The following is a 57671-nucleotide window of genomic DNA, read 5'->3' on the forward strand; positions in this document are numbered from 1 at the left end:
AATGTTTTGACACAGCTACATCCATTCTTTCTGGAGTAGAAGCTATGCATATGATTAAAAAAGAACAGATTGATTTACGGGACCAGTCTGTTCAAAACCAGAAAAAATTCATCCATCAATTGTTTGGACTGGTAGCATAAGATACGATTCCGTTAGGAATACATGCGCTTTATTCTCTTTTATTTTATTTTTGCACCAGCCCCCCTAAGGTGCCTTCCTCCGACTTGAACCATCTTAATTTTAATAATATGTATTGGACTCCCATCCAAATATTATTTTACCATGTTAAGTTATATTGTTCATTGAGAAATATGGTTCAAATCTATATTTCTAATTTACTTGATTACACCACCAGAAACTCCGGACATTGCCATAATATTAATTATTTTATCTGATACGGTGGCTTCTTCTCCGCCTCCATAGTAGGCGTTTAATGCATCAATAAACCAATATCTATCTTCACGACAAACCTTACAGGAGAGCGTTTAGAAGGCGCATATGATGAACGAATTGTATCGCGTATTTTCAATAACTTTAAAGCGCTTGTTTTCAAAGATACAAAGGATTACAGAAGAAAGGTGCTACCATTCTAAGGGGGAATTAAGATGTGTGCATGTAACGGAACAGGAGTAATCAGAAACGATATGGGAACGGAAATATATCAATTTGGGCCATGTATTTGCGAGGCAGGGAATATTACACCTGAAGAATCGGATAGAAGACGTCATGCCGTTATGGCCGAACTAAGAGAAATTCATCAATTACAACTGGAGGAGGAATGGGATGCCGAGACTTGGGAAGGATTTGGAAAAGGAGAATTACACAATCGCAGCACAGCAAAGGAAGTACATGAAGAAATCGCGTCGTAACATGTATGTAGCGTTAGAAGATTTGGACTTGTTATTCGATGAGAGTGAAGTGATTCGATTCCAAGAAATGTGGGAAGAAGATAAAAGTTTCATTGAAATTGCAGTAGAGATGGGAAGACATCAATTAGAAATCGTAGCATTAATCATGGACCGGGCGGATAAGAGCAAGATAAAATCTCGCCCAATGGGGTTAGGGGCATGAAACAACTAACACTTGAGGATGTTGTGGGAAGTTTTGACTATGCAGCAAAAAGTACGTCAGAGAGGTTCTTGCAGCGTAATAGCGTTATGACGTACTCAATAGAGTTTTATGACAAAGATGAGAAGTGGAAGCTTCGTTGGATTGAGGCGGGGTCCGAGGGCGAAGCTATAGGAATGGCTAAAAAGAAATTCGGAAAGATACAAATTATTACCACTTATATTTCGGATAGAACCTTAGAAGAGATAATGCATTTGGATTAGGAGGCATAGTGCTATGACGTGTGATACAAAGTTACGCGTGGTTATCGGATAGTGAAAGAGGCAATAACGGGTTTGGATCGACAGGAGTAAAGTAAGACCAATTTTGAATTTTATTCAGGATGGGAATTCAGTGCAACAAAAAGTAATGAATAAAAGAGAAAATCCCTGCGGGGACAGGGATTTTATAGGAGAGATATTATTGTTGTACGGTGTCGAAATTTGGCGTATTCGACGAATTAATATTATCACGAGTTTTCAAGTAATTGTGATGGTTGATGTGTCAAAAATGTGTACGACTTTCATATAAAAGCGTTATTTTATTGCTAAATGTATTTAAAAATTTTGAAGAGGCTTTCTAAAATATAGAAAGGGAATTTTTGTTTATATAAATTATGTTATTAGAAATTCCCCTTCATTTATCATTATGGGTATAGAAAATGGTAAGAACTTAAGGGATAGGACTTGTAAGTGGGAATCTTGCTGCAGAAAAACTAAGCATTGATGGAGTCGGTAAAGCTAAAATTCTACCTTTTATAGTAGCAAGAAATACTACTCTTACGGTATCACCTGGATGTAATCCATAGATAGTGGATACGCTGAAACTAGTAACATCGTCTTTTATATCTCGATAAACGGAAGTGTCATTGACAAATAAATCTAATATTCCCACAAAAGGCTGAACGAATACAGGTTCAAATGTCAAATTTGCATTAATTTGGTATACACCTTCTTGTTTGGCTGTAAAAGTATTTATACCATCATATTCATTATTAAAATCAAAGAGTTCAGTTGTGAAATTTACAGTTTGAGAGGTAAAAGCAACAGTAAATTGTTCATCAGTTCCTATATTTGCCCTGAATGCAGATTCTATAGCTCCCGGTCCAGTCGGTCCAGTCGGCCCAGTAGCACCGATAACTCCTCTGCGGCCAGTCGGTCCAATCAATCCAGTAACACCAGTAGGACCGGTATTGCCGGTAGGACCAGTAATTCCAATTCCGGAAGGTCCAGTAGGTCCGGTGTCGCCGGTAGGGCCAGTAATTCCAATTCCGGAAGGTCCAGTAGGTCCAGTGTCGCCGATAGGACCAGTAATTCCAATTCCGGAAGGTCCAGTAGGTCCAGTGTCGCCGGTAGGACCAGTAATTCCAATTCCGGAAGGTCCAGTAGGTCCAGTGTCGCCGGTAGGACCAATAATTCCAATTCCGGAAGGTCCAGTAGGACCGGTGTCGCCGATAGGGCCAGTAATTCCAATTCCGGAAGGTCCAGTAGGTCCAGCGTCGCCGGTAGGACCAGTAATTCCAATTCCAGACGGTCCAGTAGGACCAGTCGGCCCTGTTGAATCGATTGAATCTGGGTTTAGAGCAGCGGAAAACAGAAATTCATCCATTATATTTTCACCTCTGAAAAGATTTTAATATCAATAATAAATATAGGGGGAGTGTAAAGTGAAGTGGGCAAGTGATTGTATTTTATAAATTTAACAAAATAGTTATTTTGTAAGAATCAAAAAAGAGCACCTCGTATAGGTGCCAGAATAAGAATTATTCAATGATCAAGATAATTACTTACCACCATTTTGATATATATGTTTTAAATAAAAAAATAGAACAAGATCCTTATTTTGTACATCAAGGTAGTCAGCACAATTAACTAACGGCTTGTTGAAAAAAGAAGCCCTGAGGAAATGTTACAGGACTTCATAAGGTTGAGTTATGTCATACTCGCAAGGGATTTTAACATGAATGTTGTGTTAAATAAACTGGTAAATGTGTCCGATTGGTTTAGATCTATTATTTTAAACAAAAACGCTATTTGGTAGCTAGACTTAAAAGTAAAAAAAGCACTATCAATTAGTGCCCTTTGTAAAAATAGCGTAAGTGGCCAGCTCACGTTATAAAGAGAGGTAGAATTTAATATATTCAACCCCTACTTAAATGGTGAAAACAAAAGAACAGCTAGCAAAAGCTAACTGCTCGCCTCCAGAGGAATTGGAGAATGGGTTGTCTACATTATTGACGGAATATTGAGTTTTATTCAGGGGATAGAGGGAAATGATTAATTTTAGACTGTTCCAACTTGATTTTGGTCTGCAACATCAGAATCGAATGTGTTTGTTGCACTAACACCGCTAAATGTATTGGCAACAAAAGCAACAATTGATGAACCTGAACCATTATAAGCTTTTGTATTTTCCTTTGGAGAAACGTTATAAAAATCACCTAAGTTGAAAGAACCGTTACTATTTTGTACAACCAGACTTCCAACAACAGATGGCATAGGTTTCACCTGCTTTTCTAAAAAGTATTTAAATTAGTATATGGTGTATGCGTCTAGGGGTTCATTTGAATCTGAAAATTTTGAAATGAATTTTGTTAGAAAACACAACAAAATAATCCTTTGAATAGAAAGCGAGGAATCAAAATGGGACAAGGTAACCGTGGAATGGCATTTGAAATGCTTATCAATCTAGCTAATGAAATGTATCAAAGAGGGGGAGTGGCACTTATAAACAAGCGTCCAACTCCTGTGAAGGTGTTAAAGAGTAAAGGTGGCCGTGTGCTAAATAGATTCTATGAAGCTAAAAGTACAGTAGACTATGACGGCGTGTATAAGGGAAGAGCTGTTGCATTTGAAGCGAAGTCTACAGAGAGTGCTACACGCTTTGATTTAAAGAACATTGCACAGCACCAGTTAGACTACTTTGAGAAAGCAGAGAAGATGGGAGCAATTTGTTTCTTCCTTATTGGGTTTAGCAAGGACCAGTCAATATTCGCGGTATCACTATCAGTCATTCAATCTTATGTAAGGATGTCGCAGCAACCAAAAGGTAAGAAGTCGATACCGAGAGCAGACTTTGATATTTATGGATACTTAGTAGATCAGACAGAACGAGCGCCAGTTGATTACTTACAATACATTGATGAAGCAGTATCTCCAGTTATGTTTGATAGAATGATTCAATTCGATCAGGACCATAAAAGGGTAACGAATAACATCGAAGCAGCAAAAGCGAAGTTGGCCAACAAGAAACACAAATTATTAAAGGCCTAATGGATAACGGAACCATGCAGAGTGGATGGTGGGGGCTACTCGCTATGCATGGTTCCCTTATTCAACAAAGAGGTATTAAAATTTCACGTACCTGATGTGAATGTAAAAACCAAAATTTGAAATAAGGGGATTCCTTCATGGAGAGACAATTAACATTATTACCAGCAATCGATGACAAGAAAGTACAAAAGGAAGTAGTCAGCATCTTAAAGGAATACCGTGCATTAAAGATGCGATTCAATAATGAAGTGGAACAGGAAGGGATCAGTTTGTTTCCTGAGTTACGTGATTCAAGAGTGACGAGTAGGATGAAGGTGCAGCAAATAGAAAAGACATTAAACAATATCTTAGATGAAGATGAAAGAAACATCATTACTATGAAGTTCTTAGTTAATAAACCAGTTAAAGATTCGTTCGTACAAAATGAACTGATGATGAAAAACTCATACTTTTACGAGAAGAAGAAGAGTGCCATTAAATTGATTGCTACTACATTAGGAATCATTTAAAAATGGTAGAGAAAATGCAGAGAAATAGCGTATTTTTTGGGGAGTTTTTGCAAATGAAATCAACGGTAAGCTATTCCTATAAACAGTTCTTTGAAAAGAGAATACGTTTTGGGAATAGCGTTCCCATTATAATAAAGTTACTCGGTGACGTGGAGGCTAGAGGGGATAAGAGCTTCCCGAAATTATTTGTATTTATCGATCAGCTCGGAATGCGTCCTCTGGGTTGATAATAAATATAAGTCTATTACTCTCTTGTATGTCGGTTCTTGAAAATGGAATGGGGGTGGTTGCTTATGATTGAATGATACTTACATTAAATTTTAAGAACAATAATGTTTTACCAAGTACATCAGTAATTACTCACGATCTTTATTGATGTAGCGAGCAGAGAGCTTCCGCCCTTTGTTTGAGCTAACGGAGCGGAGCCCCCTCTCCGCTCCCTTGAAAATACGTTAGTCCAAACAAGGCGTCGGAAGAAACATATACGTCTTGGATATTATATAGATCCTTTAGATTTCGACATAGGCCAGCAAAGGTGAAAATGACATTAAGTAGCCGAAGTATTGAGCAAGCTCTACGGAGTGTAAACGAGAAGATTCTTAGTCTTCTCCCAGTCACCGAACACAGAGCGTGTAGTCATACTAGTTGATACGGCGGCTTGGAGAAGCCCGAGAGTATCTAGAATACCAGAGGCTTGAAGAGATATTTATTGCCATTTTTTATCTCTCTTCCCCTTTGAGGAGCTGTCACCTTTCGGTGATGGCTTTTTCTTTGTTATATAGAAATTACACATTAAACCAGTGAAAATTCTAATCAGACAGGCATATAATGGATTCGTGGGACGAGTTATCATATGAGATGAAACTTGGAGCGCCATACTTATTTTTTGAAGGGTACCTAATGGCGGGTACTCTTTATATTTCACCTTTTGATAAGGACATGCATATATTGAATTGTGGGACAAGTTTTTCATGTCTCATTCAATACCCATAGGAAACTCCTTATCACATTAAGAGCACCCACGGTATGGGTGCTCTTTTAAATTTGAACAAAATGGACATTTGGATTAAAGGATATCTATATAAATAGGTAGAATCTAGTGATTTGGTTCACATTTTAATCCAAGGGGTACAAATTCGATGCGACGTGAAAAGGATTTGTTGAAATAGTGGAATGCGGATTTGCAAGCTGTTCAAGAAGAAAAGAGGCTGAAGAAGAAGGCTAAGAAAAACAACAAAAAATATAGCATTCCTGGTAATACAGCTGACTTCATGAATGGAAAGAATACTTATCGTAAAGAGAATGGGGTATGGAAGCAAAGAAATAAATAATGTGAGGATAAATGAGTTTGATTAAGTGTATAGCAATTATCGTAGGCGCTGCCATGATTTGGATGGCGTCTTGTTTGTTGTTAGGGAAAGATAAGGGGTGAAATAGATTTGAAACTTAAAGATTAGATAATAATATTATTACTTTAAAATGCAGAAAGTAGACTAGTAAACAAGCCGTTTTTGTTTTTTAGCATAGAATATGATGAATCCTAGAGTTAAGAGGAGGTAATTATATTTATGGAATGTAATTGTAATTTCAGACGTTTCCGAGATTGTGATAGATTTTGGGATGATTTAATGTTCTGCAGACGCAGACATAGAGATTGTGATGACCGTCGTTGTAGACGTGACCACGACTGTGATTGTGATGAATGTCGTCGTAGACGTAATCATGATCGTGACTGTGATTGTGATAAGCGTAAGGATTGGTAAAGTCCTTTGCATGAGTGCATTTCTTCACAGCACTCTTTTTTTGTTTATAAAGAACCTAATAAGATGGGATGGATGAGAAGCAAAAATTTGGTTCATCACCGTAACATGGGATTGATATTTTGCAAATGAATCAATTTTAGTACACTCTAAGTGTCCACTCAGAATGGAGTGTACATCTATCCAAATGTTATCCTGTCTTTTGGTGATGAACTAAAAATTTACATATTTTCTTTAGCATAGAATCCGTACAGTTGAATTTGTCTATATGACTTTTTCACTACAAGTATCCATAATAGTTGGAGAACCCCTGTTTCAACTGCTCTGTATTTAAATAAAGAGGATGCATACCATATATATCGTCCATATTCGGGATACTTAAAGGATTCCAATCAGGTTTGTCTAAGTTAGAGAAGAAAGGACAAATATCTAAAGAGGTGATGTGGTGAGACCTATTAATTGCAATCATCATTTTGATAATTGTTATCTAATCTCAGCACGCTTCCATATGAACGATATTTTATGTGAAAGGTATTATGTTTTTACTTATACTGAGGCTCTTCCTGTTCAATTTGCTGAAGTCGAGGATTTAAAGGTTCAATAATTTCTTGAGTTTGTTGTGCTGCACCTATATATAATTGTTTTGCTTGCTTGTTATCAGTATCAAGAACAAATCCTTCTAGGCATGCTTGAGCACTCTTTAATCCAGCAATAATTTGTTTAAGTTTAGTGATTACTGTCATGTAATATACCTCCTTGTAAATGTACTTCAAAACATAGAATGCCTCTTTTGTTATTATAGTACGATTTCAAATTTTAGGGTTATGCGAATGGAAAATTTTACAGTTAATCATTCAAAGAAGGATTTTTTAGCTAATAAAAGCATGGAATAGCTTTGTCCCAATAACAAAAGAACAAGAGTACATATTTAATATGTACTCTTGAAAAAGGAAGTCTATAAACGTGATGGAATATTATATGTTTGTCGCGTTTAAAAGTTCAAGGAAATCAATAAAATTGTTATTTAGTAATAAATAGAAAGAACACATGTATTCAGCTCATGTTAAAATATGTACTTTCATATGAAGAGTAAGAAGAAAAAATAATTATGAAGCAAATATCATACGCCCTAACTTTATGAAAATGTTGAGTACCTTTGAAAAATAAAGAGTACTTTAAAAGGTACTCAACAACTAATACTGAGGTGACTATGATTATTATATGTACGTTTCCAATGAATGAGCATTTTATTAAAAACCTTTAATTCATTATATTAAAATGTATAAATTAATATCAATTGAGATCACACCTTATACCTAATCATAGTTTTTCGAAACATGAGATTAGCGAATGGGTTCAGATAAAATTTTAAAAATATAAAAGAGATCCTAGTGGTCTGAAATCAAAAGCAAAATATTATCTTTAAAGAGAAAGTAACATCTTGATATGAAATTGTTTTTAAAAATCTTGATACAAAAAACATTACAAAAATAATTATTCAAATAAAAATACATACTGGTCTAGGTTACATATGTAAGTGATGAATCATAGAATGTGAGATGAGACTACTGCAAAATCAAGAAATACTTATTAAGGAGATATAAAATGAACAAATACTTTAATAAAAGAAAAATAAGTAGAAGAGATTTAGTGGAATATAAGCTCATTGGAGACGGAAAAGATGGAGAAGTATACCAATTAAGCCATGATAAATGCGTAAAAATATTTTTCCTGGAAGAAACTCAAAAAAAAGAGTTGAGAGCTCTAGTAATTGGGCAATCATCACCTATTATTCCAAGACTTTATGGATATGGAGAAAATTATATTATCATGGAGTATATACAAGGAATTTCACTTGCACGTCACTTGAAAAAAGAAAAACAAATTACAGAAGAACTAACTGAAAGGATATTAATAATGTTGGATGAATTAAAAAAGATTGGATTTACCAGGTGGGACACGGAAGTAAGGCATGTGTTAATAAATGAAGAAGGTCAGTTAAAAGTCATTGACCATAAAAGAGCTTTTACTTCAAATAGTGAGGTTCCTACGAAGTTGTTAAAAGGGTTTAAGAAATTTGGACTATCACAAGATTTTCTGAACTATGTGAAAAATATACGTTCTTCTGTTTATAATAGATGGGCGGAACATCGATAAAAAACAGATTATCTTGTGTATAACGTTTTTATATTGAAACTTTCATTTAGCTTCTTAATTATTCCCTTCTAAAATTCATTATAAAAATGAATAAATATACATGTAAATCCTAATACAAGATTATTTTCTCTCTCTTTTTGCGGGCAGTACCCCCATCGTCATCAAGCTAATAAAGGTAAATACCCCCAAAATAAGAAAAATGGCATATAAGGTTCTATATTTCATGTTGCAAGCAAAGTAACCCTACACAAAGCCGGATTCTCTTACAAATGTATTCGTTTACAAAAGGATTCACTAAAGGAATTGAGTCTGAACCACTCAATTCCTTTTTGTCTTAAACTTAATTACAAATTGAAATTTTGAAGCAGAAGAATAACAGAACCACTCAAGGTGTTTTCTTAATCTCGCATTGCCCCTGCCTCTCGGGAAGTCATTGCCCCTTGTCCTTCACTTACATCTTTTTGAATTTCTTGTTTTACTTTGTTTGCATCAGTTCCAACAAAATCAGGTTTCAAAATAGAATCCGAATTTTCTTTAGCTTTGTTATGATTTAGTATACAAGTCCTCCTCAATTTCTTGTTTAACAATCTTATTATTTACAAAATTCATTTGGTATATCCCAAGTAGTTGAGCGAATTTTACGTAAAGTAAAAGGGATTTAAATTGTATAAGTGGTTTCTTATTTTAGGAATAGCCATTAGTCGGATTTTATAACTTTTTGCTTACATTTTTGATAACATTTTCAATAGATTGACACATATAAACTGAAAAGCCCCTTCGGTACTTCTGAAGGGGTACATTAATATATTCATTGTTATCAGTTATTTATAGTTCTATTTGGTGAGAGTCTCCTTGAATATACATACATATACTCAACAGTGACAACATAATACCCACAACGAAAGTCATAGGATTATCTTCTTTTTCCTTGTCAAAAGTAAAGAAAGTTACTATACATAAAATAATTGTGAATATGGGCATGATTACAAATGCGTAACCGAATATAAATGAAACTCCACCCATAACCATCCCTATTAGTCCATATGGATTTTGGGTTGGAATTTTTTCTATAAGTTCCCTCTCATAATCAGATATGCCTTCATAATCATCTTCTTTCCATTTGTTCTTTAGTTTATTAAGGAAATTGATTATTTTTTTGAAAAACTTCATGGTTTACACTCCTAGAGATTACATGAACACTAGGGTTTATTAAGTTTTCTCCTCTTTATTTTAACAGTGGGTACATTTGCTTTTTCTAAATAAAAGCTATTCATTAGTCTAAACCATTACATAAGTAAAGTAGAAAAATAAGAATAGAAGATTGAAATTTTGTTTAAAACGTGGAAGTCATTTTTTGAAATTGATGAATGTAAAAATATTAAAAGAGAACGCCTAGAGTGTCATTTATATGGACAACTCATCGGCATTCTCCTCTGTTCTTCTACGATGTTTCAAATACGACAGTTTCTGCTTGAAAAGACAAAGCAGGAACTGAGTGAATACAAAGCGATTTATATGATTAAAGATTACTTTCTTTTACTGTTTCAAGCGATAGCCGCTGGCACAGAAGAACTTTTAAAAATTCTGCATCGTCTTTATCTGCTGCTCAAAAAGAATGGTCGTAAATGTCATCGGTATAAGAAGATGACCGTCTTTGATATTCTAGGGATTGTGTATAAAACGACGGTGAATCATAGACAAGCTGCCTAGCGAAAAAATCACGTTTTAATAGGCTTCTTTAGCATGCCTACTTTTCTATCAATTGCTAGTTTTAAAACAAGGATCGTTTCATATCTAGTAATTTACTCGGTTAGCTTGATGGGCATGGGGTAGTACCCCTTATATCATAAAATTGTTGGGGGAGTAAAGAAGTTAGGGCGGAGATAGACTGGCAAGGGTATGAAAAGATGGCAAACAATGAAGCGGTATTTCCGCTAATGCCAGTTTCTTTTTGTAGCATCATTCATACATTAGGATTAGGTCGTATAGGGAGGGATAAGAGTTATGAGAGAGTGTGTTTTAGTTATTGGTGCTCACCCCGATGATGAGTTATTAGGATCTGGAGGGACTTTAAAAAGATTAGTGGAGAATGGCCACCGGGTTATTTCAATAATTATTGCTTCAGGAAGAAGGGAGGAAGCGGATCGGATACATCAACTAGGCAAGGATGCAAATAAAGAAATTGGTATTGAAGAAGTGATATTCCTCAATCATCCTAATTTAGAATTGGAATTAATTCCGTTGCATCAATTAACGAAAGAATTAGAACAATTAATACAGAACTATAAACCAAGTAAAATTTTCACCCACCATTATGGAGATGTCAACATTGATCATCTAATTACCTTTCAAGCGGTTTTGACCGCAACGCGACCTCTACCTAAACGAAATCCGATAGAATTAATTACGTTTGAAACGGTTTCCTCTAGTGAGTGGAATGTCTATACAAATGATAAAGTTTTCAAACCTAATTATTTTGTTAATATTACAGATCAAATGGATTCAAAGATTGCGGCGCTCAAACATTATGATGTAGAAATGAGAGATTTTCCTCATCCTCGTTCGTATGAAGGCGTTCAGCATTTAGGAAGGGTTAGGGGTATGACGATTGGCGTACCATACGCTGAAGCGTTCGAAGTGATAAGGAGGATCTGGCAATGAGAAATGAGAGTATGTTTCCGTATTCCTATGTAATCGAAGCGATGGATAAATATTTTGGAATGCATTCACCTTCATCACCTAAAAAGAAAAATGCAACGAGAGAACGATATGTAAATGCAAAGCCAAAGGTGACTTCAAAGAAAAGAAGACTTTCTATATTAATTGCTACGTTTTGGGATTATCCTCATACGGGGGGGTTATCTAATTATATTACAGCACTTAGAGAAGGTTTAAAAAAATTGGGCCATAAAGTCGATATTATATCTCCTAATCAATTTCTTACGAGCGAAGTAAGAAACATGCGTAAAAAGGTTGTTCCAGAATTGAAAAATTTCTTTTCTGCACGTTATGGAAGCTATAATACCACGATTTTGAGAAATTGCAGACGTATGTATATCTACGAAATGATGTTGCTTAAAAATATCAACTTAAAAAAATATGATGTTTTTCATGCGCAAGATTTGTTTACAGCCAATATATTGGGAAGAATCAATCGACTTTATAAGAAACCTTTGCTATTTACACCTCATGGGATGTTTACTTTTAACCGAGTGAAATTTGGTATATTTGAAAAAGATTCACTAGAAGAAGCCTATTATAAAACATTAGAAAGTAAAGCTATTGAATTTGCCAATCATCTTATTATTCTCAGTGATTCATTTCGTCAACCGTTAATGCAACTGGGGGCAAAGCAAGAGAAAATGACAACTGTGCTTACGGGTATTGATTATCCTGAGAAGTATGATGTGAAAAATACATTGGCACAGAAAAAAATCGTTATTACATGTGTGGCGAGATTAGGACCAAGAAAAGGTCATAAAGTATTATTTGATGCACTTTCACAGATGGAAAGGAAATATACTGAAAACATTAAGGTGCTTATTGTCGGAGATGGCGAGATGAGAGATGCGTTAGAAAAGCAAGTTGCTTCTTTGAATCTTTCCATGGTGGAGTTTTTAGGGGAAAGAGATGATGTACCAAACATTTTAAGTAAAACCGATATTTTTGTACTTCCAACTCTAAATGATAGTCTGCCTATTTCTATTATTGAGGCCATGCATAGTGGAGCTTGTGTTATTTCGACAACATCGGGAGGAATACCTGAATTAGTGCATCACGAGAAGACAGGTATTCTAGTAGATGTAGGAGATGTAAATAAACTAAAACACGCATTAAAGTTCGTTATTGAAAACCAGCAAGATCGGGAGAAGTTAGGTGAAAATGCAAGAAACTTCGCTAAAAAATATTTAACTAGAGAGACAATGATAGCTCATATCGAAAAAATCTACAAAGATATTTAAGTGAGGAAGGATTCTATGTATCATGAACACAGTGCAGTTGTACTGGACTTAAGTGCCAATGGAGTTGGAATTATTAGAAGTTTAGCGAGAAAAGGAATTAAAGTTTATGCGTTTGATGTAGAGGGGCCTTATAAGATAGGGAGATCACGCCTTGCTTCATGCGGAGTATGTCCAAGTCCGTTATCGGAAGAAAAGGAATTATTAACTTTTTTAATCCACTTGGCTAAAGAATTAAAATTGAAACCAGTTTTGTATACGGGTGCGGATGATTATGTGGTATTTATTTCAAAATATCGAGCGGAGCTGTCTAACTACTATTTATTTTTGTTTCCTGAGCATTCATTAATTGAAACAATACTAGATAAACATAAAATGTATGAACTGGCTGTGAAGCATAATATTCCATGCCCGAAAACATATGTGATTGAACATAAAGGACAGTTAGAAGAAGCAATATTGAACCTCGGTTTTCCATGTATATTAAAGCCGACTTTGGGCCATAAGTTTCGAAAAAAAATAAATAAAAAGGCTATATTTATAAAAAATCCAGATCAACTAAGAAATGAGTATGAATTGTACCGACAGCATGGAAAGCTCATCGCTCAGGAAATCATTCCTGGAGACAATCAGCATTTTTATAAAGTGGCTACTTTTTATGACGACAATATGGAGCTATTAGCATTATTTTCTTTGCAAAAGAACCATCAATTTCCAGCTGACTTTGGAACAGGAGCTCATATTGTTAGTAAACAGATTCCAGAACTAGTGGATGTATGTTTACCTCTTTTTAAAAAAATACAACTTAAAGGTATTGGCATGGCAGAGTTTAAAAAGGACCCGCGAGATGATGTTTATAAGTTTATTGAAATCAATCCCCGTTTTTGGTTAACTCATAGCCTAACAGAATCTGCAGGCATCGATTTTGCTTATATGTATTATTTATATCTAACCAAGCAAAACCCAGCGCCAAGACTTAAACAAAGAGACGGTATCAAATGGATTTATCTTGTGCGGTATTATTTAACGTTCCGTGACAAGAAAAAAAGAGCTGAAATGACATGGCAAGATTTTTATGAAGGCTTGCGAGGAAAAAAAGAGTTCGCTCTTTTTGCGTGGGACGATCCGATGCCATTTATTAGAAGCGCATGGTCGCATTTGAGGAATGTATGGAAACGAAAATGAAAATGGAAGGAATGAAATCATTGTATGAAGCAAAAGAATTATCCTATTATTTAAAGAAGTTTAGAATTTCAGATAAAATCTCTTATTCAATGGGTGAAAGGGTAGCAATAGATCCTGCTAAAATTGAATGTCTGAAATCAACAACAAGAACTAGTATCTACAAATTATTTCTTCGAAAAAAAATGAAAAACTATCCCATTATTTTAAAAGTATATAATTCAACAAGCTACAGAAATGAAGTAGAGATTCAAGTATATCAAAAAGCGTATCCGATATTGAAAGAGTTTCTTCCTCAAATATATTATATTGAAAAAAAAGGAACTGAAACCTGGATATTCATGGAGTTTGTCCAGCAAGTACGCGGCCAGATTACTTTCTCCCCAAAACATTTAGAACATATTATCCCCACTGTTGCAAAACTTCACGCACACACATTTGAAGACAATTTGAAAAAATATAAAAATATTTGGAATGAATGGCTCCCCATTTATGAATCAAGTAAAATGAGAAGTGGTCGATCTAAATACATTGGAAGAACGATTACTTTTCTCGATGATGCAGTGCAAGACGATAGGGTAAGTGAGACCATTAAACCCTATCATAAATCGCTAATAAAACTGTGTCAGAAGGGACCGGATTTTTTTCCAGAACTATTTGAAAACGGTTCATCTATAACACATGGAGACCTTCATATGCAAAATATATGTAGTAATAATGTGACACTAGATGCTCCATGGAATATTCAGTTTATCGATTGGGAGTCTATTAAATACGGACCCGTCTGGTTTGATATGGTTGTTTTAGTCGAAATATTATTAGGCTTTAGAAAAGATTGGCAGAGCAATGCAGAAGAGATTCGCACGCATTGTGTGAATTTATATACAAAACAAATGCAGAAGAATGGGATTGAATTTAAAACAGCTCCAATTGATCTTTATAAAATGGCGTATTTGCAGAGAACATTAGAAAAGGGGCTGCATACTCAGTTACGAAGAATATTCAATAACCGTTCTGGTTGCGAATTATTAGCATATCATCTTGAAAAAGTTTCAATTTGGGGAGAAGAATTAGGTTTATAGAGGATAAATCTCCCTTGTATCATTAGAAGAGTTAGGATTTGACACTCCCCCCTAAAGGGGCCAGCTGACTAATATCAATGGGATTCTTGCTACCAAAGGCGAAGTCCATTTCTGGTATCGCTGACGTGCAAGATTGCGGTGTGCCATCACCACTCCCACAACAGACCATATAGGTTCGTGGGCTACGGTACTGTGACCATACCGTACAGATTGTTGGTTCTCAAATGTTTTTACGTCTTTTGCATGACGACTTAATACATTTTATGGAGTAGAAGAATTTGCTACCCCAACCTCATATGTATTCTGTTTTCAGAGAACAGTCGTTTTAGAGTCTTTTGTATGACTATGAATAAAGTATACCATGTTTTGCTACGCAAAAACGATACTTGCATCCCACGTCTAAAGACGGACTAAAGTCCTGCGTGGGCTTTCCTGTATCGTAAATTCTGTAATACTTCTGATTGCAATAAAGGAAGAGTGAAATAAATATATTAAATATAGAACTGCAATTTGGATTTGGCAGGAGGCACATCTATAGATTTGGAAAAAGATGTTTAGAAAAGGACGAATTTGAAATGATAATGGGCTATAGAGCTCTAATCCCTTATAAAAAATTAAAAAATTACCGTAGGGAATCTTTTCCGATGGCTTATATTGCAAAGGAAAATTTTTTAGGTGCTTTTAATTTATTAATCAATACCTATCCGTAGATAAGAGAAATGATAATAAATTTGTATTTTAATAGAAATAGTAAATATAATGTGAATGATCCAATTATTTATATCAAACCTCATGTTCGTCCAATTAGTAATAACTAATCATGGACAACTAATTCAATCCTTATTTAATGACTTAGACTCCGATACAGCTTTGTTATATACTCAACTTGGGGAAACAACTATTAAAGATAGTTTAGGAAGAATAGGGAAAAATAAATAATAAAAAGTTCAGCAATTATGTATTGCTGAACTTTTTATTATTTATTATGTCTATAATTACATATAAATGTTTACAAAAGGCTTGTCGTTTCGTTGGGTTCTGGTGCAAAAACTTTGAAGTATATGAAAAATGTCTATCAAACTTGGACATACTGATACTAGTACTTTCAAAAAGGATGTGATTGGTATGGAAGAGCAAAATCTATTCAAGTGGAAACATTATCAGCCTGAACTGATCTTATTAACAGTAAGATGGTACCTGCGGTACAATTTGAGCTTTCGTAACCTGGTGGAAATGATGGAAGAACGAGGATTATCAATCGCTCACACAACAATTATGCGCTGGGTTCATCGATATGGACCTCAATTAGAAGAGAAAGTACGATATCATCTTAAACGGTTCTGGTGCAAAAACTTTGAAGTAGATGAAAATGGTCTATCAAACTTGGAAATACTGATAGTACTACTCTATAAAAGGTGTGTGATCAGTATAGAAAAGGAGAATTTATTTAAGTGGAAACATTATCAACCAGACATCATCTTGTTAACTGTACGTTGGTACCTACGGTACAACTTAAGCTTTCGTGATTTGGTGGAAATGATGGAGGAACGAGGGTTATTCCTGGCTCATACAACTATTATGCGATGGGTACATCAATATGGACCGGAGTTTGATAAACGAATTCGACGTCATCTCAAACAAACGAATAACTCATGGAGAGTGGACGAAACATATATAAAAGTAAAAAGACAATGGATGTATTTATATCGTGCTGTTGATTCTGAAGGAAATACGATTGACTTTTATTTGAGTAAATCTAGAAATCATAAGGCTGCAAAGCGATTCTTCAAGAAAGCCTTGCGGTCTTTTCATGTCTCAAAACCTCGTATCATCACGGTTGATAAGAACCCTGTTTATCCAATTGCTATCGAACAGTTGAAGAAAGAAAAAAGGATACCAACAGGCACCAAAATCCGAAGGATAAAATATTTAAATAACATAGTAGAACAAGATCATCGTTTTATTAAAAAACGTATACGCTCTATGTTGGGATTTACATCATACAAAACATCAGCCTCTATATTGAGTGGTGTTGAAGCCATGCATATGGTCAAAAAAACAAATTGATTTGCAGGACCAGTCTGTCAAAAATCAAAATATTTTTATCAACCAGCTGTTTGGATTAACTGCTTAACAGGTGATTCCGTTAGGAATCCTTGATTCTTTTTTATTTATCATCTTTTTGCACCAGAACCGAATTTTCTTACATTGTATCATTCACTTTTTTGCTTTACTAATAAAACGCCTATACGAAAAATTTTGTCTATTCGTGTTACAATGACTAATATGAACTGGATGGGAGGATAACATATGTACCAGGCTTATTATGAAAGTGAACTAGGTTTGCTGGAAATTACAGCGAATCAAGAAGGAATTACGTCTGTTATATTTGTTGATGAGCGACAAGAAGAAAATACAAATGAAATGATAGAACAATGTATAAATGAGTTAGATGAATATTTTAAAGGAAAAAGAAAAGAGTTTACAATCCCGCTGTCTGCTGAGGGAACATCATTTCAAAAAAATGTATGGGATGCGCTCTATACTATTCCGTACGGCGTAAGTGCTTCATATCTAGATATTGCAGAGAAGGTTGGAAATACGAAAGCTGTACGAGCGATAGGAGGAGCAAATAGTCGTAATCCCATTTCAATTATTGTTCCGTGTCACCGCATAATAGGAAAGAGTGGAAAGCTTGTAGGATATGCGGGTGGTTTATGGAGGAAAGAGTGGTTGTTAAAACACGAAGGTATTTTGAAATGAAGTGTGGAAGGAAAGAGGGATTGTTTTGGGATGTATAAATTGTGGGCAACCTTGCGTAAGTAATCAGTTGAATTGTGCAAATTGTCAACGAAACTTGCACAATGAACAAGGTGAAGAAAGCTCGCTAATAGATAAAGAATTAGAAGTATATGTAGGGAGACAATATCCATACTACAAAAGAAAATGGGATCTTGAGAATAAGCGAATTGCTAGGTGGAGTTGGAATGGATGGGCTACTATTTTCAATGTAGGTTGGCTAGGGTATCGTAAGTATTATTTACCTGCTGCTTTATTTATACTGTTATTAGTAGCATGTGATGCATTTTCTTATTATATGGGGTTCAACGTAGCATTGCCAATCATTAATATAGTGCCTCTCACGTTTTTATTACTCGTTTTTATACTATTTGGGATGGGGATTTTTGCGAATGGATTATATTATCAATTTGCAGAAAGGCGTATATATAGAATAAAAGCACGGGGAATTAAAGATGAATCGGTTGAAAATTATCTCATTCGTGATAGTGGCGGAACAAGTAGAATGGGAGCGACAATCGTTACTATTTTAGCAGTTGCTAGTATTTTTTTCAGTCATTTCTTTTTTCCGACTGATCGAGATATTATACAAAAAGTACGTACAAGTTCGCTTTATGAATATCCGTTCTTTTCGATTGGTGAATCGTTTGAAAACTATTTTCAAAATTCAGGGTGGATATATTATCGCGGATCGGAAGGCATGGATTTAGTAGAATTTCAAGGATACAGCCCAGGGATGCCAAGACAAAAAGTTACAATTCAATTTATTGTTGATTATAAATTGAGTGAAATTGAACCATACTCCCTTACGGTTAATGGTGAATCTAAAAATGAAGAAGAGTTTTTGAAGATGATGGAAGAAATATTCAAGGTTCAAAATCCGTTTGATTTAGAGGATGGATTACAAGTAAATGCACTAAAAAAGAAGGGGATGGAAAGCAATTTCTATCCCCTTCTTTTTAGTTTATAAAAATAAATATTTAAAATAATCAGAATCTTTTGTATAATATGTATATTATACAGGCTTTCATTTATACATATAGATTGGGGGAAGGAAGAATGAAGAGAAAGGTAACAACAATTGCTGCAGTTGCATTATCGACAAGTGTATTAGTTGCAGGTTGCGGAAATGGGGAGAAGGCATCTACAACGAAGAAAGAAGCAAGTAAGGGAGTAGCAGATAAGCAAGTTTTAAACTTACTAGAAACAGCAGAAATTCCTTCAATGGATACATCAAAATCAACAGACTCTGTATCATTCCGTGCCTTTGTAAATGCAATGGAAGGGTTATATCGTTTAGATAAGGATAATAAGCCAACACCAGGTATGGCAAAAGATGTGAAGATTAGTGAAAATAAAACAACATATACATTTGAATTACGAGATGCAAAGTGGTCTAATGGCGATCCAGTTCGAGCACAAGATTTTGTATATGCTTGGCAGCGAGCTTTAGATAAAGAAACAGCCGCTGAGTATGCATTTATTTTATTTGATGTGAAAAATGCACAGAAAGTAAATAAAGGAGAATTACCGTTAGATCAATTAGGGGTTAAAGCAAAGGATGATAAAACGTTAGTAGTAGAATTAGAACAACCAGCACCATATTTCCTTGAACTTACTTCATTCCCAACATTTTTCCCTTTAAATGAAAAATATGTGAAAGAACAGGGGGATAAATACGCATTAGAGGCAGATAAATTATTGTACAATGGACCATTTACAATGAGTGAATGGAAACATGAGCAAAGTTATCAATTAAAGAAAAATCCTAATTATTGGGATAAAGATACTGTAAAGTTAGAAGAAATTAATGTAAGTATTGTGAAGGAAACGAGCACAGGAGTAAATCTATACGATAGTGATCAAGCAGATCGAGTTATTCTAAGTTCTGAATTTGTTGACAAATATAAAAAGAGTAAGCCAGATGAATTTAAAACGAAGCTAGATCCACGTATGTATTTCTTACGCTTTAATCAACAAAATGCAACATTTAAAAACCAAAAAGTTCGTGAAGCAATTGATTTGGCGTATGATAAAAAGGGAATCGCTGATGTTATTTTAAATGACGGCTCATTGCCAGCGTATTTCTTAGTACCTGAAAAGTTTACGTCAGGACCAGATGGAAAAGACTTCCGTTCCGTAAATAAAAATTTCCGTGACAGTAAAGATAATGTAGCGAAAGCAAAAAAATTATGGGAAGAAGCGAAGAAAGAACTTGGTCAAGATACAATAACAGTGGAATTCCTAAATGATGATAACGGTAGCCGTAAAAAAGTAGGCGACTTTATTAAAGAAGAGTTAGAGAAAAATTTACCGGGCATAAAGGTGAATTTAAAGCAACAACCATACAAACAAAAACTAGATTTAGAGAAGAAGTTACAATATGAATTCTCGTTATCTGCATGGGGCCCAGACTATCCAGATCCAATGACGTACATTGATATGTTCGTTACTGGAAGCTCATTTAATGAAATGGCTTATTCTAATCCGAAGTATGATGATTTAGTAGCGAAATCAAAAGGAGAACTACTAAAAGATGACGCGGCACGCTGGAAAGCACTTGCAGAAGCAGAAAAAATCTTAATTGGTCAAGACGCTGCAATCTCACCTGCGTATCAGCAAAGTACAGCGTATTTAGAGAAGCCGTATGTAAAAGGTATTGCTAACCATACGTTTGGTGGAGACTTCAGTTATAAATGGGCATATATTACAAAGAAATAGTATAATAAAAGATGAGTGAATTTTCGCTCATCTTTTATTTGTATAAGGGGGGGCTATAGTTGTTAAAGGGAATCAATCATCTTTGCTTTTCAGTTTCCGATTTAAAAAAATCTATTATGTTTTACGAAAAAGTACTAGAAGGAAAATTATTGGCTAAAGGGAGAAAACTTGCATATTTTAATATATGCGGGATATGGATAGCACTTAATGAAGAGGCGCATATTCCGAGAAATGAAATTCACCGATCTTATACACATATTGCATTTTCTGTTGAACAAGAAGACTTTGAACGCTTACTACAGCGGTTAGAAGAACATGATGTTCATATTTTACAAGGAAGAGAACGGGATGTAAGAGATTGTGAGTCTATATATTTTGTTGATCCTGATGGTCACAAGTTTGAGTTTCATTCAGGGACGTTACAAGACCGTCTAAATTATTATAAGGATGAGAAACCTCATATGACATTTTACTAAGGAGGGATAGAACATTTGCATGCACTTGTAATTGGTGGAACAGGGATGTTAAAGAAAGTTTCTATGTGGCTTTGTGATCAAGGGTTTCATGTATCTATTATTGGACGAGATGAAGTGAAATTAGAAAGTGTTAAGCGAATGAGTTCTGCACCAGAAAATATTACATGCCTTTCGTTAGATTATCATAATGATGACGATATAAAGTTAGCTATTAAAAGTACGATTGAGAAAAATGGCCCAATAACATTAGTTGTCGCATGGGTACACTCGAGTGCAAAGCATGCGCTATCAAACATCTGTAAAGAACTAGATTTGTCGTCTGAAACATATAGTTTATTTCATATTTTGGGCAGTAAAGCATCGCGTATGACGGCATCAAAAATAGGTGGTACACAATGTAGTTATCACAGAATTATATTAGGTTTTATTTTAGAAGATACATACGGAAGATGGCTTACCAATGAAGAGATAGCGGATGGGGTTATAAAAGGGATTGAAAGTAAACGAGCGGAATGGATTGTAGGGAGAGTAGAACCGTGGGAATTACGACCAAAATGGTGAGGGGGAATAAGAAATGAAAACAACTATATATGTAACAAGGCATGGTGAAACGGAATGGAATGTAGCGAAACGAATGCAAGGACGGAAAAATTCAGCTTTAACTGAAAATGGTATGTTACAAGCGAAACAATTAGGGGATCGAATGAAAGATTTATCGATTCATGCGATCTATAGTAGTCCGAGTGAAAGGACCCTTCATACTGCGGAGTTAATAAAAGGTGAACGTAATATACCTATTATAGCGGATGAGCACTTCTATGAAATTAATATGGGTATATGGGAAGGACAAACAATCGCGGATATAGAAAAGCAATATCCAGAAGAAGTACATTTATTTTGGAATGAGCCACATCTTTTTCAGTCAACATCAGGAGAAAATTTTGGGTCTGTTTATAAAAGAGTTATTAAAGGGATACAGCTTCTATTAGAAAAGCATAAAGGAGAAAATATATTAATTGTTTCTCATGCGGCAGCGGCGAAATTACTTGTAGGACATTTTGCGGGTATTGAAATTGCAAATGTATGGGACGATCCATTCATGCACAGCGCTAGTCTTAGTGTAATTGAGTTTGATGACGATTGTGGTGAAGTAAAACAATTTGCAGATATAAGTCATTTTCAGGAAAAGTAAAAAAGGCCGCAAAACGGCCTTTTTTTGTGGGCATAAAAAACTAGCGATTACGTTTTTTATACCAGAAGTGATCGAATTTCTTGTTTTTGCAAGAAGAGGACTTATGTCTGCAATCTTTGCAATCATTCCATTTGTGCCCGTCATCGTGACAGTCTTTACCATGATCCCACGAATCATCACAAGAACCATGATGGCTATGAGGGGAAAATACACATTTTTTACAGAAACATCGTTTTGTCCAGAAACATTTCTTTTCAAAGCGCACGCATTTTGTAACGAAAGTACATTTTTTCACGCGATTACGTTTTGTAACGAAAGTACAATGCTTCACGCGAGTACATCTTGTTCTTGTACATTTATTCCCTGTTGTACATTTATTCCCTGTTGTACATTTATTCCCTGTTTTACATTTATTCCCTGTTGTACATTTACGCCCTGTTGTACATTTACGCCCTGTTGTACATCGATGATGAGAGAATTTATCATCATCGCACTCAAAATTACTTGGATCTTGATATAAGAAATCCTCCATCCCTGCACTTTTGATTTCTTCAACAGCTTTTCTAATATCACGTTTCATAGAAATCCTCCTTATCGTGTATTAAATTGAAAAGGTATTCTTTTTCCTTAACATGATATGAGATACGGTTTCTTTCTGAACAGGACAAGAGTGTAATTTTATATAAATGGATGAAAGCGGATGTATGGACAAGGCGTGGTGCATACATTGAATGAAGAGAACTGAGAAGGGATGAGAAAACATGCTGCCTTCATATGATTTTTTTGTTCATCCAATGTACTTAGTGGAATTGAAAAAAGACATTTGGTCAGATAGTCCAGTGCCAGCAAAATTAACTTATGGAAAAAAGAAGTATGACATTGATATTGTCTACCGTGGTGCTCATATTCGTGAATTTGAGAAAAAATCTTATCATGTTATGTTTTATAAACCGAAAAAATTTCAAGGTGCGAAAGAATTTCATTTAAATTCTGAGTTTATGGATCCGTCTCTCATACGAAATAAATTATCTCTAGATTTCTTTCATGATATTGGTGTACTTTCACCAAAGTCACAACATGTATTTATAAAAATTAATGGTCAAACTCAAGGGGTATATTTACAGTTAGAATCAGTTGATGAAAACTTTTTAAAAAGTAGAGGATTCCCGAGTGGTTCTATTTATTATGCGATCGATGATGATGCGAACTTTTCTTTAATGAGTGAGCGAGATAAAGATGTTAAGACAGAGCTCTTTGCAGGGTATGAATTTAAATATTCGAATGAAAATAGTGAAGAACAACTGAGTGAATTTGTATTTCAAGCGAATACTTTGTCGAGGGAAGATTATGAAAAAGAAATTGGGAAGTTTCTAAATGTAGATAAATATTTACGGTGGTTAGCTGGAGTTATTTTTACACAAAATTTTGACGGTTTTGTTCATAACTATGCACTATATCATAACGATGAAACAAATTTATTTGAAGTCATACCGTGGGATTATGATGCGACTTGGGGGCGCGATGTACAAGGAAGACCACTTAATCATGAGTATATTCGTATTCAAGGATACAACACGTTAAGTGCAAGATTGTTAGATATACCTGTAATTCGAAAACAATATCGAAGTATTTTAGAAGAAATATTAGAAGAGAAATTTACAATTTCTTTTATGAGGCCGAAAGTAGAAGAAATGTGTGAATCGATTCGTCCATATTTAATACAAGATCCATATATGAAAGAAAAAATCGAAACATTTGACCAAGAGGCTGATATGATTTGTGAATATATAAATAAAAAAAGGAAGTATATACAAGACCACTTACATGAATTGGATTAATTTTGAAGAGATTGAAACATTATCAATCTCTTTTTTGTATAATAAAGAAGTATCGATAAAAAGTGAAATAGTATGAATATAATAGAGAATGGGGTTGTGTAGAGATGACGATTAAATGGATTGATTGGGTAAAGCAAATACAATCTATAGCCCAGGCGGGGTTAACGTATTCCAAGGATGTGTATGATATAGAGCGTTTCCAACAATTAAGAGATATTTCAACTTCTATGATGTCACATTACACAAAAACAGATTGGGAAGTAGTGGAAAAATTATTTGCAAGTGAGACAGGCTATCAAACACCAAAAGTGGATATACGAGCAGTAATTTTTCAAAATGAAAAACTATTATTTGTGAAAGAAAAAAGTGATGGGAAATGGGCATTGCCAGGTGGATGGGCTGATATTGGTCATACTCCAACCGAAGTCGCAGCGAAAGAGGTTTTAGAAGAGACAGGATATAAAGTAGCTCATTTTAAGTTATTAGCTATATTCGATAAAGAAAAACATCAACCATCACCTTCAGCAACACATGTATATAAGATTTTCATTGGATGTGAGATTGTAGGTGGAGAAAAGAAAACTAGTATTGAAACAGAAGAAATAGAGTTTTTTGGTGAGGATGAATTGCCAGATTTATCAATTGCTAGAAATACTGAAGAGCAAATTAAAGAAATGTTTGCCTACATGAAAGATCCACAGAAAGAAAAACTAATAGATTAGTGTTGCTATACATATTGTTTTAATGAAGATATTGGCAGATTGCAACCTTTATGTGATAATGGGATGATATGTGAAGAAAAAAGGAGATAGAAAAGAAAATGTTAGCAAACATAATAGATCAGTTATTACAATTCTTTGCAAGTCTAGGATACTTTGGAGTAGCACTAGGTTTAATGATTGAAATTATCCCGAGTGAAATTGTTCTTTCATATGCAGGCTTTTTAGTAGCAAATGGTAAAATTAGCTTCGTCGGTGCAGTTATTGCCGGAACAATCGGTGGTACTTTAGCTCAAATCTTTTTATATTGGCTTGGATACTACGGAGGACGTCCGGTTGTCGAGAAGTATGGAAAATATCTGCTTATTAATAAACATCATTTAGACATAGCAGAAAATTGGTTTAAGCGTTACGGAGCGGGAGTAATATTTTCGGCACGTTTTATCCCAGTTGTACGTCATGCCATCTCTATTCCAGCGGGATTAGCTAAAATGCCGTTAAGACTATTTACACTGTATACAGTGGTTGCGATTATTCCATGGTCAATACTATTTATTTACTTAGGTGAAAAGCTTGGCGGGAATTGGAGACATATTAAAGAGTATGCATCAGATTACACACATTACATAATAATAGGAGCAGTTCTCTTTGTTGCTCTATATTTCGGTTTAAAGTATTTGAAAAAGAAAAAAACAACACGTTAAAGTCAATGATGATTCATTGGCTTTTTTAATTTGTTTCGGTTCTAAAAAAAGAGAGTTGTCCATAATGTGTAATAATAAGACGTAGCGGGGGAATGTGATGAAAGGATCGCCGTTTATACGTGGAACGATATTTTTAACGATGGCAACGATGATATCTAAAATGTTAGGGTTTATATATGTTATACCATTTACAGCTATGGTCGGTACGAGTGGATACGTGTTATACACATATGCATACCGTCCATATACGATTATGCTCAGTATTGCAACGATGGGATTACCACTCGCTGTTTCAAAGATGGTATCAAAATATGATCAACTGAATGACTATCATACGGTTAAAAGAGTGCTAAAGAGTGGTATTGTTTTTATGCTTTTAATGGGAGTTATCTCATGTTTTACACTTTATTTGTTAGCTCCACATTTAGCTGAACTTGTGATTGATGGAAATGATCAAACAGGGAATAGTGTAACGGCTGTAACTCATAACATTCAAATTGTAAGTTTTGCATTAATACTTGTACCAGTAATGAGCTTATTAAGGGGATTCTTTCAAGGATTTCAATCGATGGGACCTTCTGCGCTCAGTGTAGTTGTAGAGCAATTTTTTCGGGTCTTAACCATTTTGATAGGAAGCTTTGTCGTTTTATATGTTTTAAAAGCTTCTGTTTCATTAGCAGTTGGTATTTCCACGTTTGGTGCATTTATGGGCGCTATAGGCGGGTTAAGTGTATTAAGTGTGTATTATATAAAAAGAAGAAGACACTTAAAGAAAAAAGAGATAGCAAGTATACCACAAACAACGAAATCATTTTTCTCGTTGTATAAGGAGCTCTTTACATATTCAATACCGTTTGTTGTAGTCGGTTTAGCGATTCCGTTGTATCAGACGATTGATACATTTACAATTAATAAACTACTAATACAAGTCGGATATATGCAAGGAGAAGCAGAAAAGATTAATGCGATTATCGGCTTAGTTCAAATGGTTGTGCTCATTCCAGTTTCTGTTGCGACTGCTTTTAGTATGTCTCTCGTACCGGAGATGACGAAAGCTTATACAGCTGGAAATACGAAGCTATTGTATAAACATTTTACGAGGACAAATGTATTAGTAGTAGGGATTACGGTACCAGCGGCAATTGGGATGATGTTGTTAGCAAAGCCAGTATATACTCTTTTATTTGGTGCCGGAAATGATCCGGAGATGGGGAGAATCATTTTACAGTATTATGCTCCTGCTTGTATACTTTTCTCTCTCTTTACAGTAACGGCAGCAATGCTACAAGGAATAAATCAACAGCAAAAAACAGTATTAGGGTTAGTAATTGGAATTATTGTGAAGGTAGTTTTAAATATTGTACTGCTTCCATATTTTGATTATGTAAGTTTTATCATTTCAACATACGCTGGCTATACGATTTCAGTTGGCTTTAACTTGTGGATGCTTTCTAAATATGTTATAAAGGCAACATAAGCTTTTTAAGGCAGAGAACACTCTGTCTTTTTCTATGTTTATAATATTTTTTCTTATAAAAACGTTTTCAAAATAATTTTTCTATTGAAATTTAAACGTATGTTTCATATGCTGAACATGGCGGTTCAAAAACTGTTGTTTAAGTGAGGTAGATTCCCACATGTAAAAAGAATCGGGGTGATAGTATGTTAAATATGTATTTAACAGACCGAAACGGAAAACTACAAGAGATTGAGGAAATGCAAAAGGGTTGCTGGATTAATGTACTTCATCCAACGGAAGAAGAAATTCAATATCTAGTACAAACTTTAAATGTAGACTTAGATTTCATTAAAGACCCTTTGGATGATGAAGAACGCTCTCGTATTGAAAAGGAAGACAGTAATACTTTAATTATCGTGGATATTCCGACAGTTAGACATGATGAAGAAGGAAATTCGATTTACGACACGATTCCAATAGGTATGATTGTAATGCCAGATTGTTTTGTTACAATTTGCTTAGAAGAAAATCCAATTTTTGAACGTTTTATTAACCAACGTATTAAAGAATTTTATACGTTTAAAAAGACACGCTTTGCACTTCAGCTCTTATATACAATTTCTACTTATTATTTAAGATACTTAAAGCAAATTAATCGAAAAACAATCGATTTAGAGCACCAATTAAATAAATCGATGAAAAATAAAGAAATTTTCACATTGTTAGGCCTTGAAAAAAGTTTAGTTTACTTTACAACATCATTAAAGGCAAATAAAATTGTAATTCAAAAATTAATGCGTAACAGTACATTTTTAAAAATGTATGAAGACGATCAAGATTTATTAGAAGATGTATTAATTGAAAATAAGCAGGCTATTGAAATGGCGGAAATATATAGTCACATTTTAAGTGGAATGATGAATACTTTTAGCTCCGTTATATCAAATAATTTAAATAGTGTTATGAAACTGTTAACGTCTATTACAATCATTTTATCATTACCAACGATGGTTTCTAGTTTCTTCGGAATGAATGTAAAGGTTCCATTTGAAGGTGAAGCCCATGGTTTTGTCATTGTACTCATAATATGTGTAACACTATCTCTCACATTAGCATTTGTTTTTTGGAAGAAACGTTACTTTTAAAGATAAGAAAGCTGCTCTAGCAAAGTCATAAAACTATGCTAGAGCAGCTTTCTTTGTTATAAAATCTCAGTTTTGAAATAGAATATAAATTGTAAAATGTAATGTGTATTATGGCTATGAATTCCATATAAGTCTTGTTCAAATAATAAAATGGGGTTAAAATTACATATTGTTAATGAAAAGTTGGAGGAAATACATCATGGAATTGTTTCAATTACCGAAAGCATTCCTGCAAATGAATACAATCTTTATCTCCATATTAATCGAGGCACTTCCGTTTGTGCTAATTGGTGTATTTATTTCAGGATTCATTCAAATGTTCGTGACAGAAGATATGGTGGCAAAATGGATGCCGAAGAACCGATTTCTGTCTGTTTTATTAGCTACTTTTTTAGGAATGATGTTTCCAGGCTGTGAATGTGGAATTGTTCCGATTGTAAGACGATTAATCGGAAAAGGTGTTCCGCCATATGCAGGAATTGCATTTATGTTAACTGGACCGATTATTAATCCAGTTGTATTATTTGCAACATATGTTGCCTTTGGAAGTAGTATGCATATGGTATGGTATCGTTCTATTGTAGCGATTATTGTAGCAATTATCGTTGGAATTATATTATCATTTATGTTTAAAGAACATCAATTAAGAGATGATCACTTCCCAGAAGTGAACCATAAACGTCCATTACGTAAAAAAATGTGGGATGTATGTACACACGCTGTTGAGGAATTTTTCTCAATGGGGAAATATTTAGTATTAGGAGCGTTAATTGCTGCCGCAGTTCAAACGTTCGTACAAACTTCAACACTTCTTGCAATTGGACAAGGGCCGTTTTCTTCATCAGCTGTTATGATGGGACTTGCTTTCATTTTATCACTTTGTTCAGAAGCAGATGCATTTATTGCTTCGTCATTCCAAAGTACATTTTCAACAGCATCACTTGTCGCGTTCCTCGTATATGGGCCGATGGTGGATATTAAAAATATGTTTATGATGCTTGCGACATTTAAAACAAAGTTTGTAATTGTTGTTATAGTTACAGTTACACTTGTTGTTTATGCAAGCTCACTACTCATTTATGCGATGGGGTGGTAGGTTATGTTTCGAGCATATATATTATTAGGTTTTACAATTTTAATTGCGCAGCTTCATATTTCCGGTAATATTACGAAATATATCAATATGAAGTATGCCTATTTATCAAAAACTGCAGCTATTATTTTAGGTTTCTTAACGATTGTACAAATTATTATCGTTTTCCAAAAAGAGCATCGAAAGGAAAAAGAGAAACATGATTGTAGTTGTGATCATAGCCATTGTGGGCATGATCATTCAAAAGATGAAAATACATGGTGGAAAAAAGCATTTTCGTACACATTGTTCTGTTTTCCAATTATTTCAGGGTTATTTTTCCCGATTGCAACATTAGATTCGGATATTGTTAAAGCGAAGGGATTTCATTTTCCTGTTGCACAGGCAGAAAGTAAAGATCCATTTATGACAAGGCAATTTTTAAGACCTGATACGAGTATTTATTACGGAAAAGAAGGCTATCGTGGTGTAATGGAAAAAGGAAAGAAAGAGTTTGTTACGAAAGATAATATTGCTTTAAAAGATGAAGATTTCTTAAAAGGTATGGAGACAATTTATAATTATCCTGGTGAGTTTACTGGGAAGAAATTATCGTATAAAGGGTTTGTTTTCCGTGATGATTCCTCTAAGAAAGAACAATACTTCTTATTCCGTTTCGGTATTATTCATTGTGTAGCGGATTCGGGTGTATATGGTATGTTAGTGAAAAAACCAGAAGGTGTAGAGTGGAAAAATGATGATTGGATTCAGGTGGAAGGAGAAATTTCAACTGAATTTTATCAGCCGTTTCATGCGAATATTCCAGTGTTAGAAGTAACGAAATGGAATAAAGTTGAACCGCCGAAAGAACAATATGTATTTAGAGGAGCCGATTGATAAAATCGGTTCTTTTTTATGGACTAAAAGTTCCGAATGTTGTTAATATTAAACGTGTAGTTCAATTTGTATAGTAATTATTAAAGTAATAGGGATAAATAATCAAAGGGGTGATATCAATGACTGAAGTAAAGGGGAAAACAGCTAATGAGTCAAGAGTGTTTAAAACGAGCCGAGTATTTCCAACGGATTTAAATGATCATAACACGCTATTTGGTGGAAAAATATTAGCGGAGATGGATATGGTTGCTTCGATTTCAGCAACGAGACACTCGAGAATGGAATGTGTCACAGCGTCTATGGATTGGGTCGATTTCTTACACCCAGTTCGTTCTTCAGATTGTGTTAGTTATGAATCTTTCGTCATTTGGACGGGAAGAACTTCTATGGAGATATTTGTGAAAGTAGTAGCGGAAGATTTAATTTCAGGTGAAAAACGTGTAGCGGCAACTTCATTTGTTACTTTTGTTGCACTTAGTAAGGAAAATAATCCAGTTCCTGTGCCACGTGTTATCCCTGAAACAGAAGAAGAGAAAGAATTACATCGCATTGCTGTGTTACGTGCAGAACAACGTCATATTCGTAAGGCGGAGAGCAAAAAAGTAGCTACATTGCTAACTTTTTGAGATGAATACTTAACCGTTAAGGTTACCATAACATACAGAAATGGTTTTAATATGAAAAGCGGCCACCTAAAAATAGGTGGCCGCTTTTATAGTTTTTTCATCCACATATCGTATGACAATAACTACTTAGCAGAAGCAAGCAGCACCAACGATAATTAAGAGGATAAATAATACGACTAATAGCGCGAATCCATTACCATGTGCGAAGCCCATTGTTATTTCCTCCTTTTATTTTAAGATACAACATACAATATGCAAATGGGCTATTGTTTGATATGGACATATATCATGTAATGACATATTTTCTTGAATGATAAAGTATTAAAAAAGGGAAGATATAGGAATAACAGTAAGTGGAGAAAGGAAATTATCCATGAAGCACTTTTTCGTTGTAATCCTTTGTTTAATAGGTGTATTTATTTGGATGAGCATCGATGTGGAAATGGGGAAAAAAATGGCTAGTGAATATGAATTGGAACAGGTTCGATTAGGCGAATTTCAGTTATATACGAACGGTCAAGAGTTATATAGGAAATTATTCGATGATATAAATAATGCAGAAAAGTATGTATATATCCATTTTTATATTGTAGGAAAAGATGAAATAAGCCAAGAGTTTTTACAGTTACTCGAGAAAAAAGCATTTAGCGGAGTAGAGGTGAAGTTGTCAGTCGATCGTATAGGTGGATATAAACTGAAGAAAAAGATAATTAGCCAATTAAAGAGTAACGGTGTCAAGTTTACATTTAGTAAAAAACCTAAATTGAAAAATGTATTTTATACTTTGCATCAACGAAATCATAGACGCATTGTCACGATAGATGGAAAAGTATCATACGTTGGTGGCTTTAATATTGGAAAGGAGTACCTTGGACAAGATCCGAAATTTGGTCCGTGGCGTGATTATCATGTTCGCATAAATGGGAATGGTGCAAATGATATGGAAAGAAAATTTGCTGATGACTGGAAAGAAGATACGGGAGAAAAAATGTCTGTACATAAAAGTTTACCCGCAATAGGGAATGTAAAATACCAATATTTATTTTCAGATGGAAAAGGTTTATGGGAAAAATATGGAGCGCTTTTAAAGCAGGCTAAAAGGTCATTAATTATTGCTACGCCATATTTTGTACCAAGTAAAGAAATGATGAAAGAGTTAAAAGATGCATTACATCGTGGTGTCAATGTGAAAATTCTCGTACCATTTAAAAGTGATGCCGTATTGTTAAAACAAGCTGCATATCCGTATTTGAAAGATATGTTACATGCGGGAACAGAGATTTATCAATATCGGAATGGCTTTTTTCACGGGAAGGTAACGATTATTGATGGAGAAATTGTTGATATAGGTACAGCGAATTTTGATAATAGAAGTTTTTATTTGAATTGTGAATCTAACTGTGTCATATATGACAAAACAGTTGTTGCTGATGTATGGAGTCGATTAAAAGAAGACTTTCATAAATCAAAAAGATTTTCTGAAGAAGATTTTGAGAAAATTAGTAAATGGGATTGGTTTTTAGCAAGAATAGCGAATGTTATAGCATCATATTTATAGCATATAAACAAAAAAGAAGGGAGGTACTTTCATGGAATGTATGAAAGAATTAATGAGATATAGTTATATGCTTATATATAAGGTAGGAGAGTATACAGGACAAGTAAGAGACGAAGAATTAAAGGAGCTAATACAGCAACACTTACCATATATGTTACAAGCTTATAATGAACAAGTGAATTTTCAAGAAGGAGAGAATGTACAGCATGTAACTTGTGAACCAATTTCGTTTCCTTTTTCTGAAATGGAAAAGGAATTGGATAGTAAATACACAGGGGATATCCAAATTGCAACTTGTTATATTTCACATTTAAAACGATTAGCATTAAAGTTTGCTCAAGTTGCAGTGGAAGTTGCAAATCCAGAATTTCGTTCGTTTTTGGAAAATTGTTTCTTGAAAATGAATCGTTACGCTTATAGTGTATGGCAATATGTTGTGAAGAAAGAATATAAAATTACGCATGTATATGAAAATGAGAAGTTTGCATGAGAGACTAAGGCGGAATAATATGCGCCTTAGTTTTTTTCTTTTATCCCGCTATTTGTAGGCAGTAAAACTCCCACCTCAAAATTCGGCTGGAGCAAAGAGGTTAGGTGGGAGCCCTGCTATCCGTAAACTCCCCACTAATTATAGTTTCACTTTATTATGTAGCAATTGAGAATGGAATATATAAATTAAAGGTATATTGGTTGTCGGAAAATTTACAAACATTTACCGTATATTTACTATTTTTCAATCTCTCCTTTAAAAATAGAGAGTAATATGGGGTTGTACATATTCTATCAAAGGGAGGAAACGCAAATGAACAAATGGGTTAAATCATTAACTGCTATGGCACTTGCAAGTTCTTTATTAATGGTAGGTTGTAGTAAAGATGAGGATAAGAAGAAAGAAGACGATACAACAACACAACAAGAGGAAAAAAAAGATAAAGAAACAAGCGGAACTGAGAAGTCTACAGATTCTAAAGAAAAGAAATAAAGTGAAACTTTAATCAGTGGGGGTTTTGTTCATCCCCACTGATTATTAGTTGAACCAATCGGGCGTTTACGGGCGGTTGATCCCCCACTTAACTTCTTAGCTTTCGCTGAATTTTGAGGTGGGGGTCTTACTGCCCACAAATAGCGGATAAAGTAATAATAGAGCTTCCTCTTATATATGAGGAAGCTTTTTTGTTGTATATTAATTGAAATTATTGAAAAATAGAGAGAGAAATGAAAGAGGGGGGAAACAAATGAAAGTATGTATATTGGGGGCAACAGGTAGAGTAGGTTCGGAAATTATAAAATTAGCATTAAAAGATTCAGCCGAAGTGATGGTATTAGTTCGTGATTTAAATAGAATGGAAATAGAACATGAAAGGTTACAAGTTATAGAAGGGAATGTATTGAACAGGAATGATATAAAGGAAGCGGTAAAAGGATGTGAAATTGTAATTAGTGCTCTTGGAACGGATCGAAATGGGACATTAGCGAAGAGTATGCCAAATATTATTAAGCATATGGAAGAAGAGGGCGTAAAGAAAATTATTACAATAGGAACAGCTGGTATTTTACAAGCAAGAACAAATCCAAGTATATATCGTTTCCAATCAAATGAATCAAAAAGGAAAACGACTACAGCAGCAGAAGATCATTTAACTACATATAAGATACTTAGTAATAGTAATTTATGTTGGACTATTATTTGTCCAACACATTTAATAGACGGTGAGGCGACAGGCGTATATCGAACTGAAAAAGATATATTACCAGAAGGTGGAGCGAAAATTACAGTCGGTGATACAGCACATTTTACATGGTGTTTATGTAATGAGAATATATACGAAAATAGTCGAGTAGGTATTTCGTATTAAAAAACCATCCCAAAAGCGGGACGGTTAGAAGATGATATAACATACGAAGATGATAATCATAATGATTTGGAGAACGGCTTTCGCTACTGTGCTGCTTAAAAATCCAACTACAGTAGCAACTCCTACTAGAAAGGCGTCTTTTGGCGCCTTTTTATGCATTAGCTCTGTTATAAAAACCGATAAGAACGGTATTATAATTAAACCAAATGGTGGGAAGAAGAATGATCCGACAATAATCGAAACCATACCGACACGTTCGCCCCACTTTGAACTTCCGTATTTTTTTAGGAAATATCCATTTGCAATAAAATCAGCAACGAAAATAAATAGTGTGAAAATCGCTTGAATAATCCAAAAAGAAATCGTTAGTTCTCCGCCATTTATACCAAAATGGTAAATCAAATATCCAGCCCATACAGCTAAGATACCTGGGATAATAGGATAAATAAAGGCGAGAAATGAAACAATGAAACAGGCAATGATACAGATTGTTAATAATACAGTCAATTTATAACTCCTTTGTAATATCTAATTTATGTACAGCTATTTTTTTAATTTGATGTCCATCAAGTTCTAATGCTTTAAATTGAAACCCATCGTATTCAATGGAATAACCAGCTTCAATATTTAAGTCGACCGCTTGAGAGAGGAGCCAGCCTCCGATTGTATCTAAGTCGCTCTCATCAATATGTAGGCCAAACATATCATTTACTTCAGAAATAAGTACTTTCCCATCTAAAACAGTAAGCTTAGGCGTACGTTTTTCAATCATAGGTGATTCATCCGCATCAAATTCATCTTGAATTTCTCCAATGATTTCTTCAAGAATATCTTCCATAGTTAAAAGTCCGGCAGTACCACCATATTCATCCATAACGATTGCCATCTGAACGCGATTCTTTTGAAGATGGACTAACGTTTTACGAATTGGAACTGTTTCAAATACAGTGAGTACGGGATGTATATAAGACTCAAGTGGTTTATAAATCCCTTTCGTTTGATCATGAAATACTTCTTTCGTATTAATCATCCCGATAATATCATCTTTATCTTTTTCAATTATAGGATAACGTGTATATTTTTCGGTTGCGACGATATCCATGTTTTCTTCTAGCGTATTTTCAGTAGATAAGCAAATCATTTCAGTACGAGGAACCATGATTTCTTTCGCAACTCGGTCATCAAATTCAAAAATATTATTTACATATTTATATTCGGTTTGGTTTATTTCGCCGCTTTTAAAACTCTCACCTAAAATGAGTCGTAATTCTTCTTCAGAATGAGCAAGTTCATTTTCTTTTGCAGGTTCTAAACCGAATAATTTTGTGAAAAATACAGCTGAACTATTCAATACCCAAATAAATGGATACATAATTTTATCAAACAAAATAAGAGGTCTTGCAAATTTTAAAGTAATTGCTTCTGCTTTTTGGATTGCGAAAGACTTAGGAACTAACTCTCCTAATACAACATGGAAAAAAGTAATAATACTAAAAGCAATAATAAAGGATAACGTGTTAGCCATCGTTCCAGTAATATTGATTTTTTCAAATAGTGGTCGTAGTAAATGTTCCACAGTTGGTTCACCGAGCCAACCAAGTCCTAAAGAAGTGATAGTAATGCCAAGCTGACAAGCGGATAAATAAACGTCTAAGTTAGATACGACGCTCCGTGCAGCTAATGCCTGCTTATGACCTTCATTTGCAAGCTGGTCAATTCGACTTTTTCGTACTTTTACAACAGCGAATTCTGATGCAACGAAAAAGCCAGAAATAAGAATAAGTACAAAGATGAGAAAAATATTTAATATGTCCAAGTGTGTTCTCTATTTCAAATTTTGGAATAGAGATGTCACCTCCTGTAATTATGTTATACTTTAATAATAAATCCAAATGAAAAGAATAGTCAAAGAAAAAGGGTAAATTTTGGCATGTTTCTATAGTAGTTTTTGAATTTGCTGTTATTTTGTCCGCTATACAAAAGGAATAACCCTCTACTTTTAGGTTATAAAGGGTTATTTCAAATTACGGTTTTGAAATACTTCTCGTTAAAGCATATGATTGCTGTTTGAAGTAGTTTGTCGTCCAAAGTGTTTGAAGGAAAGAGAGTATGCTATACGGGATATACAGTAGTAATAAACCAATTGTAACAATTACGGGTGCATTTCCGCCAAATTGAACGATAAATTGTAATAGTCCGTTTGCGTGAAAAATGCATTCCATAAATACGAATGAAAGAATAATGGAACCTAAAATAGATTTATGATTTGAAGTAAGCGCCAAAAACAATGTATCTGCAAGGAAAGAAGAGTGTTTTATTTCATATTCATTTGTGTTATTTAAGAAAGGAAGCCATTTTTTTATTGCTTGCATTATGATAATCATGGAAGTACTACATACGATGATAAAAGATGAGTAGTAAGGAAGGTTTATAAATTTTGCTATATATAGGAGTAGTAATAAGACTGAACATTGTAATAACACAGTGCAAAAAGAGTAAGGTATCCAGCTCAATACAGTAGTAAATTTTTTAACTGATTTAGGTGCTTTAAAAAATAAATGACCGATACCTAAACTTATGAAGAATCCGATCGCAAGAGTAAAGGTAAAACGAACAGTCGATAAAAAATATATTTCCCATATGTAAGGGAATAACGGTGTTGAATGATTAGAAGTATGTACCATCTGATTTGCTGAGAAAAAGATAGATTCATGCATCCAATCAATTTTTGGAATTGATATAGAAGAAAGCTGTGCGAAGTTATGAAATATGCTTATAAAGCCAGTTAAGTATGAGTATTTATGTGTAATGAATAATGCTGGAATAGGACTAATGATAAAAATAATGAGAACACCAACTAAAAATTTACATATATGTGAGCGCAATAAAGACATATAATCACCTACTCTTAGAATATTCAGAAAATTCTTATTCTTATTTTAGCTTTTTTCGACGGAAGTTACAATATGTTTTTCTTAAAGAAATTTAGAGAGAATGTTTGATCTTGTATACTAAATAAGTGAATGAACCGTGAATAAATTATGACAAGAAAATGAATAATTTTCAGAAAAATAAAATAAATTATTTATTTTTTTCTGAAAATATAATATAGTTATGGCACAGAAAGTATTTTAACATAAGGAGGCTTTTTATGAGGATTAAAGGGAATTATGTGCCGAAAAGGGAAGTTTTATTTTGCTCAAGTTCAATTACGATAGGAGAAGCACTGGAGCATTTGAATAAAAGTGGGTACCGCTGTGTACCAGTTTTAGATGAAAAAAAAGAGAGATATTTAGGGAATATATATAAAGTAGATATTTTAGAATATAAAGGTTCACTCGAAGAGAGTGTATTACAATTATTGAACGATAAAGGTGGATATGTGAGAGAAGATTCTTCCTTCTTTAAAGTATTTTTTACAATTAAAAAATTACCTTATTTATCAGTAGTTGATGAAAAAGGGATTTTCCTTGGAATCTTAACTCATAAAAAAGTTTTTGAGTTATTGGAGGATGCATGGGGCGTTCATTCTAGTAAATACTCTGTCATGATTGGAACGCAAGACTATAATGGTGCAATTCAAAAGTTATCGACAGTTTTAAAGAAGTACACTGGTATCCAAAGTTTAATGACTTTTGATAATGATGCCTTATTAGTTCGTAGAATTATGTTTACATTGGGAGAAGAGTTTGAAGATAGTGAATTAGAAACGTTGTTAAAGGATTTAGAAGATCACGGATTTAGAGTTGTGTATGTAGAAGAGATGAATAATCCACGTGAAGTGGAAACGATAGAGTAACATACAAAAGCCATCTAATTATGTTGGATGGCTTTTGCTATGATTTCTATATAGAGTTATTTTTAGATAATAAATTAAAAATAGTGTAGTGACTGAATAATATTTGTGTAAAAGAGTGAAAAAGTAGATAATTTCGATTTTCAAAAAAATCAATTTGAAAATATGTTTTTATTTTTCAACTAAATATGTTACTATATTTGTGATAAAAACAAAGAGGTCTGACAACCATACTCCACGTAATAACACTCTAATGACTTGAATTTTCGAAAAAATCAAAAATTAGAGTAATAATAAGGGGAATGGAGAAATTATGGAGAAAGACACTGCTTTGTAAGGGGCATATTTATCATCTTGAGCAGAGAGGAGGATGCATAGCATATTGTAAAAATAGAGATAAACAATGAAAAAGTGCTATGCAAATGAAAAGTATGAAGGGACGTTTAAGGCCAGGTGATACGGTAGCAATTGGTTTAATGTTATTTGCATTATTTTTAGGAGCAGGAAATTTAATTTTCCCGCCAGTTTTAGGTCAACAGGCAGGAGAGAATGTTTGGATTGCTACAATTGGATTCCTTGTAACGGGAGTCGGATTACCCCTATTAGCTGTAACAGCTGTCGCGTTTGTAGAGGGGGACTTGAAAGCGTTATCTTCTAGAGTTCACCCTATATTTGCGTTTATATTTCCACTCATTAGTTATTTAGCAATTGGACCATTCTTCGCGATCCCGCGAACTGGAGCTGTTTCGTTTGAAATGGGTATGAAACCATTTTTATCAGATGCAATGGTTTCAGAGTGGTACATGCTATTTCTTTACACTGTAGTCTTCTTTGGAATTACGTGGTATTTATCATTAAATCCATCTAAATTAGTGGATTGGTTCGGGAAATTTCTTACCCCATTATTAGTATTAATTGTTGCTGTTATTGTTGGAAAGGCAATAATCGATCCGATTGGAGAACCAGCTGCGCCGTTAGCTGCTTACAAAGAAAATGCTTTCTTTGGTGGATTTATTCAAGGATATTTAACGATGGATGCAATAAGTGCGCTCGTATTTGGAATTGTCGTTGTGCAGGTTATTCGCTCTAAAGGGATAAAAGAGAGTAGCCAAATTGCAAAAATAACTGTTGTATCAGGGATTATTGCTGTACTTGGTTTAACGTTAATCTATTTATCACTTGCTTATCTTGGTTCAACAAGTACATCACTTGGTGTCTCAGAAAACGGTGGTCTTATTTTAACGAATGTTGTAAATGAGTTATATGGGACGAGCGGTAAGATTTTATTAGCACTTGTAATTACACTTGCATGTTTAACAACTTCTGTTGGATTAACATCTGCGTGTGCAGGGTTCTTTTCAAACTTATTCCCGAAATTTTCACATAAAACGATTGTAACGTTAGTATGTGGATTTAGTTTAATTGTATCGAATCTAGGATTAACACAATTAATCACAGTCACTTTACCAGTGTTAATGATCATTTATCCAGTTGCAATTGTATTAATCGTTCTTTCGTATTTCCATAAGTGGATAGGAAAGCGTAATACAATTTATATTGGAGCAATACTAGGTGCATTGTCTGTTAGCTTATTTAATGGTTTAGAAAGTGCGAATATCAAAATTGACGCAATTTCAAATGTACTACAAATGTTACCTTTATATAAAGAAGGAATAGGGTGGTTAGTCCCAGCGTGTATTGGTGGTGTGCTCGGTTTCTTCTTCTATAAATCAAATGAATCAAGTGAAATGCAAAAGAAAGGTGCTTAGGCGCCTTTCTTTTTTTTGAAGGGGATTTTTGTATTTTGTCTAAGTAATAAGTTGGGAGGAATGATAAAATGGCTAATTTTGAAGATTTTTTAACTTTAGATTTACGGATTGGAACAGTTACACATGCAGAGGAATTTAAAGAAGCGAGAGTTCCAGCAATTAAACTAGAAATTGATTTTGGGGAGCTTGGGATAAAACAATCAAGTGCTCAAATTACGAAGAGATACAATCCAGAAAATTTAGTCGGTCAACAAATCGTTGCGATTGTAAACTTTCCGGTGAAGCGTGTAGCTGGATTTAAATCGGAAGTGCTCGTATTAGGCGGAGTCCCTGAAGCTGGAGATGTTGTGTTGCTTCAGCCTAATATGGAACTGCCAAATGGAACGAAAATTAGTTAGTAGGAAAGTAGGTGTTAATATGGATATTGGACGAGAATATTTACAATGTGCCATTTCGAATTTTAAAGCAACAAAGAATCAAGGAGAACGGGTGCTTTCCCAATTATCATATGAACAAATTATATGGTCTTCTCATGTGGAAACAAATAGCGTAGCGATTATTATTAAGCATTTGCATGGTAATATGCGTTCCAGATGGACGGATTTTTTAACATCTGATGGTGAAAAAATAGATCGTAACCGAGATGGTGAATTTGAAGGAGGATACAGTTCAAAACAAGAAGTTCTTGCTGCATGGCAAGAAGGGTGGGAGTATGTTTTTAAAACGATGGATAATTTAGTACCAGAGCAGATTTTGCAGAAAGTATACATTCGCGGAGAAGAACACACTGTCATGCAAGCGATTGAAAGGCAAATCTCTCATTATGCTTTACATATTGGACAAATCATTTACATTGGTAAAATGTTAAAAGAAAATGAGTGGGAGTGTTTAAGTATTCCTAGAGGTCAGTCTACCCGTTATTTAGAGAAAAAACGTTCAACATAATAATATGAAAGAAATCGATATGAGATAGGAAGTAAAAAAACAAGCCAAATGATAGATGGCTCTGTAATCATAAGAATGCTGCCAACAATAAGTCCATACATAATAAGAAAGATACAAAAAAGTGTATTCAAAGGAATAAAATGAGAGATGAACAGTTGCTGTTGTTTAAAACAATTGTTGTGAAATAAATGAAAATGGAAGTACCGTGTAGTGATAATAAGATCTTTCTTTCTTGTAATTCTTTTTTTGCATGTATGACAGATGAACGGTGGTCGCATTTCATTATACTCCATTTTTTATATTTGTTAGTTTCGTAATAATGTGAGAAAAAAGTAGGTACAAAGTGTATATGCCTATATATGCTCCTGCGATAAGAAAAAAAGGGTTGAGTAATATTCCATGAATGCTTGTCATGAAAACAAGATTTTGTATTAGAACGTCATATATATTAATAGAAAGAATTGTTCCGATTGTATACAATGCGAAGTACGCGCAAATATGTAATACGATACGAATTTTAGGGTGTTTAGCAAACAAATAAAACATAAATGATAGAGCGATTGGTAATATTCCGATTAATAGCTTCAATTCATTTCACCTCATTAACAATATGGCCGGAATTTAGACGGTCTATTCTCTAAAGCTTGTACATAACTTGAAATAGAGAGGGTGATAGTATGAATCGAGGCTTTTTTTATGTGAAATTAACAAGCATGCGCAAATTGATTTTATTCGTCATTACTACGGTATTAGCGACTTTTTTTCTCATTAGTATGATGGTAACTTCTTTGAAAGAGACGAAGTCAACGTATTTATATAACTGGTTAAATGAGTTGTCAATGAACGGGTACATGTACGTTCTTGGGAAAGAGAATCATTATTTTACACAAGAATATCGGAATTTAAATCAAGACTTTTCGATTTCTTCATTTCTCTTTTCTATGGCTACGAATATTCGTTTTGATGATGTACGTAGTTTTGTTGGAAAGGAACTCCCGGGGTTTGGTAAGTATGATACGGAAATCGTTATAGCAGGTGAAGGGACAAATTATTCCAACTTACCAATAGAGTCAAGTGTTCCTCTTGAAGAAGTAGTGAAAGAACGTACTGGAGAAACTGGACAAGTCCCTAAGCCTGATTCGAATAAAGAGAAGAAACAACCAGCTCAAACGACTGGGAAAAGACAAGTTGCATTTATATATCATTCGCATAGCTGGGAATCATACTTGCCATTACTTAATTTAACAAATGATCCAAATCCGAATAAAGCGACAAGTTCTGCAACGAATATTTCCATAGTCGGCGATCGATTTCGTGAACAGTTAGAAAGCGAAGGTATAGGTGCTACTAACGATAAGACTGATGTCGGTCAAAAGTTGATAAGTAAAGGGTTAAACAGTAATAGTTCATACAAGCTGTCACGAGAAATTGTACAAGAAGCGATGGCTGGTAATAAAGAACTTCAATACTTTTTTGATTTACACCGTGATAGTGCACGGAAAAATGTTACAACAAAAACAATTGGAGATAAATCATATGCAAAACTTGCATTCGTGATTGGGAAAGGTAACAAAAACTATGAAAAGAACTTACAATTAGCAACGGCTTTACATGAGACGATTAATAAGAAATATCCAGGGGTGAGCCGAGGGGTAATTCAAAAAGGCTTTCAAACAGGGAATGGTGTTTATAATCAAGACTTATCAGGCCAGGCGATTTTAATTGAAGTTGGTGGCGTAGATAATACAGATGAAGAATTGAATCGATCAATTGATGCTCTTGCTAAAGCATTTGGAGAATATTTTTGGCAAGCTGAAAAAGTGAATGGATAAACGTAAGTGAGAAGCTTACGTTTATTTTTTTTGAGCATAAGTTATGGTCAATAAGACATGTCATATTATAGACATAATTTCCTATCATTATAGCAATATCGAAATTTGTCTATTTATAGTAAGGAATTTAGAAAGGTATTTTCGGAAGAGTAGAGAAAGTCTTTTTACAAGGAAAAATTTTATATTATGAAATTGGTAGGGTGATTCAGGTGATTAGGGAAATCAAAGTAGAAGATGCAGCATCATTTTTGCAATTAAGTAAGCAATTAGATGAAGAAACGAAATTTATGTTATATGAACCAGGAGAAAGAACAGCTACAGCCGAGCAACAAGAACAAATGATACATCGATTTATAGAAAATGAAACTGCAACAATATTTGTAGCAGTTGAAGAAGAGAGAATAGTAGGATTTATTTTAGTGAATGGAAATAATATTCAAAGAAAGAGACATGTGGCAGCCATTGTAATTGGTATTTTGCAAGAGTATAGTGGGCGAGGTATTGGGACGAGATTGTTTAAAGAGGTTGAGAAATGGGCAAAATTACATGATGTATGGCGTTTAGAATTAACGGTAATGGCCCACAATACAAGAGCTCAGACACTATATAAAAAAGTTGGATTTGAGAAAGAAGGTGTCAAAAAAGCTGCTCTTATTATCGATGGGAAGGACATCGATGAGTATGAAATGGCCAAATTATTAAAATAAGAGGTCGTTATATGAAAAAAAGATGGATACTAATTGGTATCGTGGCGGCGATACTCATTGTCGGAGTAGCAGGAATTAATTATAAAATGTATAAGGATAAGCAGGCGCGAGAAGTGAATGTAAATAACATATTTCCGAAAGCAAAAGAAACGATTGCTAATATGGATGGAGAGATTGCGGTAATTAGCAATCCGAATTCGATGCTGGTACTTGTGAATAAAAGTAGGCGTTTACCAGATGGGTATAGACCGCCAGATTTAGTTATTCCGAAAGTACGTTACTCTAGTGAAGGTGATCAAGAAAAGAAAAAAATGAGAAAAGAGGCAGCTCAGGCGCTTGAGGAGATGTTTCTACAAGCTGATAAGGAACGAATTTTTCTTTTTGCAGTCTCTGGATTTAGATCTTTTGATCGACAAAAAGCATTAAATACGATGTATAAAAAACAAGATGGAGAAGCAAAAACAGCGATGTCTAGCGCGGTTCCTGGTACGAGTGAACATCAAACTGGACTAGCTATGGATATTACATCTCAATCTGCTAAATTTCAGTTAGAGACAGTCTTTGGAGAAACGAAAGAAGGACAGTGGCTTTCTGAAAATGCTCATAAATTTGGTTTTGTAATTCGATATACAAACGAGAAAGAATCAATTACGGGCTATCGGTATGAACCTTGGCACGTAAGGTATGTGGGGAATCCACAAGCTACATATTTATATGAAAATCAACTGACGCTTGAAGAAGTAACAGAGTGAAAAATTGAGGGGAGAGCAGTATAATGACGATGTTATATAAGAAAAAGGTACACGCATATATTACAAGAGAAAAAGATGGGATTATGCAATTACTTGTTTTTAAACATCGTGATATACCTGAAGCTGGTGTCCAAGTACCGGGTGGAACAGTTGATGAAGGGGAAACGTTAGAAGCAGCGGTGTTACGTGAAGTGCAAGAAGAATCTGGATTACGCCATTTTTGTATCGAGCGCTTCCTTGCCGATTATATTACTTATGTAAAAGAAAAAAAGGAATATCAAAAACGTCATTTTTTCCACATTTCATTATTAACAGGTGTAAAAGATACGTGGGAACATATAGTAAGTGCCGGTGAAGAAGACCGAGGGTTAGTATTTTGTTACGAATGGGTGGATATTACGAAATGTCCTGAATTAGCCGGTAAACAGGGTGAATTTTTAAATTTTCTTGATGAGATATGTGTAAAGTAATAAAAGGGTCTGAAGCGGGAAAATATTCGTTTCAGACTTTTTTTATTTTTCGGGAAATTAAAGGTTATTAAATTGGTGAGTGGAATTCCTTTAAAGGAATTGTAGTTGTTGTTTATGTGAGGAGCGGAGAAAATGAAAAAAGTAATAGATACACTTCGTAAATAAAAAGACGTATAGAAGGGGAATGAAAATGGAAATACAGTTCAATACATTTTTGCAAAAAGAATTAACAATTCATGATATACAAACAGCGATGGAAGATGGGAAGTTAACTTCAAAAGAATTAGTCATGTATTACCTTCATAGAATTGCGAAATATGATCAAGATGGACCGAAAATTAACTCTATTTTAGAAATCAATCCAGACGCTATTTTTATTGCAGAAGCATTAGATCATGAAAGAAAGATAAAAGGTGTAAGAGGCCCATTACATGGTATACCTGTTTTACTTAAAGACAATATTGAAACGAATGACTCAATGCATACAAGTGCAGGTACAATTGCACTAGAACAAAATATAAGTAGTGAAGATGCATTTCTCGTTACAAAACTACGAGAAGCAGGAGCGGTGATAATAGGAAAAGCGAACATGACAGAATTAGCAAATGCAATGTCTTTTGAAATGTGGGCTGGATATAGTGCAAGAGGTGGTCAAACAATCCATCCATACGGAACGGGCAAGGATGATATGTTCGTTGGTGGTTCAAGTACAGGGTCTGCGGTAGCAGTTGCCGCTAATTTTACAGTATTATCTGTTGGAACAGAAACGGATGCTTCCATATTGAGTCCAGCTGTTCAAAACTCTGTAGTAGGAATTAAACCGACTGTGGGTCTCATTAGTCGTAGTGGAATTATTCCATTCACTTATTCACAAGATACGGCAGGACCATTTGCTAGAACGGTAACAGATGCGGCTATTTTGCTAGGGAGTTTAACTGGATTGGATGAGATGGATGCAGCTACTCACAAAAGTGAAGGAAGGGCAGAGCAGAATTATACAAAATATCTTGATGTTAACGGCTTAAATGGAGCGAAGATAGGTGTATTTACCAATGCAGCAAAAGAATATTATGAATCTGGTGAGTACGATGAAAAATTGTTTAAGGAAACGATCCAAGTATTACGTAATGAGGGAGCCACGGTAGTAGAAGATATTGATATTCCGTCTTTTCATAGGGAATGGAGTTGGGGAGTTTCGCTTTATGAGCTCAAGCATAGCCTGGATAATTATCTTTCTAAACTACCTTCTACAATTCCAGTACATTCTATTTCGGAGCTATTGGAGTTTAATAAAAACATAGCAGAAAGAGCTTTGAAATATGGACAAACTAGGTTGGAAGTAAGAAAAGATTTTCCTAATACGTTAAGAAATCCAGAATATTTAAATGCCAGATTAGAAGATATATATTTTTCACAAGGACAGGGTATTGATTTTGCGTTGGAAAAATATAATCTTGACGCGATACTGTTCCCTTCCTATATAGGGTCTACTATATGTGCGAAAGCAGGTTATCCGTCTATAGCAATACCTGCGGGATATATGGAAAGCGGGAGACCTTTTGGAATTACGATTGCAAGTACTACCTTTAGCGAGGGGGTATTAATTAAATTAGCTTATGCTTTTGAACAAGCGACAAAACATAGAAAAATTCCCAACTTGTCATGAATAGAATATAAAATAGGACAGGAATTCCTGTCCTATTTGTTTTATTGATTAAAGTGAAATATCTTTCTGCTTTGTCTTATGATGCTTTAATAAACGAAAAGATAAACAAGCAGAACATAAAATAAGAAAAGAAGCGATGATATAAATTGTACGAACGCCAAATGTATCTGTAATAATTCCAACGCTAAGCATAGATAATCCAGAGGCTGTTGAAAGAAGAGCACCGTGTGCTGTATACATTTTTGATAATAAAGGAGGGGCGACACTGGATTGTAGAACTGTCGTTTGAGAAATATCTCTAATTTGATAACATGGCCCCATTAGAACGCAAAGAAACAGGGCAATAAATGCGTTACTTGTAATGCCAAATAAAAATGTAAGAATACTAAATAAAAGAGAGCCAATCGCCATGGAGCGTATTAAATTATTTTGAATATATGAACTCATTTTCCATGCTAATAGACCACCGATTAACGTGCCAACATAATAACTTGTATTAATATATCCCCACCATTCCTCACCTTTATGAAGAATCGTCGTTACGTATGCCATCGTAATAGCACCAATCCATATTGTTCCTGCGAAAGTTTCAATTAAGTCCATCAGTGTAACTGTGCGCAAAGAAGGATGTTGAAATAATAGTTTCCATCCTTCTAATAAAGCAGTCTTTTTTGAAGAGGAGGTCTCTGTTTCTCGTTCAGTATGTATAGAACGCAATGAAAAATGCAATGCAACACATCCCAAAACCATCAAAATATTATTAATCATGAGTGTAGAAGTAGCACCAATGAGAAGAACAATAATACTTGTAAATGAATAAGCAGCGGCTTGCACAATTTGTGTTGAAAAAGAAAAGATACTATTTACTTTTACTAATTTTTCTTTTGGTGTAAGGCGCGGAAGAATACCATATAATAATGGAGCGCTCCAGCCACTACATAATGAAATGAAAAAGATGAAAATTAATAGTGCTACAATGTTTGTGGAAAGGACCGGAAATAATAGCATTAATAAAATTAATAGAACAGTTTTTGTCCATTGTAATGTAAAAAGTAATGAATAAGATGAAAAACGATTGATTATAAGTGGTGCAGATGTATTTGCTATAAGATTAGTCATGACTTGTAATAATGGAAAAAGGGCAGTTAACGTAGCTGACTTAGTTGTGATATAAATATGAGTTGTAATAATCATTATGTATACGATGTCAGCGAGAGTAATGCAAATTTTAGAACCTAAATAGTAAGCTAGTGAACGGTTTCTCAATAAGAATACCACCTTCATAAAAAATAATACTTCAGTAGTTAGAATAATTATAATTTGAAAATTAAATTTTCGAAAGAATTAAATTTTTTGTCACATTTTGAAAGGAATTTTCATGTATAATGAAGAATATATTAATATAGTATTTTATTAATACTTGTTGTAAAAACGAATATATATAATAGCTAGTAGTAAACGCCCCTCTATGAGAAAGGGCGGATAAACCATTCTTTTCTTCATATACATATAGAAAATGAGAAAGAAAGTGAGGGTTGTATATGGCTAGTTGGGTGATTTGGTTTATTATAGCGGGTGTTTTATTTATCGCGGAAATGTTATCGATTACGTTTTACATGCTCTGGCTTGGAATTGGGGCTGTTGTCGGAGGTCTTATTGCTTTGTTTGCTCCTGATGCATTATTTTTACAAGTTGTTGTTGGCGGGATTGTAAGTTTAACATTGACGTTCTTTACGAAAAGAATTTCAAAAAACTTTCGAGAAGCAAAAGGTTTTACTGATACAGTAGATATGCTTGTCGGTAAAAAAGGAATTGTTATGCAAGCGATTACAAACGAAGCGAATGGTATTGTGAAAGTGGATGGAGATACTTGGACAGCTGTTGCAGATGATCCTATTGATGCTGGAGAAAAAGTCGTAGTTATAAAGAGGCATAGTACTATATTACAAGTAAAAAAGGAGAGTGAGTAAATATGGTAGCATTAACGTTAACGATTATATTCGCACTAATTGTAGTTACATTTATCGCATTAACAATTAAAATTATTCCTCAGCAAAAAGTTGGGGTTATTGAAAGATTTGGTAAGTTTCAACGTATTATGCACCCAGGATTAAATATTTTAATCCCGATTGTAGATCGCGTTCGTGTATATCATGACTTACGTATTCAACAAACGAATGTACCACCACAAAAAGTAATTACGAAAGATAATGTACAAGTAGAAATTGATACAATTATTTTCTATCAAATTGTTGAACCAGAACTTGCGACATATGGTATTTCTAACTATGAATATGGTGTTCGTAATATTACTTCTGCAACGATGCGTCAAATTATTGGTAAAATGGAACTTGATGAAACATTATCTGGTCGTGAAAAAATTTCAACAGAAATTCGTTTAGCGCTTGATGAAGCAACAGAAAAATGGGGCGTTCGTATTGAACGTGTTGAAGTAGTGGATATTAACCCACCAAAAGATGTGCAAGCATCAATGGAAAAACAAATGAAAGCAGAACGTAATAAACGTGCGATTATTTTAGAGGCTGAAGCTGCAAAACAAGATAAAGTCCTTCGTGCTGAAGGGGAAAAGCAAAGTAAAATTTTAATGGCTGAAGGGGATAAAGAAGCACGCATTCGAGAAGCTGAAGGTTTAAAAGAAGCAAAAGAATTAGAAGCGCAAGGGGAAGCAAGAGCGATTGAGGAAATCGCAAAAGCAGAACAAAACCGAATTGAATTACTTCGTGCAGCGGATTTAGATGAACGCGTACTTGCTTATAAATCATTTGAATCATTGATTGAAGTTGCAAAAGGACCAGCAAATAAAGTCTTTATTCCGTCCAATGCAATTGAAACACTTGGTACACTTGGAGCAATTGGAGAAATCTTTAAAGAAAAACAAGCGAATAAATTTGATGCAGGTAAAGAACAATAAGATTGAGGAAGAGAAATGGGGTGCCATTTCTCTTTTTATTTTTGATTTTGAGAGTTGGAATTAGTTTCGTGGTTGTTGTGCCGCATGTTTATAATTGATATTTCTCGACATTTTTTATCTTATATCCGCATTTTTTACAGAAAGTAAAAAATATTTAAAATATAGGTTTTAAATATTAATGATATGTAATATGTTTTAAGTGTCTTAGTCAATTTTATATATCAATAGTTATCAAAAGTAGAAAAGAAAGAGCAGTTATTAAGTATTATAGAATTGAGGGGAAGTTGTGAAAAAGGGAATTATTATTTTAATAGGGATTATTATTGTGTGTATAGCTGCGTTTTTTGTGTACGAATCAAAGGAATCAAAAACAAATACAGAACTAAAGCAAACAGAGCCGAAGGAAATAGAACAGAAAAAAGACGAACAAAAAACAACTGTGGATGTGGAGAAATCGGGCGCAAATACAATAGCTAAGGAACTTATTCCAAATCCTAAAGAAGTATCGCTGAAACCCGGTGAAGAAAGGAACGTCACTTTATATTTAAAATTATATGATGAAAAAACAACGAAAGAAAATATGTTTAACCTAGGAGCAGATGAAATAGAGTTTCTATCAGTTAAATCTAGAAACAAAGATGTTGCAGAGGCGAAATTAATGGGAAATGGGCAAGTGAAAATTATTGCAAACGAGTCCCCATCACAAAAAAGTACGGAAATTGAAGTTACTTATAAAAATAAAAAGCAGAATGGAGAATTAACTCGAAAGATCCCTGTCACGATTAAGGATTATGACCCAGATGCAACAAAAGGTTTGGGAGGAATATGGCAGAGTGAAAAAGATAGAACATATTTCTATAAAATCGTTGAAAAAGGTCAGAATACAATTGAAGTTTCCGCAATGGCTTTATATGAAACTGACTACACTGCGCTAGTGAATTTTACAAAGATACAAAAAAATATTTTATCAGGGGAACCAGTTTATCAATCTGTTTATCCTGGTATAACTCTAGAACGAGCTTCAGAATTTAAATTAGAAAAACTTAGTAAGGATAAGATCCAGTTTACTGATGGAAATCACACTGGAACCTTAGTAAGAGCATCAGAGAATACAATGGAGCAAGAGAGAGCAAAGCAAGTAGCACCAAAGTCTGATAGCAACTCAGGAGCAAATCAACCTAATGATACTAAACCTGAAGGGAATCAGAAACCGAATGCAGAGCCTCCAAAGCGCATAAGAACAGTCTATGACAATTCTGATAGCAACAGTAAGATACAGGTCTATGTGGAGTTTGAAAAAAATAGTGAAAATAAAGCTATGGTACGAGTAGAGCAACGCCTAAATAATGAGGATGGCTCACTTCCTTCATTAACTGGAATGTTTGAAACCCAAGCCACAAAGCAAGGCGAAAGCGGTTGGTCATTTTCTTGGCAAGATAACACTGGTACTAAAGGGACGGGAACAATCGCTATTAACGGTGAGAATGCCATAATCGAACTCAAAAGTGAACGGAACAGTTCATCAGAAGGAAAAGGGATTATGCCGCACAAAGCCCAACTGCCCAAAATACATCAATTTGAAAAGCCGTCCTAAAGGACAAGAAAAGTCCCATCTCATACTTATGGATAGGACTTTTCTTATCTGTCACTTTTGAAAGAATTATAGGTTTAGAGTGTTTGGAATTGTTAAGTGAAATAAAGTGCATTGGTTTATTCCAACTGCGGATGTAAATTTACAATTGTCAGTAGGGCAGAAGGTAAGACTCATATGGATCCAGATCTGCCACTCAAAGTTTTAGTTAGTGGAGATACGTTGAGTATTGATGAAGTTCCTCATGAGGGAAGAGTTGCAATAAATGTTGAGGAATATACGGTGCGTGCTATTAAGAAAGGTAATGGTACAATCACTATTGATCTGATGCTGATTTGCGATTGGCAGATGAACTGGGAGTTGACGTGAAGTAAAACAGATGAAGAGAAATGGGGTGCCATTTCTCTTTTTTGTACGTATATTAAGAAAGGCTTGTACATATCCATGTATAAAGAAGGTGATATAGTGAAAAAGTATACAACTCGTATACATGGGAAAAAGCTAATCTCGTTACTCTTTTTATATGCAGTAATAGTAATCATTATTGCGTCGATTTTGACGTCACTTTTACATACAATGAAATCGAATTATGCGAATCAATGGTTTGGAAAAGTATCTATGCAAGGTTTTGTTCAAATGATAGAAAGTGAGAATCGCTATTACGGATTTGATTATTTTAAGCAAAATAAACGAGAATCGATTGGGAATTTAATGTTCTCTATTGCGACAGATTTGAAAATTAAAGACTTAAGAACATTTGTCGGTAAAGAAGTACCTGGTATGTCCAAATATTATTCTAACATTATCGTAGCTGGGGAAGGGACAAACTTTACGAATATCCCAAATGAATCTAGTGTACCGATTGAAGAAGTAACGAAAGATCGAGAAGTAGCAAAAGACAAAGTTACAGAAGCGGAAAAGAATAATCCGGTACAGAAAAAGAATGGAACGCAAAAAGGTGAAAGTGCAGTATATATTTACCATACACACAGCTGGGAATCCTTCTTTCCATTATTACCAGGGGCAACTGATCCATCTAGCCCAGATGTAAATGTATCTTTACTAGGGAAACGTATGAAAGAGCAACTTGAAGGACAAGGAATTCCGGTAGTTCATGATAAAACGAATATGGGTGATTTATTAGCGAGTAAAAAATGGAAATGGCCGCAATCATATAAAGCGTCTCATGAATATGTAAAAGAAGCATTAGCACAAAATAATAAAATTGCGTTTCCGATTGATATACATCGTGATGATCAGCGCAAGAAAGTAACAACAAAAGTAATTAACGGGAAATCGTATGCAAGATTATATTTTATAATTGGGATGGAAAATGAAGGGCGTGCTGAAAATGAAAAAATTGCAAGAGTAATCAATAGTTATTTAGATGAAAACTATTACGGATTAAGTAGAGGGATTTTTCCGAAGTATAAAAAAGATGGAAATGGGGTTTATAATCAAGATTTATCTAAAAATGCGATGTTAATTGAAGTTGGTGGTGTTGATAATACGTTAGATGAATTATATAACACGATTGATGTGTTAACGGAAGCATTTAGTAAGTATTATTGGAATAATGCAGAGAAAGTGAATGGGTGAGGGGCGGGAGACCGTTCCTTTTTCATGTTTTCTAAAAAAATAATAAGATTTCATAATGTGAAATTAAGGGGAACTTGAACAAATTAAAATTGGTATAATAATTGAAAATTCAGTCATCTAATGGAGTTTCTAAACTTTTTAGTATATTATTATGGGAAATTGGAGGGGAAAGAATGGCAATTAGAACAGGGGAACAGTATATTGAAGGATTACGAAAAAGAAATCCTGAAATTTGGATTGGCGGGAGAAGAGTAACGGATGTAGTAAATGAAGATGTTTTTCGCGAACCTATTTTACAAATTGCTAACTTATATGATATGCAGCACAATCCAGAATATCAGGATAAGATTACTCATATATGCGAAGAGACAGGAGAAAGGGTTTCAAATGCATTTTTAGTACCCAAAGATTATGAGGACTTAAAAGCACGCCGTGAATTATTTGAAGTGTGGGCAAAAGCTACCTTTGGTTTAATGGGAAGAACACCTGATTTTTTAAATGTAACAGTTACTTCAATGGCGAGTAATTCATGGTTTTTTGAGAAGTTCAATTCAGAATGGGGAACGAATATAAAAAATTATTATAAGCATATACGGGATAATGATTTGTTTTTAACACATGCGATTATTAATCCGCAAAATGATCGGAGTAAGGCTTCTCATCAACAAGAAGATGAAACGATGCATTTAGGTGTAGTAAGTGAAACAGCGGAAGGGATGTATGTTAGTGGTGCTAAAATGTTAGCGACACTTGCTCCGATTACAGACGAAGTAATTATATATTCTTATCCGAGTTTTAAACCAGGTGATGAACGTCATGCAATCTCTTTTGCAGTTCCAATTGATGCACCAGGACTAAGAATTCTTTGTCGTGAGCCAATGCAAGATGGAAAACGCTCTTTATTTGATCATCCACTTGCATCAAGGTTTGAGGAAATGGATGCATTACTAGTATTTCATAATGTGTTTATCCCATGGGATAAAGTATTTATTTATCAAAATATAGAAGCTGGGAATCAATTGTATCCTAAAACGGGAATTGGTCATCAACCAGCGCATCAATCTGGGGTAAGAGGATTAGTTAAGCTTTCTTTCGCTGCTGAAGTAGCTATGAAATTAGCAGATTCGATAGGAGTAGATGGATTTTTGAATGTACAAAACCAGTTAGCAGAGCTTATGCAAGATGTAGAAACGATACGTGCACTCTTACAAGTAGCTGAGTATGAATATGAAACGAATCCATATGGAGAAGTTATTCCTGCAAGGTTACCACTTGATACAATACGCAGTTTATTACCTAAAATGTATCCGCGTGCAATTGAGATTATTCAAACCATTGGTGCTGGTGGATTATTAATGTCACCGACAGGTGCAGACTTTATGAATCCCGAAATTCAAGACGATATGGAAAAATACTATATTGGGCGTGAAGGAGTATCTTCTGAGGAACGAGTTCGTTTATTTAAATTAGCATGGGATTTATGTGGAGAAGCTTTTGGACAGCGATTATTACAATATGAGCGTTATTATTCTGGAGATCCAGTGCGTAAAATGGGAATGTTTTATAATGCGTACAAAAAACAACAAACATTTTCCCTAGTAAACAATGCGTTGCAATCGAGTTCATCAGAAGGTGCTTTGAGCTAAATAAAAATGTTTACGCTTACATTTTTATTTGGAAAAGGAAGGAGCAACAGATGATAACAAGAATTTTACTGTTAGGATGTAAATCTTCTTATATTTTTAACAATATCTAAAACTAGAGAACTGTAACTGGAATAGGGGAGGTAAATGATTTGATCGCTTCTATCAGTAAAATTTGTAAAATTCTAAATTGTTTTACGAGCGATGAGCCTGTACTAGGTAATTCTGAAATAGCGGAAAAATTAAAGATGAATGCTAGTACAGTTCATCACCTTGTTCGTACGTTGTGTGCAGAAGGAATGCTCATTCAAGATGAGCAAAGAAAATATAGATTAGGTTGGAAATTGTTAGAGTGGGGAAATCAAGTCATGTTTCAGCAAGAGATTTATAGTGGAGCAATTCCGCTGGTTGAAGAACTGGTAAGAAATTTTAGTGGTACTGTACATATCGGTATGTTTGATCGAGGTGATGTTGTATTTATTTTGAAGGTTTCATCGAAGGAGTCCGTTCAAATTTCAACACATGTTGGATCAAGAGAACCTGCATATTGTACAAGTACAGGGAAAGTACTGCTTTCATTTAATTCATCTTCCTTAGAATATACTTCAGAAAAAGGGCTTTTACCGCGAGCGCCTAATACAATTACTTGCGAAAAACAATTCCAGACAGAGTTACAGAAGATTCGCAAGCAAGGCTATTCAATTAGTGATAATGAAAATGAGCATGGAATGTATGGGATTGCAGCTCCTATTCGATCTTATACCGGGAGAACTATTGCGGCGCTTAATATTGTTGGACCTATATCGTATATGCAGGGAAGTAATCGTGAAATCATAATTCAAAGTGTGATGAATACGGCAAATTTGATTTCGAAGGAATTTGGCTATTTGGAAATTTAACTCTAGAAGAAGAGAGCTGAGAATTATTTATATACATGAGCAGTGTATACCTGAATTAACGAAATCCATTGTCTCAATAGGTGCTTTTGATGGTGTACATAAAGGCCATCAAGCTGTTATTAAAAATGCGGTTGAGAAGGCAAAGGAATTAAAGATAACAAATGTTGTGTATACATTTGATCCACCACCACGCTCTTATTTTCAAGGAGCGCAAATATTAACACCCGTTGAAGAGAAGGTGGAACGTCTTCAAAATCTCGGTGTTGAACATGTGATTGTAATTCGGTTTGATGAGTCATATATAACAAAAAGTGCGAGTTGTTTTGTTCAAGATTTAAAAAGGCTAAACCCTGTAGACATTTATATTGGTCAAGATTTTAGGTTCGGAAAAAATCGAGAAGGTAATATAGAGCTACTAAGAGAACACTTCAATATTTCTATAGTGAAAGATGTTTGCTGTGAAGAAGGTGAGCGAATATCTTCAACGAGAATTAGAAATTATGTATGTCATGGAGAGTTGCAAAAGTCTAGCTCTTTACTCGGTTGGTCTTTTAAAACGATATAAATAGAAGGAATAAAGAGGAGGAAACAATATGTCTAAAACATTGCAATCTTTTAATTTACTAAAATGGATTGATGAGAATAAGGAGTTATTGAAGCCGCCAGTAAATAACAAAGTTATTTGGCAAGATTCGGAATTTATTGCCATGATATTAGGTGGTCCAAATAGAAGACGTGATTTCCACGTAGATCCCTCAGATGAATTTTTCTATCAAATTAAAGGTGAATGTTATGTGGAATGTATTACAGAGGAAGGTAAGCGGGAAGTCGTCACAGTAAAAGAAGGGGATGTATTTATGCTGCCGGCTATGGTACCACATTCACCACATCGCGTTGCTAACACATTTGGGCTAGTAATTGAAAGAAAACGTAGCCAAGGAGAACTTGAGGATTTCGTTTGGTTCTGTGACGAGTGTAATCATGAAATGCATCGTGTACGTGTTCAATTAAATGATATTGAAAAACAAGTAAAAGAAGCAATTCATAGTTTTAATTCAAATAAGGAAATTCGAGCATGTAAAAACTGTGGTTATATTATGCCAGAAGAAGTGGAGGAATGGAAGTGCGAATAGATTTTCATACACATATTATTCCTGAAACTTTTCCAGATTTTGAAGAGAAGTTTGGTGGCGGTCGCTGGCCAATATTAAATCGGACTTGTACATGTGGTGCAAGTATTATGGTCGGAGGGAAAAATTTTCGTGATGTGACAGACCAAGTATGGTGCCCTAAGAAAAGAATTGAAGATATGGACCGTGAAGGTGTAGATATTCAAGTTTTATCGCCAATCCCTGTTACATTTTCGTATTGGGCAAAACTAGAGGAAGCCGAAAGTATGGCACGTATTCAAAATGATTTTATTGCAGAAACAGTTTCAGCACATCCAGATCGTTTTGTAGGGTTAGGAACGGTTCCGATGCAAGATGGAGAAACTGCAATTCGTGAAATGGAACGTTGCATAACGGAATTAAATTTACATGGTATTGAAATTGGCACAAACGTAAATGGTAAAAATTTAGATGACCCATCGTTTATTGAATTCTTTCGAATGGCTGAAAAGTGGCAAGTTCCAATTTTTATCCATCCGTGGGAAACGTTAGGACGCGATAGAATGCCACACCATAATTTTATGTATACAGTCGGTATGCCAAGCGAAACGGCGCTTGCAGCAGCTACACTTATATGTAGTGGAATAATGGAAAAGTTTCCACGGTTAAAAGTTTGTTTTGCGCATGGCGGCGGATCTTTTCCATATATTTTGCCAAGATTAGATCAAGGCTGGAAAGTATGGCCTCATTTACGTTTGACTACACACCCTCCTAGTTATTACGCAAAGAAATTTTATTTTGACTCTTTAAATTATGATCCTATGAATTTGAAATATATGATTGAAAGATTTGGGCATGAAAAGATTTTCATGGGTTCGGATTATCCATTTTTATTGCGAGAAATTGATCCGGGTAGAGTGATTGATGAAACATCTGGTTTATCCGAGGAACAAAAAGCAGCAATGCTTGGAGGAAATGCAGCAGAATTTTTAAATATTGATATAAAAAAACGAGGTGTAGCATATGCAGAGAGTACAAACACCTGAGGATAAATTAAGAGAGTTGGGAATTATACTACCAGCTATTCGCCCAGCGGTTGGAAATTATGTTAGTTGTGTAAAAGTAGGTAACTTATTATTTACTGCTGGACAAGGTGTAGATGAGTATCACGGGAAATTAGGAAAGGATATATCGATTGATGATGGATATAAAGCAGCGAGACAATCCATGTTGAATTTATTAAGTGTTGTGAGAAACGAACTAGGTGATTTAAATAAGGTGAAAAGAGTTGTAAAGCTGCTTGGCTTTGTAAATAGTACGGAGGATTTTATCAATCAGCCAAAAGTAATGAACGGGGCATCTGATGTATTAGTAGAGATTTTTGGAGAAAAGGGAAAACACGCCCGCTCTGCAGTCGGTATGGCTCAATTACCTAATAACACAACAATTGAAATTGAGATGGTTTTAGAAATTGAGGAGTAGGGGGGAAAGACGGTGAACAAAGAATTATTAGCTGACAAAATGAAAGTAAAAGATGCGAAATTGTTTATTGATGGACAATATGTGGATTCCATATGTGGTGAAACGTTTGATACGTTCAATCCAGCGACGAATAGAAAGTTAGCTTCTGTAGCGAAGGCAAATGAAGAGGATACAAAAAGAGCAATTGATGTGGCAGAACGAACATTTAAAAGTGGGATTTGGAGTAAAATGCCTGTTGAAGAACGATCGGATATTTTATGCAAAATGTCGGATTTAATTATGGAAAGAGTGGATGAACTAGCGTATATAGAAACTCTTGATGTTGGAAAACCAATTAAGGAAAGTAAAGGATTCGATATACCACGCGCGGCTAATAACTTTCGCTTCTT

63 protein-coding genes and 7 pseudogenes (1 of these 70 running past the window's edge) are annotated in these 57671 nt (G+C 34.6%); 58 read left to right on the forward strand and 12 right to left on the reverse strand.

Annotated elements, in window-relative coordinates:
- From MR065_RS06790 to MR065_RS06810, 5 genes and pseudogenes are all read left to right on the forward strand, one after another.
- Positions 1-140 (forward strand): annotated as a pseudogene (locus MR065_RS06790) (IS6 family transposase); the annotation flags it as partial.
- A 312-nt stretch (positions 141-452) separates the two neighbouring features.
- Positions 453-593, forward strand: a pseudogene (locus tag MR065_RS06795) (ATP-binding protein); the annotation flags it as partial.
- Between the two features lie 12 nt (positions 594-605).
- Positions 606-869 (forward strand): hypothetical protein, encoded by a 264-nt coding sequence (locus tag MR065_RS06800; RefSeq protein ID WP_242213041.1) that lies wholly within the window; start codon positions 606-608, stop codon positions 867-869.
- Positions 784-1071: a helix-turn-helix domain-containing protein gene (locus MR065_RS06805; RefSeq protein WP_242213042.1), complete on the forward strand. Its 288-nt coding sequence runs from the start codon at positions 784-786 to the stop codon at positions 1069-1071. The genes MR065_RS06800 and MR065_RS06805 overlap by 86 nt, the downstream gene beginning before the upstream one ends.
- Positions 1068-1331, forward strand: coding sequence for a hypothetical protein (locus MR065_RS06810; protein ID WP_242213043.1), 264 nt, complete (start codon positions 1068-1070; stop codon positions 1329-1331). Before MR065_RS06805 ends, MR065_RS06810 begins: the two co-directional genes overlap by 4 nt.
- A 448-nt stretch (positions 1332-1779) precedes the next feature.
- Here the strand turns inward: MR065_RS06810 and MR065_RS27705 are convergent, their stop codons facing one another.
- Entirely contained in the window at positions 1780-2715 is a 936-nt protein-coding gene (locus MR065_RS27705) for a collagen-like domain-containing protein (protein WP_396022362.1), read from the reverse strand.
- Positions 2716-3389: 674 nt separating this feature from the next.
- Positions 3390-3605, reverse strand: coding sequence for a spore germination protein (locus MR065_RS06820; RefSeq protein ID WP_242213044.1), 216 nt, complete (start codon positions 3603-3605; stop codon positions 3390-3392).
- A 144-nt stretch (positions 3606-3749) separates the two neighbouring features.
- Here MR065_RS06820 and MR065_RS06825 point away from each other — a divergent pair, with 144 nt between their 5' ends.
- The 5 genes from MR065_RS06825 (at position 3750) to MR065_RS06845 (ending at position 6651) form a co-directional block, all read left to right on the forward strand.
- Positions 3750-4379, forward strand: coding sequence for a Holliday junction resolvase RecU (locus tag MR065_RS06825; protein WP_242213045.1), 630 nt, complete (start codon positions 3750-3752; stop codon positions 4377-4379).
- Positions 4380-4516: 137 nt separating this feature from the next.
- Entirely contained in the window at positions 4517-4888 is a 372-nt protein-coding gene (locus MR065_RS06830) for an ArpU family phage packaging/lysis transcriptional regulator (RefSeq protein WP_097906387.1), read from the forward strand.
- A 53-nt stretch (positions 4889-4941) separates the two neighbouring features.
- Positions 4942-5115 (forward strand): hypothetical protein, encoded by a 174-nt coding sequence (locus tag MR065_RS06835; RefSeq protein WP_170956710.1) that lies wholly within the window; start codon positions 4942-4944, stop codon positions 5113-5115.
- A 954-nt stretch (positions 5116-6069) separates the two neighbouring features.
- Positions 6070-6219: a hypothetical protein gene (locus MR065_RS06840; RefSeq protein WP_242213046.1), complete on the forward strand. Its 150-nt coding sequence runs from the start codon at positions 6070-6072 to the stop codon at positions 6217-6219.
- 237 nt (positions 6220-6456) lie between these two features.
- On the forward strand, positions 6457-6651 hold the full coding sequence (locus MR065_RS06845; protein ID WP_097906390.1) for a hypothetical protein: 195 nt from the start codon (positions 6457-6459) through the stop codon (positions 6649-6651).
- A gap of 539 nt (positions 6652-7190) precedes the next feature.
- On the opposite strand, the gene MR065_RS06850 is transcribed toward MR065_RS06845, so the two are convergent.
- Positions 7191-7391 (reverse strand): DUF1657 domain-containing protein, encoded by a 201-nt coding sequence (locus MR065_RS06850; RefSeq protein ID WP_242213047.1) that lies wholly within the window; start codon positions 7389-7391, stop codon positions 7191-7193.
- An 862-nt stretch (positions 7392-8253) separates the two neighbouring features.
- On the opposite strand from MR065_RS06850, the gene MR065_RS06855 reads away from it, so the two are divergent.
- A complete protein-coding gene (locus tag MR065_RS06855; RefSeq protein ID WP_070142658.1) occupies positions 8254-8805 on the forward strand; it encodes a serine/threonine-protein kinase in 552 nt (183 codons plus the stop codon).
- 825 nt (positions 8806-9630) lie between these two features.
- Here the strand turns inward: MR065_RS06855 and MR065_RS06860 are convergent.
- Positions 9631-9975: a DNA translocase FtsK 4TM domain-containing protein gene (locus MR065_RS06860; protein ID WP_242213048.1), complete on the reverse strand. Its 345-nt coding sequence runs from the start codon at positions 9973-9975 to the stop codon at positions 9631-9633.
- Between the two features lie 147 nt (positions 9976-10122).
- On the opposite strand from MR065_RS06860, the pseudogene MR065_RS06865 reads away from it, so the two are divergent.
- The 14 genes and pseudogenes from MR065_RS06865 to MR065_RS06930 form a co-directional block, all read left to right on the forward strand.
- A pseudogene (locus MR065_RS06865) lies at positions 10123-10515 on the forward strand (IS4 family transposase); the annotation flags it as partial.
- Positions 10516-10809: 294 nt separating this feature from the next.
- Positions 10810-11466, forward strand: coding sequence for a PIG-L deacetylase family protein (locus MR065_RS06870; RefSeq protein WP_002158179.1), 657 nt, complete (start codon positions 10810-10812; stop codon positions 11464-11466).
- Positions 11463-12767, forward strand: coding sequence for a glycosyltransferase family 4 protein (locus tag MR065_RS06875; protein WP_242213049.1), 1305 nt, complete (start codon positions 11463-11465; stop codon positions 12765-12767). The genes MR065_RS06870 and MR065_RS06875 overlap by 4 nt, the downstream gene beginning before the upstream one ends.
- A gap of 15 nt (positions 12768-12782) precedes the next feature.
- Complete coding sequence (locus MR065_RS06880) at positions 12783-13949, forward strand: carboxylate--amine ligase (RefSeq protein ID WP_242213050.1); 1167 nt, start codon at positions 12783-12785, stop codon at positions 13947-13949.
- The gene (locus MR065_RS06885) at positions 13934-15028 is read left to right on the forward strand and encodes a phosphotransferase (RefSeq protein ID WP_097906395.1); all 1095 of its coding nucleotides are present in this window, start codon (positions 13934-13936) and stop codon (positions 15026-15028) included. Before MR065_RS06880 ends, MR065_RS06885 begins: the two co-directional genes overlap by 16 nt.
- Positions 15029-15886: 858 nt before the next feature.
- Positions 15887-15967: pseudogene (locus MR065_RS06890) on the forward strand (tyrosine recombinase); the annotation flags it as partial.
- Positions 15968-16153: 186 nt separating this feature from the next.
- Positions 16154-16366 (forward strand): annotated as a pseudogene (locus MR065_RS06895) (IS6 family transposase); the annotation flags it as partial.
- A gap of 90 nt (positions 16367-16456) precedes the next feature.
- Positions 16457-17162 (forward strand): annotated as a pseudogene (locus MR065_RS06900) (IS6 family transposase).
- Between the two features lie 176 nt (positions 17163-17338).
- Positions 17339-17791 (forward strand): methylated-DNA--[protein]-cysteine S-methyltransferase, encoded by a 453-nt coding sequence (locus tag MR065_RS06905; RefSeq protein ID WP_097905880.1) that lies wholly within the window; start codon positions 17339-17341, stop codon positions 17789-17791.
- 25 nt (positions 17792-17816) lie between these two features.
- Positions 17817-18816, forward strand: a pseudogene (locus MR065_RS06910) (DUF2628 domain-containing protein).
- 70 nt (positions 18817-18886) lie between these two features.
- Complete coding sequence (locus tag MR065_RS06915; protein WP_242213051.1) at positions 18887-20548, forward strand: peptide ABC transporter substrate-binding protein; 1662 nt, start codon at positions 18887-18889, stop codon at positions 20546-20548.
- A 59-nt stretch (positions 20549-20607) separates the two neighbouring features.
- Positions 20608-21024, forward strand: coding sequence for a FosBx1 family fosfomycin resistance bacillithiol transferase (gene fosB, locus MR065_RS06920; RefSeq protein ID WP_242213052.1), 417 nt, complete (start codon positions 20608-20610; stop codon positions 21022-21024).
- A 15-nt stretch (positions 21025-21039) separates the two neighbouring features.
- Positions 21040-21585, forward strand: a complete 546-nt coding sequence (locus MR065_RS06925) for a short-chain dehydrogenase (protein ID WP_242213053.1) — start codon at positions 21040-21042, stop codon at positions 21583-21585.
- A gap of 13 nt (positions 21586-21598) precedes the next feature.
- Positions 21599-22216 carry a phosphoserine phosphatase 1 gene (locus MR065_RS06930; protein WP_098768250.1) on the forward strand — a complete coding sequence of 206 codons (618 nt, stop codon included), beginning with the start codon at positions 21599-21601 and terminating at the stop codon, positions 22214-22216.
- Between the two features lie 40 nt (positions 22217-22256).
- Here MR065_RS06930 and MR065_RS06935 read toward each other — a convergent pair whose 3' ends face one another.
- Positions 22257-22796: a CotG/ExsB N-terminal domain-containing protein gene (locus tag MR065_RS06935; RefSeq protein WP_242213054.1), complete on the reverse strand. Its 540-nt coding sequence runs from the start codon at positions 22794-22796 to the stop codon at positions 22257-22259.
- A 181-nt stretch (positions 22797-22977) separates the two neighbouring features.
- Between MR065_RS06935 and cotH the strand changes: the two genes are divergently transcribed.
- The 8 genes from cotH (at position 22978) to MR065_RS06975 (ending at position 30676) form a co-directional block, all read left to right on the forward strand.
- Positions 22978-24054, forward strand: a complete 1077-nt coding sequence (gene cotH / locus MR065_RS06940) for a spore coat protein CotH (protein ID WP_242213055.1) — start codon at positions 22978-22980, stop codon at positions 24052-24054.
- A gap of 104 nt (positions 24055-24158) precedes the next feature.
- A complete protein-coding gene (locus MR065_RS06945) occupies positions 24159-24776 on the forward strand; it encodes an NUDIX hydrolase N-terminal domain-containing protein (RefSeq protein ID WP_242213056.1) in 618 nt (205 codons plus the stop codon).
- A gap of 98 nt (positions 24777-24874) precedes the next feature.
- Entirely contained in the window at positions 24875-25477 is a 603-nt protein-coding gene (uptA, locus tag MR065_RS06950; RefSeq protein WP_242213057.1) for an undecaprenyl phosphate transporter UptA, read from the forward strand.
- 97 nt (positions 25478-25574) lie between these two features.
- Complete coding sequence (locus tag MR065_RS06955; protein WP_242213058.1) at positions 25575-26954, forward strand: putative polysaccharide biosynthesis protein; 1380 nt, start codon at positions 25575-25577, stop codon at positions 26952-26954.
- 185 nt (positions 26955-27139) lie between these two features.
- Positions 27140-28081 (forward strand): magnesium transporter CorA family protein, encoded by a 942-nt coding sequence (locus MR065_RS06960; RefSeq protein ID WP_088230507.1) that lies wholly within the window; start codon positions 27140-27142, stop codon positions 28079-28081.
- 199 nt (positions 28082-28280) lie between these two features.
- Positions 28281-29177 carry a permease gene (locus tag MR065_RS06965; RefSeq protein WP_242213059.1) on the forward strand — a complete coding sequence of 299 codons (897 nt, stop codon included), beginning with the start codon at positions 28281-28283 and terminating at the stop codon, positions 29175-29177.
- Between the two features lie 3 nt (positions 29178-29180).
- Positions 29181-30050, forward strand: coding sequence for a TIGR03943 family putative permease subunit (locus tag MR065_RS06970; RefSeq protein WP_242213060.1), 870 nt, complete (start codon positions 29181-29183; stop codon positions 30048-30050).
- A gap of 119 nt (positions 30051-30169) precedes the next feature.
- Positions 30170-30676 (forward strand): acyl-CoA thioesterase, encoded by a 507-nt coding sequence (locus tag MR065_RS06975; protein ID WP_000141174.1) that lies wholly within the window; start codon positions 30170-30172, stop codon positions 30674-30676.
- A gap of 126 nt (positions 30677-30802) precedes the next feature.
- Here MR065_RS06975 and MR065_RS06980 read toward each other — a convergent pair whose 3' ends face one another.
- Positions 30803-30889 (reverse strand): YjcZ family sporulation protein, encoded by an 87-nt coding sequence (locus tag MR065_RS06980; protein ID WP_000505094.1) that lies wholly within the window; start codon positions 30887-30889, stop codon positions 30803-30805.
- 160 nt (positions 30890-31049) lie between these two features.
- Between MR065_RS06980 and cls the strand changes: the two genes are divergently transcribed.
- The 4 genes from cls (at position 31050) to MR065_RS07000 (ending at position 34090) form a co-directional block, all read left to right on the forward strand.
- The gene (cls, locus tag MR065_RS06985; RefSeq protein ID WP_242213061.1) at positions 31050-32234 is read left to right on the forward strand and encodes a cardiolipin synthase; all 1185 of its coding nucleotides are present in this window, start codon (positions 31050-31052) and stop codon (positions 32232-32234) included.
- Between the two features lie 31 nt (positions 32235-32265).
- Positions 32266-32724: a spore coat protein gene (locus MR065_RS06990; RefSeq protein ID WP_242213062.1), complete on the forward strand. Its 459-nt coding sequence runs from the start codon at positions 32266-32268 to the stop codon at positions 32722-32724.
- Positions 32725-33036: 312 nt separating this feature from the next.
- A complete protein-coding gene (locus tag MR065_RS06995) occupies positions 33037-33216 on the forward strand; it encodes a hypothetical protein (protein ID WP_242213063.1) in 180 nt (59 codons plus the stop codon).
- Positions 33217-33469: 253 nt separating this feature from the next.
- Positions 33470-34090: an NAD(P)-dependent oxidoreductase gene (locus MR065_RS07000; protein WP_242213064.1), complete on the forward strand. Its 621-nt coding sequence runs from the start codon at positions 33470-33472 to the stop codon at positions 34088-34090.
- 24 nt (positions 34091-34114) lie between these two features.
- On the opposite strand, the gene MR065_RS07005 is transcribed toward MR065_RS07000, so the two are convergent.
- From MR065_RS07005 to MR065_RS07015, 3 genes are all read right to left on the reverse strand, one after another.
- Positions 34115-34597 (reverse strand): DUF456 domain-containing protein, encoded by a 483-nt coding sequence (locus tag MR065_RS07005; protein ID WP_097905863.1) that lies wholly within the window; start codon positions 34595-34597, stop codon positions 34115-34117.
- A 1-nt stretch (position 34598) separates the two neighbouring features.
- The gene (locus MR065_RS07010) at positions 34599-35906 is read right to left on the reverse strand and encodes a hemolysin family protein (protein ID WP_242213065.1); all 1308 of its coding nucleotides are present in this window, start codon (positions 35904-35906) and stop codon (positions 34599-34601) included.
- 208 nt (positions 35907-36114) lie between these two features.
- The gene (locus MR065_RS07015; RefSeq protein WP_098267648.1) at positions 36115-36984 is read right to left on the reverse strand and encodes a hypothetical protein; all 870 of its coding nucleotides are present in this window, start codon (positions 36982-36984) and stop codon (positions 36115-36117) included.
- A 257-nt stretch (positions 36985-37241) separates the two neighbouring features.
- Here MR065_RS07015 and cbpA point away from each other — a divergent pair, with 257 nt between their 5' ends.
- The 4 genes from cbpA (at position 37242) to MR065_RS07035 (ending at position 40600) form a co-directional block, all read left to right on the forward strand.
- Positions 37242-37889, forward strand: a complete 648-nt coding sequence (gene cbpA / locus MR065_RS07020; RefSeq protein WP_097905860.1) for a cyclic di-AMP binding protein CbpA — start codon at positions 37242-37244, stop codon at positions 37887-37889.
- A 428-nt stretch (positions 37890-38317) separates the two neighbouring features.
- Positions 38318-39655 carry a branched-chain amino acid transport system II carrier protein BrnQ4 gene (gene brnQ4, locus MR065_RS07025; protein ID WP_087946858.1) on the forward strand — a complete coding sequence of 446 codons (1338 nt, stop codon included), beginning with the start codon at positions 38318-38320 and terminating at the stop codon, positions 39653-39655.
- A 68-nt stretch (positions 39656-39723) separates the two neighbouring features.
- A complete protein-coding gene (csaA, locus tag MR065_RS07030; protein ID WP_098267646.1) occupies positions 39724-40053 on the forward strand; it encodes a chaperone CsaA in 330 nt (109 codons plus the stop codon).
- A complete protein-coding gene (locus MR065_RS07035; RefSeq protein ID WP_242213066.1) occupies positions 40034-40600 on the forward strand; it encodes a DUF1572 domain-containing protein in 567 nt (188 codons plus the stop codon). Before csaA ends, MR065_RS07035 begins: the two co-directional genes overlap by 20 nt.
- On the opposite strand, the gene MR065_RS07040 is transcribed toward MR065_RS07035, so the two are convergent.
- The gene (locus tag MR065_RS07040; protein WP_242213067.1) at positions 40573-40878 is read right to left on the reverse strand and encodes a permease; all 306 of its coding nucleotides are present in this window, start codon (positions 40876-40878) and stop codon (positions 40573-40575) included. The two genes, MR065_RS07035 and MR065_RS07040, sit on opposite strands and share 28 nt — an antisense overlap.
- A gap of 4 nt (positions 40879-40882) precedes the next feature.
- Positions 40883-41188 carry a hypothetical protein gene (locus MR065_RS07045; RefSeq protein WP_098267643.1) on the reverse strand — a complete coding sequence of 102 codons (306 nt, stop codon included), beginning with the start codon at positions 41186-41188 and terminating at the stop codon, positions 40883-40885.
- Positions 41189-41277: 89 nt separating this feature from the next.
- On the opposite strand from MR065_RS07045, the gene spoIIP (MR065_RS07050) reads away from it, so the two are divergent.
- The 5 genes from spoIIP (MR065_RS07050) (at position 41278) to MR065_RS07070 (ending at position 46027) form a co-directional block, all read left to right on the forward strand.
- Entirely contained in the window at positions 41278-42432 is a 1155-nt protein-coding gene (gene spoIIP, locus MR065_RS07050; RefSeq protein ID WP_242213068.1) for a stage II sporulation protein SpoIIP, read from the forward strand.
- Between the two features lie 209 nt (positions 42433-42641).
- On the forward strand, positions 42642-43139 hold the full coding sequence (locus tag MR065_RS07055; RefSeq protein WP_242213069.1) for a GNAT family N-acetyltransferase: 498 nt from the start codon (positions 42642-42644) through the stop codon (positions 43137-43139).
- A gap of 11 nt (positions 43140-43150) precedes the next feature.
- Positions 43151-43891 carry a M15 family metallopeptidase gene (locus tag MR065_RS07060; protein ID WP_242213070.1) on the forward strand — a complete coding sequence of 247 codons (741 nt, stop codon included), beginning with the start codon at positions 43151-43153 and terminating at the stop codon, positions 43889-43891.
- 23 nt (positions 43892-43914) lie between these two features.
- Positions 43915-44361: an NUDIX hydrolase gene (locus MR065_RS07065; RefSeq protein ID WP_242213071.1), complete on the forward strand. Its 447-nt coding sequence runs from the start codon at positions 43915-43917 to the stop codon at positions 44359-44361.
- Between the two features lie 190 nt (positions 44362-44551).
- Entirely contained in the window at positions 44552-46027 is a 1476-nt protein-coding gene (locus MR065_RS07070) for an amidase family protein (RefSeq protein ID WP_242213072.1), read from the forward strand.
- 48 nt (positions 46028-46075) lie between these two features.
- Here MR065_RS07070 and MR065_RS07075 read toward each other — a convergent pair whose 3' ends face one another.
- Positions 46076-47311, reverse strand: a complete 1236-nt coding sequence (locus tag MR065_RS07075) for an MFS transporter (RefSeq protein WP_242213073.1) — start codon at positions 47309-47311, stop codon at positions 46076-46078.
- Between the two features lie 257 nt (positions 47312-47568).
- Here MR065_RS07075 and MR065_RS07080 point away from each other — a divergent pair, with 257 nt between their 5' ends.
- The 12 genes from MR065_RS07080 to MR065_RS07135 all read left to right on the forward strand — a co-directional run.
- Positions 47569-47997, forward strand: coding sequence for an NfeD family protein (locus MR065_RS07080; RefSeq protein WP_242213074.1), 429 nt, complete (start codon positions 47569-47571; stop codon positions 47995-47997).
- A 2-nt stretch (positions 47998-47999) separates the two neighbouring features.
- A complete protein-coding gene (locus tag MR065_RS07085; protein ID WP_242213075.1) occupies positions 48000-48959 on the forward strand; it encodes an SPFH domain-containing protein in 960 nt (319 codons plus the stop codon).
- 286 nt (positions 48960-49245) lie between these two features.
- Complete coding sequence (locus MR065_RS07090) at positions 49246-50553, forward strand: hypothetical protein (RefSeq protein WP_242213076.1); 1308 nt, start codon at positions 49246-49248, stop codon at positions 50551-50553.
- A gap of 174 nt (positions 50554-50727) precedes the next feature.
- Complete coding sequence (locus tag MR065_RS07095; RefSeq protein ID WP_242213077.1) at positions 50728-50919, forward strand: hypothetical protein; 192 nt, start codon at positions 50728-50730, stop codon at positions 50917-50919.
- Positions 50920-51015: 96 nt separating this feature from the next.
- Positions 51016-52149 carry a stage II sporulation protein P gene (gene spoIIP, locus MR065_RS07100; RefSeq protein ID WP_313895154.1) on the forward strand — a complete coding sequence of 378 codons (1134 nt, stop codon included), beginning with the start codon at positions 51016-51018 and terminating at the stop codon, positions 52147-52149.
- A 173-nt stretch (positions 52150-52322) separates the two neighbouring features.
- Complete coding sequence (locus tag MR065_RS07105; RefSeq protein ID WP_242213079.1) at positions 52323-53795, forward strand: 4-hydroxyphenylacetate 3-hydroxylase family protein; 1473 nt, start codon at positions 52323-52325, stop codon at positions 53793-53795.
- A gap of 149 nt (positions 53796-53944) precedes the next feature.
- Positions 53945-54691 (forward strand): IclR family transcriptional regulator, encoded by a 747-nt coding sequence (locus MR065_RS07110; protein ID WP_098267633.1) that lies wholly within the window; start codon positions 53945-53947, stop codon positions 54689-54691.
- A gap of 16 nt (positions 54692-54707) precedes the next feature.
- Positions 54708-55256 (forward strand): FAD synthetase family protein, encoded by a 549-nt coding sequence (locus MR065_RS07115; RefSeq protein ID WP_242213223.1) that lies wholly within the window; start codon positions 54708-54710, stop codon positions 55254-55256.
- A gap of 28 nt (positions 55257-55284) precedes the next feature.
- Positions 55285-55824, forward strand: a complete 540-nt coding sequence (nbaC, locus tag MR065_RS07120; RefSeq protein ID WP_016088202.1) for a 3-hydroxyanthranilate 3,4-dioxygenase — start codon at positions 55285-55287, stop codon at positions 55822-55824.
- Positions 55809-56846, forward strand: coding sequence for an amidohydrolase family protein (locus tag MR065_RS07125; protein ID WP_242213080.1), 1038 nt, complete (start codon positions 55809-55811; stop codon positions 56844-56846). The genes nbaC and MR065_RS07125 overlap by 16 nt, the downstream gene beginning before the upstream one ends.
- On the forward strand, positions 56824-57282 hold the full coding sequence (locus tag MR065_RS07130; RefSeq protein ID WP_098267631.1) for a RidA family protein: 459 nt from the start codon (positions 56824-56826) through the stop codon (positions 57280-57282). The genes MR065_RS07125 and MR065_RS07130 overlap by 23 nt, the downstream gene beginning before the upstream one ends.
- A 12-nt stretch (positions 57283-57294) precedes the next feature.
- On the forward strand, positions 57295-57671 hold the 5' portion of the coding sequence (locus MR065_RS07135) for an aldehyde dehydrogenase (RefSeq protein ID WP_242213081.1). The gene runs 1093 nt beyond the window's last position; 377 of the gene's 1470 nt are visible here — the first part of the coding sequence; it begins with the start codon at positions 57295-57297; the stop codon falls past the right edge of the window.

Source organism: Bacillus cereus group sp. BfR-BA-01383 (genome assembly GCF_022663495.1).
GTDB lineage: Bacteria > Bacillota > Bacilli > Bacillales > Bacillaceae_G > Bacillus_A > Bacillus_A cereus_AU.

What these genes read in the sequence shown, in the direction of transcription:
- MR065_RS06945 (WP_242213056.1), top strand. Translation starts at nt 24,159, where the DNA reads ATGACGATTAAATGGATTGATTGGGTAAAGCAAATACAATCTATAGCC.
- csaA (WP_098267646.1), top strand. Translation starts at nt 39,724, where the DNA reads ATGGCTAATTTTGAAGATTTTTTAACTTTAGATTTACGGATTGGAACA.
- MR065_RS27705 (WP_396022362.1), bottom strand. Translation starts at nt 2,715, where the DNA reads ATGGATGAATTTCTGTTTTCCGCTGCTCTAAACCCAGATTCAATCGAT.
- MR065_RS06875 (WP_242213049.1), top strand. Translation starts at nt 11,463, where the DNA reads ATGAGAAATGAGAGTATGTTTCCGTATTCCTATGTAATCGAAGCGATG.
- MR065_RS07040 (WP_242213067.1), bottom strand. Translation starts at nt 40,878, where the DNA reads ATGCGACCACCGTTCATCTGTCATACATGCAAAAAAAGAATTACAAGA.
- MR065_RS06800 (WP_242213041.1), top strand. Translation starts at nt 606, where the DNA reads ATGTGTGCATGTAACGGAACAGGAGTAATCAGAAACGATATGGGAACG.
- MR065_RS07085 (WP_242213075.1), top strand. Translation starts at nt 48,000, where the DNA reads ATGGTAGCATTAACGTTAACGATTATATTCGCACTAATTGTAGTTACA.
- uptA (WP_242213057.1), top strand. Translation starts at nt 24,875, where the DNA reads ATGTTAGCAAACATAATAGATCAGTTATTACAATTCTTTGCAAGTCTA.
- cotH (WP_242213055.1), top strand. Translation starts at nt 22,978, where the DNA reads ATGCTGCCTTCATATGATTTTTTTGTTCATCCAATGTACTTAGTGGAA.
- MR065_RS07070 (WP_242213072.1), top strand. Translation starts at nt 44,552, where the DNA reads ATGGAAATACAGTTCAATACATTTTTGCAAAAAGAATTAACAATTCAT.
- MR065_RS07130 (WP_098267631.1), top strand. Translation starts at nt 56,824, where the DNA reads ATGCAGAGAGTACAAACACCTGAGGATAAATTAAGAGAGTTGGGAATT.
- MR065_RS07095 (WP_242213077.1), top strand. Translation starts at nt 50,728, where the DNA reads ATGGATCCAGATCTGCCACTCAAAGTTTTAGTTAGTGGAGATACGTTG.
- MR065_RS07035 (WP_242213066.1), top strand. Translation starts at nt 40,034, where the DNA reads ATGGAACGAAAATTAGTTAGTAGGAAAGTAGGTGTTAATATGGATATT.
- MR065_RS06810 (WP_242213043.1), top strand. Translation starts at nt 1,068, where the DNA reads ATGAAACAACTAACACTTGAGGATGTTGTGGGAAGTTTTGACTATGCA.
- MR065_RS06960 (WP_088230507.1), top strand. Translation starts at nt 27,140, where the DNA reads ATGTTAAATATGTATTTAACAGACCGAAACGGAAAACTACAAGAGATT.
- MR065_RS06965 (WP_242213059.1), top strand. Translation starts at nt 28,281, where the DNA reads ATGGAATTGTTTCAATTACCGAAAGCATTCCTGCAAATGAATACAATC.
- MR065_RS06905 (WP_097905880.1), top strand. Translation starts at nt 17,339, where the DNA reads ATGTACCAGGCTTATTATGAAAGTGAACTAGGTTTGCTGGAAATTACA.
- cls (WP_242213061.1), top strand. Translation starts at nt 31,050, where the DNA reads ATGAAGCACTTTTTCGTTGTAATCCTTTGTTTAATAGGTGTATTTATT.
- MR065_RS06885 (WP_097906395.1), top strand. Translation starts at nt 13,934, where the DNA reads ATGGAAACGAAAATGAAAATGGAAGGAATGAAATCATTGTATGAAGCA.
- MR065_RS07080 (WP_242213074.1), top strand. Translation starts at nt 47,569, where the DNA reads ATGGCTAGTTGGGTGATTTGGTTTATTATAGCGGGTGTTTTATTTATC.
- MR065_RS06855 (WP_070142658.1), top strand. Translation starts at nt 8,254, where the DNA reads ATGAACAAATACTTTAATAAAAGAAAAATAAGTAGAAGAGATTTAGTG.
- brnQ4 (WP_087946858.1), top strand. Translation starts at nt 38,318, where the DNA reads ATGAAGGGACGTTTAAGGCCAGGTGATACGGTAGCAATTGGTTTAATG.
- MR065_RS06935 (WP_242213054.1), bottom strand. Translation starts at nt 22,796, where the DNA reads ATGAAACGTGATATTAGAAAAGCTGTTGAAGAAATCAAAAGTGCAGGG.
- MR065_RS06835 (WP_170956710.1), top strand. Translation starts at nt 4,942, where the DNA reads ATGAAATCAACGGTAAGCTATTCCTATAAACAGTTCTTTGAAAAGAGA.
- MR065_RS06850 (WP_242213047.1), bottom strand. Translation starts at nt 7,391, where the DNA reads ATGACAGTAATCACTAAACTTAAACAAATTATTGCTGGATTAAAGAGT.
- MR065_RS06825 (WP_242213045.1), top strand. Translation starts at nt 3,750, where the DNA reads ATGGGACAAGGTAACCGTGGAATGGCATTTGAAATGCTTATCAATCTA.
- MR065_RS07125 (WP_242213080.1), top strand. Translation starts at nt 55,809, where the DNA reads ATGGAAGTGCGAATAGATTTTCATACACATATTATTCCTGAAACTTTT.
- MR065_RS06820 (WP_242213044.1), bottom strand. Translation starts at nt 3,605, where the DNA reads ATGCCATCTGTTGTTGGAAGTCTGGTTGTACAAAATAGTAACGGTTCT.
- MR065_RS06915 (WP_242213051.1), top strand. Translation starts at nt 18,887, where the DNA reads ATGAAGAGAAAGGTAACAACAATTGCTGCAGTTGCATTATCGACAAGT.
- MR065_RS06975 (WP_000141174.1), top strand. Translation starts at nt 30,170, where the DNA reads ATGACTGAAGTAAAGGGGAAAACAGCTAATGAGTCAAGAGTGTTTAAA.
- MR065_RS06955 (WP_242213058.1), top strand. Translation starts at nt 25,575, where the DNA reads ATGAAAGGATCGCCGTTTATACGTGGAACGATATTTTTAACGATGGCA.
- MR065_RS06845 (WP_097906390.1), top strand. Translation starts at nt 6,457, where the DNA reads ATGGAATGTAATTGTAATTTCAGACGTTTCCGAGATTGTGATAGATTT.
- MR065_RS07065 (WP_242213071.1), top strand. Translation starts at nt 43,915, where the DNA reads ATGACGATGTTATATAAGAAAAAGGTACACGCATATATTACAAGAGAA.
- MR065_RS06805 (WP_242213042.1), top strand. Translation starts at nt 784, where the DNA reads ATGCCGAGACTTGGGAAGGATTTGGAAAAGGAGAATTACACAATCGCA.
- MR065_RS07060 (WP_242213070.1), top strand. Translation starts at nt 43,151, where the DNA reads ATGAAAAAAAGATGGATACTAATTGGTATCGTGGCGGCGATACTCATT.
- MR065_RS06860 (WP_242213048.1), bottom strand. Translation starts at nt 9,975, where the DNA reads ATGAAGTTTTTCAAAAAAATAATCAATTTCCTTAATAAACTAAAGAAC.
- MR065_RS06995 (WP_242213063.1), top strand. Translation starts at nt 33,037, where the DNA reads ATGAACAAATGGGTTAAATCATTAACTGCTATGGCACTTGCAAGTTCT.
- MR065_RS07105 (WP_242213079.1), top strand. Translation starts at nt 52,323, where the DNA reads ATGGCAATTAGAACAGGGGAACAGTATATTGAAGGATTACGAAAAAGA.
- MR065_RS07015 (WP_098267648.1), bottom strand. Translation starts at nt 36,984, where the DNA reads ATGTCTTTATTGCGCTCACATATATGTAAATTTTTAGTTGGTGTTCTC.
- MR065_RS06930 (WP_098768250.1), top strand. Translation starts at nt 21,599, where the DNA reads ATGAAAACAACTATATATGTAACAAGGCATGGTGAAACGGAATGGAAT.
- MR065_RS06980 (WP_000505094.1), bottom strand. Translation starts at nt 30,889, where the DNA reads ATGGGCTTCGCACATGGTAATGGATTCGCGCTATTAGTCGTATTATTT.
- MR065_RS06830 (WP_097906387.1), top strand. Translation starts at nt 4,517, where the DNA reads ATGGAGAGACAATTAACATTATTACCAGCAATCGATGACAAGAAAGTA.
- MR065_RS06970 (WP_242213060.1), top strand. Translation starts at nt 29,181, where the DNA reads ATGTTTCGAGCATATATATTATTAGGTTTTACAATTTTAATTGCGCAG.
- cbpA (WP_097905860.1), top strand. Translation starts at nt 37,242, where the DNA reads ATGAGGATTAAAGGGAATTATGTGCCGAAAAGGGAAGTTTTATTTTGC.
- spoIIP (WP_242213068.1), top strand. Translation starts at nt 41,278, where the DNA reads ATGAATCGAGGCTTTTTTTATGTGAAATTAACAAGCATGCGCAAATTG.
- MR065_RS07075 (WP_242213073.1), bottom strand. Translation starts at nt 47,311, where the DNA reads ATGAAGGTGGTATTCTTATTGAGAAACCGTTCACTAGCTTACTATTTA.
- MR065_RS06880 (WP_242213050.1), top strand. Translation starts at nt 12,783, where the DNA reads ATGTATCATGAACACAGTGCAGTTGTACTGGACTTAAGTGCCAATGGA.
- MR065_RS07000 (WP_242213064.1), top strand. Translation starts at nt 33,470, where the DNA reads ATGAAAGTATGTATATTGGGGGCAACAGGTAGAGTAGGTTCGGAAATT.
- MR065_RS06990 (WP_242213062.1), top strand. Translation starts at nt 32,266, where the DNA reads ATGGAATGTATGAAAGAATTAATGAGATATAGTTATATGCTTATATAT.
- nbaC (WP_016088202.1), top strand. Translation starts at nt 55,285, where the DNA reads ATGTCTAAAACATTGCAATCTTTTAATTTACTAAAATGGATTGATGAG.
- MR065_RS06870 (WP_002158179.1), top strand. Translation starts at nt 10,810, where the DNA reads ATGAGAGAGTGTGTTTTAGTTATTGGTGCTCACCCCGATGATGAGTTA.